The 49,781-nt window shown below is 70.6% G+C and carries 45 protein-coding genes (1 of these 45 running past the window's edge); 15 read left to right on the forward strand and 30 right to left on the reverse strand.

Features of this window, described 5'->3' with window-relative positions:
- Positions 1-1,399 carry the 5' portion of a translation elongation factor 4 gene (gene lepA, locus ACWEMY_RS01935; protein ID WP_452388472.1) on the reverse strand. Its footprint begins 485 nt before the window's first position, so only the first 1,399 of its 1,884 coding nucleotides appear in the window; its start codon is at positions 1,397-1,399; its stop codon lies beyond the left edge, outside the window.
- 70 nt (positions 1,400-1,469) lie between these two features.
- On the opposite strand from lepA, the gene ACWEMY_RS01940 reads away from it, so the two are divergent.
- Positions 1,470-2,021, forward strand: a complete 552-nt coding sequence (locus tag ACWEMY_RS01940; protein ID WP_452388473.1) for a type II toxin-antitoxin system PemK/MazF family toxin — start codon at positions 1,470-1,472, stop codon at positions 2,019-2,021.
- A gap of 46 nt (positions 2,022-2,067) precedes the next feature.
- On the opposite strand, the gene ACWEMY_RS01945 is transcribed toward ACWEMY_RS01940, so the two are convergent.
- From ACWEMY_RS01945 to ACWEMY_RS01960, 4 genes are all read right to left on the reverse strand, one after another.
- Positions 2,068-2,817, reverse strand: a complete 750-nt coding sequence (locus ACWEMY_RS01945) for an aquaporin (RefSeq protein ID WP_278262858.1) — start codon at positions 2,815-2,817, stop codon at positions 2,068-2,070.
- 64 nt (positions 2,818-2,881) lie between these two features.
- Complete coding sequence (locus ACWEMY_RS01950) at positions 2,882-3,724, reverse strand: transglutaminase family protein (RefSeq protein WP_452388474.1); 843 nt, start codon at positions 3,722-3,724, stop codon at positions 2,882-2,884.
- Complete coding sequence (locus ACWEMY_RS01955) at positions 3,721-4,698, reverse strand: alpha-E domain-containing protein (RefSeq protein ID WP_452388475.1); 978 nt, start codon at positions 4,696-4,698, stop codon at positions 3,721-3,723. Before ACWEMY_RS01955 ends, ACWEMY_RS01950 begins: the two co-directional genes overlap by 4 nt.
- 5 nt (positions 4,699-4,703) lie before the next feature.
- Positions 4,704-6,239 (reverse strand): circularly permuted type 2 ATP-grasp protein, encoded by a 1,536-nt coding sequence (locus tag ACWEMY_RS01960; RefSeq protein ID WP_452388504.1) that lies wholly within the window; start codon positions 6,237-6,239, stop codon positions 4,704-4,706.
- A 393-nt stretch (positions 6,240-6,632) separates the two neighbouring features.
- Here ACWEMY_RS01960 and rpsT point away from each other — a divergent pair, with 393 nt between their 5' ends.
- Positions 6,633-6,893 (forward strand): 30S ribosomal protein S20, encoded by a 261-nt coding sequence (gene rpsT, locus ACWEMY_RS01965; RefSeq protein WP_375936538.1) that lies wholly within the window; start codon positions 6,633-6,635, stop codon positions 6,891-6,893.
- Positions 6,894-6,992: 99 nt separating this feature from the next.
- Positions 6,993-7,241 (forward strand): hypothetical protein, encoded by a 249-nt coding sequence (locus ACWEMY_RS01970; RefSeq protein ID WP_375936541.1) that lies wholly within the window; start codon positions 6,993-6,995, stop codon positions 7,239-7,241.
- 6 nt (positions 7,242-7,247) lie between these two features.
- Here ACWEMY_RS01970 and ACWEMY_RS01975 read toward each other — a convergent pair whose 3' ends face one another.
- The 5 genes from ACWEMY_RS01975 to ACWEMY_RS01995 all read right to left on the reverse strand — a co-directional run bounded on the left by ACWEMY_RS01975 (position 7,248) and on the right by ACWEMY_RS01995 (position 14,702).
- On the reverse strand, positions 7,248-8,534 hold the full coding sequence (locus tag ACWEMY_RS01975) for an LCP family protein (RefSeq protein WP_452388476.1): 1,287 nt from the start codon (positions 8,532-8,534) through the stop codon (positions 7,248-7,250).
- 83 nt (positions 8,535-8,617) lie between these two features.
- The gene (locus tag ACWEMY_RS01980; protein ID WP_452388477.1) at positions 8,618-9,064 is read right to left on the reverse strand and encodes an SgcJ/EcaC family oxidoreductase; all 447 of its coding nucleotides are present in this window, start codon (positions 9,062-9,064) and stop codon (positions 8,618-8,620) included.
- Between the two features lie 59 nt (positions 9,065-9,123).
- The gene (holA, locus tag ACWEMY_RS01985) at positions 9,124-10,095 is read right to left on the reverse strand and encodes a DNA polymerase III subunit delta (protein ID WP_375936550.1); all 972 of its coding nucleotides are present in this window, start codon (positions 10,093-10,095) and stop codon (positions 9,124-9,126) included.
- Complete coding sequence (locus ACWEMY_RS01990) at positions 10,092-13,028, reverse strand: ComEC/Rec2 family competence protein (protein WP_452388478.1); 2,937 nt, start codon at positions 13,026-13,028, stop codon at positions 10,092-10,094. The genes holA and ACWEMY_RS01990 overlap by 4 nt, the downstream gene beginning before the upstream one ends.
- A 714-nt stretch (positions 13,029-13,742) precedes the next feature.
- Positions 13,743-14,702 carry a ComEA family DNA-binding protein gene (locus tag ACWEMY_RS01995; RefSeq protein ID WP_452388479.1) on the reverse strand — a complete coding sequence of 320 codons (960 nt, stop codon included), beginning with the start codon at positions 14,700-14,702 and terminating at the stop codon, positions 13,743-13,745.
- Between the two features lie 178 nt (positions 14,703-14,880).
- Here ACWEMY_RS01995 and ACWEMY_RS02000 point away from each other — a divergent pair, with 178 nt between their 5' ends.
- The gene (locus ACWEMY_RS02000) at positions 14,881-15,843 is read left to right on the forward strand and encodes a DUF2332 domain-containing protein (RefSeq protein ID WP_452388480.1); all 963 of its coding nucleotides are present in this window, start codon (positions 14,881-14,883) and stop codon (positions 15,841-15,843) included.
- Positions 15,844-15,848: 5 nt separating this feature from the next.
- Here ACWEMY_RS02000 and lexA read toward each other — a convergent pair whose 3' ends face one another.
- From lexA to ACWEMY_RS02055, 11 genes are all read right to left on the reverse strand, one after another.
- On the reverse strand, positions 15,849-16,538 hold the full coding sequence (gene lexA, locus ACWEMY_RS02005; RefSeq protein ID WP_452388505.1) for a transcriptional repressor LexA: 690 nt from the start codon (positions 16,536-16,538) through the stop codon (positions 15,849-15,851).
- A gap of 48 nt (positions 16,539-16,586) precedes the next feature.
- Entirely contained in the window at positions 16,587-17,429 is an 843-nt protein-coding gene (locus ACWEMY_RS02010; protein ID WP_375936565.1) for a DegV family protein, read from the reverse strand.
- Between the two features lie 3 nt (positions 17,430-17,432).
- Entirely contained in the window at positions 17,433-18,119 is a 687-nt protein-coding gene (gene octT, locus ACWEMY_RS02015) for a diglucosylglycerate octanoyltransferase (RefSeq protein WP_452388506.1), read from the reverse strand.
- A gap of 1,090 nt (positions 18,120-19,209) precedes the next feature.
- Positions 19,210-19,869 carry a histidine phosphatase family protein gene (locus ACWEMY_RS02020; protein WP_452388481.1) on the reverse strand — a complete coding sequence of 220 codons (660 nt, stop codon included), beginning with the start codon at positions 19,867-19,869 and terminating at the stop codon, positions 19,210-19,212.
- Complete coding sequence (gene rsfS, locus ACWEMY_RS02025) at positions 19,866-20,282, reverse strand: ribosome silencing factor (protein WP_375936571.1); 417 nt, start codon at positions 20,280-20,282, stop codon at positions 19,866-19,868. The genes ACWEMY_RS02020 and rsfS overlap by 4 nt, the downstream gene beginning before the upstream one ends.
- Before the next feature lie 46 nt (positions 20,283-20,328).
- A complete protein-coding gene (gene nadD, locus ACWEMY_RS02030) occupies positions 20,329-20,970 on the reverse strand; it encodes a nicotinate-nucleotide adenylyltransferase (protein WP_278262873.1) in 642 nt (213 codons plus the stop codon).
- 66 nt (positions 20,971-21,036) lie between these two features.
- Positions 21,037-21,828, reverse strand: a complete 792-nt coding sequence (locus ACWEMY_RS02035; RefSeq protein ID WP_452388482.1) for a hypothetical protein — start codon at positions 21,826-21,828, stop codon at positions 21,037-21,039.
- Positions 21,829-22,170: 342 nt separating this feature from the next.
- Positions 22,171-22,506 carry an MmcQ/YjbR family DNA-binding protein gene (locus ACWEMY_RS02040; RefSeq protein WP_452388483.1) on the reverse strand — a complete coding sequence of 112 codons (336 nt, stop codon included), beginning with the start codon at positions 22,504-22,506 and terminating at the stop codon, positions 22,171-22,173.
- A gap of 10 nt (positions 22,507-22,516) precedes the next feature.
- Complete coding sequence (locus ACWEMY_RS02045; RefSeq protein WP_452388484.1) at positions 22,517-23,908, reverse strand: vWA domain-containing protein; 1,392 nt, start codon at positions 23,906-23,908, stop codon at positions 22,517-22,519.
- 2 nt (positions 23,909-23,910) lie between these two features.
- Complete coding sequence (locus ACWEMY_RS02050) at positions 23,911-24,789, reverse strand: AAA family ATPase (protein ID WP_375936582.1); 879 nt, start codon at positions 24,787-24,789, stop codon at positions 23,911-23,913.
- Positions 24,786-26,051: a glutamate-5-semialdehyde dehydrogenase gene (locus tag ACWEMY_RS02055; protein WP_452388485.1), complete on the reverse strand. Its 1,266-nt coding sequence runs from the start codon at positions 26,049-26,051 to the stop codon at positions 24,786-24,788. The genes ACWEMY_RS02050 and ACWEMY_RS02055 overlap by 4 nt, the downstream gene beginning before the upstream one ends.
- Before the next feature lie 133 nt (positions 26,052-26,184).
- On the opposite strand from ACWEMY_RS02055, the gene ACWEMY_RS02060 reads away from it, so the two are divergent.
- The 11 genes from ACWEMY_RS02060 (at position 26,185) to ACWEMY_RS02110 (ending at position 37,367) form a co-directional block, all read left to right on the forward strand.
- Positions 26,185-27,051, forward strand: coding sequence for a ribokinase (locus ACWEMY_RS02060; RefSeq protein ID WP_452388486.1), 867 nt, complete (start codon positions 26,185-26,187; stop codon positions 27,049-27,051).
- 162 nt (positions 27,052-27,213) lie between these two features.
- Positions 27,214-28,425: an RtcB family protein gene (locus ACWEMY_RS02065; protein WP_452388487.1), complete on the forward strand. Its 1,212-nt coding sequence runs from the start codon at positions 27,214-27,216 to the stop codon at positions 28,423-28,425.
- 29 nt (positions 28,426-28,454) lie between these two features.
- The gene (locus ACWEMY_RS02070) at positions 28,455-30,578 is read left to right on the forward strand and encodes a RecQ family ATP-dependent DNA helicase (RefSeq protein WP_452388488.1); all 2,124 of its coding nucleotides are present in this window, start codon (positions 28,455-28,457) and stop codon (positions 30,576-30,578) included.
- A 104-nt stretch (positions 30,579-30,682) separates the two neighbouring features.
- Positions 30,683-31,783 (forward strand): methyltransferase, encoded by a 1,101-nt coding sequence (locus tag ACWEMY_RS02075; protein ID WP_452388489.1) that lies wholly within the window; start codon positions 30,683-30,685, stop codon positions 31,781-31,783.
- Positions 31,784-31,846: 63 nt separating this feature from the next.
- Positions 31,847-32,236: a hypothetical protein gene (locus tag ACWEMY_RS02080; protein ID WP_375936599.1), complete on the forward strand. Its 390-nt coding sequence runs from the start codon at positions 31,847-31,849 to the stop codon at positions 32,234-32,236.
- 74 nt (positions 32,237-32,310) lie between these two features.
- Positions 32,311-33,267: a non-homologous end-joining DNA ligase gene (gene ligD / locus ACWEMY_RS02085; RefSeq protein ID WP_452388490.1), complete on the forward strand. Its 957-nt coding sequence runs from the start codon at positions 32,311-32,313 to the stop codon at positions 33,265-33,267.
- Between the two features lie 102 nt (positions 33,268-33,369).
- A complete protein-coding gene (locus tag ACWEMY_RS02090; RefSeq protein WP_452388491.1) occupies positions 33,370-34,338 on the forward strand; it encodes a D-isomer specific 2-hydroxyacid dehydrogenase family protein in 969 nt (322 codons plus the stop codon).
- A gap of 110 nt (positions 34,339-34,448) precedes the next feature.
- Positions 34,449-35,183: an ESX secretion-associated protein EspG gene (locus tag ACWEMY_RS02095; RefSeq protein WP_452388492.1), complete on the forward strand. Its 735-nt coding sequence runs from the start codon at positions 34,449-34,451 to the stop codon at positions 35,181-35,183.
- 37 nt (positions 35,184-35,220) lie between these two features.
- The gene (locus ACWEMY_RS02100) at positions 35,221-35,592 is read left to right on the forward strand and encodes a hypothetical protein (RefSeq protein WP_375936610.1); all 372 of its coding nucleotides are present in this window, start codon (positions 35,221-35,223) and stop codon (positions 35,590-35,592) included.
- Positions 35,592-37,034 (forward strand): hypothetical protein, encoded by a 1,443-nt coding sequence (locus tag ACWEMY_RS02105; protein WP_452388493.1) that lies wholly within the window; start codon positions 35,592-35,594, stop codon positions 37,032-37,034. The genes ACWEMY_RS02100 and ACWEMY_RS02105 overlap by 1 nt, the downstream gene beginning before the upstream one ends.
- Positions 37,035-37,076: 42 nt before the next feature.
- Positions 37,077-37,367 carry a DUF6191 domain-containing protein gene (locus ACWEMY_RS02110; protein WP_452388494.1) on the forward strand — a complete coding sequence of 97 codons (291 nt, stop codon included), beginning with the start codon at positions 37,077-37,079 and terminating at the stop codon, positions 37,365-37,367.
- Here the strand turns inward: ACWEMY_RS02110 and proB are convergent.
- The 9 genes from proB to ACWEMY_RS02155 form a co-directional block, all read right to left on the reverse strand.
- Positions 37,357-38,472, reverse strand: a complete 1,116-nt coding sequence (gene proB / locus ACWEMY_RS02115; protein WP_375936617.1) for a glutamate 5-kinase — start codon at positions 38,470-38,472, stop codon at positions 37,357-37,359. The two genes, ACWEMY_RS02110 and proB, sit on opposite strands and share 11 nt — an antisense overlap.
- Positions 38,473-38,494: 22 nt before the next feature.
- Complete coding sequence (obgE, locus tag ACWEMY_RS02120) at positions 38,495-39,949, reverse strand: GTPase ObgE (protein ID WP_452388495.1); 1,455 nt, start codon at positions 39,947-39,949, stop codon at positions 38,495-38,497.
- A gap of 121 nt (positions 39,950-40,070) precedes the next feature.
- Positions 40,071-40,337: a 50S ribosomal protein L27 gene (gene rpmA, locus ACWEMY_RS02125; protein WP_067486232.1), complete on the reverse strand. Its 267-nt coding sequence runs from the start codon at positions 40,335-40,337 to the stop codon at positions 40,071-40,073.
- 22 nt (positions 40,338-40,359) lie between these two features.
- A complete protein-coding gene (gene rplU, locus ACWEMY_RS02130) occupies positions 40,360-40,671 on the reverse strand; it encodes a 50S ribosomal protein L21 (RefSeq protein ID WP_302874528.1) in 312 nt (103 codons plus the stop codon).
- 230 nt (positions 40,672-40,901) lie between these two features.
- A complete protein-coding gene (locus ACWEMY_RS02135; protein WP_452388496.1) occupies positions 40,902-44,126 on the reverse strand; it encodes a translation initiation factor IF-2 N-terminal domain-containing protein in 3,225 nt (1,074 codons plus the stop codon).
- Between the two features lie 464 nt (positions 44,127-44,590).
- Entirely contained in the window at positions 44,591-45,007 is a 417-nt protein-coding gene (gene ndk, locus ACWEMY_RS02140; protein WP_375936628.1) for a nucleoside-diphosphate kinase, read from the reverse strand.
- 53 nt (positions 45,008-45,060) lie between these two features.
- Positions 45,061-45,459 carry a DUF4233 domain-containing protein gene (locus ACWEMY_RS02145; RefSeq protein WP_452388497.1) on the reverse strand — a complete coding sequence of 133 codons (399 nt, stop codon included), beginning with the start codon at positions 45,457-45,459 and terminating at the stop codon, positions 45,061-45,063.
- Positions 45,456-46,919, reverse strand: a complete 1,464-nt coding sequence (gene folC, locus ACWEMY_RS02150; RefSeq protein ID WP_452388498.1) for a bifunctional tetrahydrofolate synthase/dihydrofolate synthase — start codon at positions 46,917-46,919, stop codon at positions 45,456-45,458. Before folC ends, ACWEMY_RS02145 begins: the two co-directional genes overlap by 4 nt.
- Entirely contained in the window at positions 46,916-49,594 is a 2,679-nt protein-coding gene (locus ACWEMY_RS02155) for a valine--tRNA ligase (RefSeq protein ID WP_452388499.1), read from the reverse strand. The genes folC and ACWEMY_RS02155 overlap by 4 nt, the downstream gene beginning before the upstream one ends.
- Positions 49,595-49,781 lie beyond the last annotated feature (187 nt).

The following is a 49,781-nucleotide window of genomic DNA, read 5'->3' on the forward strand; positions in this document are numbered from 1 at the left end:
TGTAGCGCATCTCCACGCGCGTCTCCGACAGGTAGTCCATGCCGAGCAGCTCGCCGCGACGGCTCTGGCACAGCTCCATGATGGTGCCGACGAACTCGCTCGGGGCGATCACGGTGCACTTGGTCACCGGCTCGAAGGTCTGGCGCACCTTGCCCTCGGGCCAGTACGACGGGTTGGTGACGACGTGCTCGGTGCCGTCCTCCATGACCACCCGGTAGATCACGTTGGGCGCGGTGGAGATCAGGTCGAGCCCGAACTCGCGCTGCAGCCGCTCGCGGGTGATCTCCATGTGCAGCAGGCCGAGGAAGCCGCAGCGGAAACCGAAGCCCAGCGCGACCGAGGTCTCCGGCACATAGGTCAGCGCCGCGTCGTTGAGCTGCAGCTTGTCCAGCGCGTCGCGCAGGTCGGGGTAGTCCGAGCCGTCGACCGGGTACAGGCCCGAGTAGACCATCGGGCGCGGCTCCTGGTAGCCGGCCAGCGCCGAGGCGGCGCCGTCGCGCGCGGAGGTGACGGTGTCACCGACCTTCGACTGACGCACGTCCTTCACACCGGTGATCAGGTACCCCACCTCGCCGACGCCCAGGCCCTGGGTGGGCTTGGGTTCGGGCGAGACGATGCCGATCTCGAGCAGCTCGTGCTGCGCGCCGGTGGACATCATCTTGATCTTCTGACGCGGGGTGAGCTTGCCGTCGACCACACGCACGTAGGTGACCACGCCGCGGTAGGTGTCGTAGACCGAGTCGAAGATCAGCGCGCGGGCCGGGGCCTCGGCGTCGCCGACCGGCGGCGGGACCTCGGCGATCACCTTGTTGAGCAGCGCGTCGACACCGGCACCGGTCTTGCCCGACACGCGCAGCACCTCGTCGGCCTCGCAGCCCACGATGTGGGCGATCTCGGCGGCGTAGCGGTCCGGGTCGGCGGCGGGCAGGTCGATCTTGTTCAGCACCGGGATGATCGCCAGGTCGCGTTCCATCGCCAGGTACAGGTTCGCCAGCGTCTGCGCCTCGATGCCCTGGGCCGCGTCGACCAGCAGAATCGCGCCCTCACACGCCTCGAGCGCACGCGAGACCTCGTAGGTGAAGTCGACGTGGCCCGGGGTGTCGATCATGTGCAGGACATAGTCCTCGCCGTCGACGTTCCAGGGCAGGCGCACGTTCTGCGCCTTGATGGTGATGCCGCGTTCACGCTCGATGTCCATCCGGTCCAGGTACTGGGCACGCATCGCGCGCTCCTCGACCACACCGGTCAGCTGCAGCATCCGGTCGGCCAGCGTCGACTTGCCGTGGTCGATGTGCGCGATGATGCAGAAGTTCCTGATCCGGGACGGATCGGTGAACGTCGTGTCGGCAAAGCTGGAAGCCACTCCACTCCTCGAGGGGTATCGGCGAACTGGGTCCATCGTCCCATGGCCGGATCGGTGGCCCTGTCACCGGTGCACCGAAGCGCCGGGGCACCGTTATATTTCAGGGATGGCCAGCAGTTGGAACACACTCGGCAAGCAGCTCGGCGTGATCGCCAAGGAGCAGGGGCCGAAGATCGTGCGCAAGCAAGGGCCGCGGTTGCTGGAGAAGCTGGTGGAGGCGCTGGGCAGCAAGCCCGGTCCCGCCGTCGCCGGTCGACCGACCGCCTCCACTCCGGTGCCCACCGCGCACCGCGCCCGTCAGATCGTCTACTGCCCGCAACTGGACGGTCGCGCCGATCCCGGGGAGATCGTCTGGACCTGGGTGCCCTTCGAAGAAGACCCCACCAACGGCAAGGACCGCCCGGTCCTGGTGGTCGGCCGCGACCGCAAGACCCTGCTGGGGTTGATGCTGTCGTCCAAAGCCGAACGGGCGCACGACCGCAACTGGGTCGGCATCGGGTCGGGGCCCTGGGACAACGACGGCAGGCCCAGCTGGGTGCGGCTGGACCGGGTGCTCGACGTCCCCGAGGACGGCATCCGGCGCGAGGGCGCGATCGTCGAACGCAAGACCTTCGACCTGGTCGCGCACCGGCTCGTCGCCGAATACCACTGGAGCTGACCGCCGCGAACCCCGATCCGCCCGGACCGGGGTTCGCCCTGCCCGATCAGGCGGCGATCTCCTTGGATCGCCCGAAGATCAGCCCGTACACCAGCGCGCCCAGCGCCCCGCCGATCAGCGGGAACAGGATGAACGCCCACAGTTGCCCCATCGCCCCGTCCTGGAACGGCGCCACCCCGATGCTGCGCGCCGGGTTGCCCGAGCCGTTGTCCACCGGGATCGCCACGAGGTTGACGATGGCGAACGCCGCGCCGATGGACATGCCCGCCAGCGGCGCGTCGGAGATCTGGTCGGTCGAGGCCAGCACCACGAACACCAGCACGCCGGTGAGCATCACCTCCATGATGATGGTCGCCGCGAGCCCGTAGCCGTTCTGCAGGACCACCTCGCCGAGCGGCCCGGTCACCGCCGACGGGCTGTGCGCGCCCCAGCCGTTGGCGCCGAGCCCGTCGACGGGCCGGTCATAGGCGGGCAGATTGTTGGCGATGGCGAACAGCACCAGCCCGGCCAGCAGCGCGCCGACGATCTGGAACAGCGCGTAGAACCCCGCGTTGCGCGGTGAGATACGGCCCAGCAGCAACTGCCCCAGGGTGACGGCCGGGTTCACGTGGCACCCCGAGATCGGCCCGAGCGCGTACACCAGGAACATCAGCGTGAGACCGAAGGCCAGCGCCACCCCGAGCGCGCCGACCCGCTCCCCCGCCAGCACCGCCGTGCCGACACCACCGATCACCAGGACGAACGTGCCCAGTCCCTCGGCCGCCCACTTCTTGGTATCCGGCACAACCTCGGTCATCGCCCACCGCCTTCGAGAGGACTGACCCCGCGACCAGCGGGGTCCCGCACGATCCTCTCGGAGATTACGCGAGCCGGGTGACCTCCACAACGACCTCCAGATCGGTCGAGCCGCCCCCGGAGAACACCCCTTTCAGCGGTGGCACGTCGGCGTAGTCGCGCCCGACGCCGACCGAGACGTGCTGCTCGTTGACGGCGAGATTGTTGGTCGGGTCGTAGCCCCACCACTGCCCGGTCCACGCCTCGATCCAGGCGTGCGACTGCCCCGCCACCGTCTCCCCGATCGCCGCACCCGGCTTGGGATGCAGATACCCCGACACGTAGCGGCTCGGAATCCCCATGCTGCGCAACAACACCAGCGTCAGGTGCGCGTAGTCCTGGCAGACACCACGTCGCTCGGCGAAGGCCTGGGGCGCGGAGGTGTGCACCGAGGTGGTGCCCGCGATGTAGTCCATCTCCTTGTGCACCCACTCCGCGGCGCGCACCACCGCCTTGGCCGGCGGCTCGCCCCGGGACAGCTGCCTGGCCACCGTCGCCAGTTTGCGGTCGTGCGGCACATAGGCGGTGGGACTGAGCATCTCGTCGAACCGGTCGACGATCCGGCCGCCGCGCAGGTCCTCGAAGGTCAGCTCACCGGCCGGTTCGGCGAAGGGCTCGGTCTCCACCACCGAGGACCCGGTCACCTCGAGTTCGGTGTGCGGCGCGTGCAGGTCGAAGGCGGTGACCGCGGTACCCCAGTAGTCGGTGTAGCGATAGGCCCTGGTGGCGGGCACGGTCTCGACGCGATTGAGGATCACGTTCTGCCTGCTGTCGGCGCGCGGCGTGAGCCTGGCCTCGTTGAACGAACGCGTCACCGGCGCGTCGTAGACATATCCGGTGGTGTGCACCACCCTGATCCGCCAGCTCACAGTTCTCCCTCCACCGGCACGCGCGCGTCCTGGTTGCGGCGGACATCGGTCCAGGCCACCCACGGGGCGGCGTGGAAGTACTGGCGCGAGACCGCCTCGCTCACCTCGCGGCAGCATTTCTGCAGGGCGAGCAGGCGGCTCTGCAGGTCTTCGAGCAGCACCCCCGGCGGCAGGAACTCCAGTTCGCTGCGCGCCCGGCCGAGCACCCGCTGGGCCTCGTGCCGTGCCCCGACCCGGCTGCCCGGCCGCTGGTCGAGCTCGGTCAGGCAGTCCTCGGCCACGCGCAGCGTGTGGAACACCGAGCGCGGGAAGAGCCGGTCGATCAGGATGAACTCGGCGACCCTGGCCGCGTCGAGGGCGCCGCGATGGGTGCGCAGGTAGGTGTCGTGGGCACCGGCCGAGCGCAGCACCGTCACCCAGGCGGGTGAGGAGGTGCGGTCGCCCGCGCGCGAGAGCAGCAGGCGCACCATCATGTCCACGCGTTCGATGCAGCGGCCCAGCAGCAGGAAGCGGTAGCCGTCGTCGCGGCTCAGTGTCGAGTCGGTCAGGCCGGTGAACATCGCCGCGCGGTCCTTGATGAAGGAGAAGAACTCGTGCGGCCCCAGTCCGCGGGCCGCGCGTTCGGCCGCGGGCAGGCCGTTGTAGGTGGCGTTGAGGCACTCCCACATCTCGCTGGAGGTGACTTCCCTGGCGCCCCTGGCGTTTTCGCGGGCCTTGGCGATGGAGTCGCTGATCGAGACGCCGTGGTCGTGGCTGAACGCGACCAGGTCGGTCACCGACCACACGTCGAGGCGCAGGCCCTCGGGTGCTTCGATGCCGAGCACCTTGAGCAGTACCCGCGAGGTGCGGTCGGCGTCGACGGTGGCGTCTTCGAGCAGCTGGTGCACGGCGACGTCGAGGATGCGCGCGGTGTCGTCGGCGCGCTCGACGTATCGGCCGATCCAGTAGAGGGATTCGGCGTTTCGAGCAAGCATGTCTGTTATTCCCCGATCAGCCGCTGCGTCTGTTGTTGTTGCTGCTGTTGCTGATTGGCCTGCGGCGCGCTGAGCTCGCGGCCGATCTCGAACGAGTCGGCCTGGGGCGGGTCGCTCACCAGTTCCGAGCCCGCCAGTTCCCGCTCGACCGGACCCGAGCGCCCGGCCAGCACCCAGGTGTCCTTGCTGCCGCCGCCCTGGCTGGAGTTCACCACCAGCGAGCCCGCGGGCAGCGCGACGCGGGTGAGCCCGCCCGGCAGCACCCAGATGTCGTCACCGTCGTTGACCGCGAACGGGCGCAGGTCCACATGCCGCGGCACCAGGTCGTTGCCGATCTTGGTCGGCACGGTCGAGAGCTGCACCACCGGCTGGGCGATCCAGCCGCGCGGGTCGGCCTTGATCTTGCGCCGCACGGCGTCCAGTTCGCGCGGGCCCGCGTCCGGCCCGATGACGATCCCGTAGCCGCCCGACCCCTCCACCGGCTTCACCACCAGCTCACCCACCCGGTCGAGCACCTCTTCGCGCTCGTCGTCGAGCCAGCAGCGGAAGGTGTCGACATTGGGCAGCACCGGTTTCTCGCCCAGGTAGTACTCGATGATCGTGGGCACATAGGTGTAGATGAGCTTGTCGTCACCGACGCCGTTGCCCACCGCGCTCGAGATCACCACATTGCCCGCCCTGGCCGCGTTGAGGATGCCTGCCACGCCGAGCACCGAGTCGGGCCGGAAGTGCATCGGATCGAGGAAGGTGTCGTCGATGCGCCGGTAGATCACGTCGACCTGCCGCTCCCCGGCGGTGGTGCGCATGTAGACGACATTGTCGCGGCAGAACAGGTCGCGTCCCTCGACCAGCTCCACCCCCATCTGCCTGGCCAGCAGCGAATGCTCGAAGTAGGCGGCGTTGTGTACGCCCGGGGTGAGCACCACCACGGTGGGATCGGCCTCGTTGGGCGCGGCCGAGGCCCGCAGCGCGCGCAGCAGATGCCCCGGGTAGTCGCCGACCGCGCGCACCCGGTGCGAGGAGAACAGGTCGGGGAAGACCCGCGCCATGGTGCGGCGGTTCTCCATCACATAGGAGACCCCCGACGGTGAGCGCAGATTGTCCTCGAGCACCCGGAAGTCGCCGCGCTCGTCGCGCACCAGGTCGATCCCGGAGACGTGGATGCGCACCCCGTTGGGCGGCACCAGCCCGGCCGCCTCCCGGTGGAAGTGCTCACAGGAGGTGACCAGCCGCTTGGGCATCACCTGATCGCGCAGGATGTTCTGCTCGCCGTAGATGTCGGCCAGGAACAACTCCAGCGCCGTCACCCGCTGTTTGATGCCGCGTTCGAGCTTGGCCCACTCCGCGGCAGCGATCACCCGGGGCACCAGATCCAGCGGGAACGGGCGCTCCTGACCCGACAGCGAGAAGGTGATGCCCTGGTCGATGAAGGCGCGGTCCAGCGCGTCGGACCGCTTGGCGAGGTCGTCGACGTCGATGGCCGCCATCGCCGCGTGAATGCCTTTGTACGGCGCGCGGACCCGGCCCGCCGCGTCGAACATCTCGTCGAAGGCGTCGGCGAAGCGGCCCGGCCCGTACCCGTCGAACAGCCCGGTCTGCGCGCTCGGCTGTGCGGTCGATCCCACCGACGCCGGTGCTGCTGATCGACCTGTACTCGGCGCTGTGGTGGAGGTCATGGGAAAAACTGTGCATCACCCGACAGCAGGGTTCTGTGAGACACAGGTAAATTTCTTGCATCACCTGAAACGGGTGAAATAGGGCAGCGGGACGGTCCACCGGATCCGGGCCGATTTCGCCCGTCGCTGCCGAGCTGGTAACCTCGACATTCGGCGCGGTGTTACCCGTAGTTCAGCACCATCTGCTGCATCGTGGGCGCGCGCCCGACGAGCTTTCAAGACCTACCACCCAGCGACAGGAAACCAGAGGATACAGGCGTGGCCAACATCAAGTCCCAGATGAAGCGGATCCGTACCAACGAGGCGGCGCGCAAGCGCAACCAGTCGGTCAAGTCCGCGCTGCGCACCGCGATCCGCAACTTCCGTGACGCCGCTGCGAGCGGTGACAAGGAAAAGGCTGCCGAGCAGCTGCAGTTCGCGAGCCGCAAGCTCGACAAGGCCGCTTCCAAGGGCGTCATCCACGCCAACCAGGCGGCCAACAAGAAGTCCGCGCTCGCGCTGGCTCTCAACAAGATCTGATCGGAGCGGGCTCGATCCCGCTCAGCAATACTTCGCAAGACGCAGCCGCCGTGGCCTCGATGACCACGGCGGCTTTTGTCGTCGGCTACCATTCGCCGCATGTTGACGGTCTACGCGAATCAGACGGTGGTACGAGGCGACGACCTGGCCGAGGTGATCCGCGCCGCGGAGATCCTGGGGCTCGGTCTCAAGATCGAGAACGTGATGGTGCCCGACGAGGAGGGCGGCTACTCCGCGGCCTGGATCGTCACCCGCGAGGACGAGGTTCCGCTCTACGAGGAGTGGGAGGGCCGCTACGAGGATCTCGAGGACGACGAGGAAGAGCAGCTCGCCCTGGTCGGCGAGTGATCCGGGTCAGTTCACACAGGGAATCTCCCCCGAGGTGATGTCGCTGCGGACCGGTCTGCCCGCGTCGGGGGTCTCCGTCACCGAGCTGGTCGTACCGGTCTGCCTGCCGGTGGTCGCCTCCGCGGGCAGGGCCGCGGGCGGGGTGTGCCGCCGGGTCGTGGTGGTCGGCGTCGGGTCGGCGAACGGTGTCCCGAAGGCGGTCGCGATCTCGCGGCGGATGGCCGCGCGGTCGACGATGTTCACGTCCTGGCCGTTGATCACGTCGTAGCGCAGCACCGGCAGGGTACGGAACTCGACCTGTGGATTGTCGGCGCTGCCCAGCGTGCGCACGAAGTCGGCCATGTTCCAGCCGTCGGAGAGCACGATATTGCGGTGCGCCACATCCATCAGCGCCGAGAGCTTGCCCGGATCGGTGAGGGTGCCCGCGCTGTGCAGCTGCCGGGCGACCGAGGTGAGGAAGGCCTGCTGGCGGTGGGTGCGGTCCAGGTCGCCGTTGTCCAGGCCGTGCCGCTGCCGCACGAAGGCCAGCGCCTGCGCCGGGTCCAGGTGCTGACGGCCCGCCGGGAAGTCGGCACCGGAGAACTCCTCGTCGCTGACCGCCTGGTTCAGGCACACCTCCACCCCGCCCAGCGCGTCGGCCAGATCGTAGAACCCGGCCAGGGTGATCTCGGCGAAACGGTCGATCGGTGCCCCCGTCAGATCGCGCACCGCCCCGACGATCGAGGCGCGGCCCGCTTCCCGGCCCGCCTGCTCGAGCTTGCGCCGGTCGGTCACCCCGCGCGCGATCAGCTGGTCCTGCACGGCGGCCTTGCGCAGCCCGTACGCCTCCTTGATCTTGGCGTGGGTGTAGCCGGGGATGCCGCTGACCGGTACGTAGTCGTCACGCGGGATGGAGACCGCGACGATCTTGTCCATGGCGGCCGGGATGTGCACCAGGATCAGGGTGTTGGCGTTGTAGCCGCCTTCGTCCCCGTCTCCGGCGTGGAGTTGTTCGAGGACCTCGGGTGGTAGCTCGTCGCCGTTCTGGTCGCGGCGGGTGTCCAGGCCGATCAGCAGGATGTTGAGGTCTCCGCCGAGTGAGTGCGGGGCGTCCTCGCCCAGCGCGTACGAGCGCAGGAAGCCGGCGTCGAAGTTGCCCGCCGTCGACCAGCCGTACGCCGTCACCGCGACGATCGCCGCCGACAGTCCGGCGGCGATCCCCTTCCCGATCCCCCTGGCCCAGTCCCCCGCCGATCGACGAGCGCGTCGGCCTCGTGCGCGCTCATCGATTCGGCTGGCGGTCGGCTCGTCCATGTCGTGGTCGACTCTGCCAGCGGCAGGAGCGATGCAAGATCGCGATCGGATCGCGAATTGGTGCCGACCGCCGGGCGCCCCGCTCAGGCGGTCGGGACCGGCGTGTTCTGGCGAGCCGCCGTCCACCAGCGGCCGTTCTCCTTGACCAGCACATACAGCGCGACCATCACCGCCTCGGTGTCGATCAGCTCGCCCTCGGCGGTGATCGCGCGCGCCTGTTTGTAGGCCAGGGCGACATCGGGACGCAGGAAGCGGATATCGGTGACGTCGTAGCGGACGTAGAGGTCCTTCAGGAATCCGGCCAGCCCGGCACGATTCGCCGCGAACAGGGCGTCGCGACCGCTGATCACCTTGCCCGCCGCGTTGCCGACGCTGGCGTTCGCTGCGAACGGCGCGGTGAGCAGTTCGGCGTCCTTGGTGTTCATCGCGGTCTGCGCGTCGGCGACGATCCGGCGGATCGCGGCGATGTCGGCGGTGTGATCGACGCTGTGATCGTCGATCACCGGGGGCTGTGTGTTGTCGGTGTCCATGAACAGCATCGTGCTTCCTCAACCGTTGTTCAGGTCAAGCACGAGTTCCCGCGGCGTGCTCAGCCCGCCGCGCGCAGGTCGAGGATGCGGGAGAGCGCGTGTTCCACGGCGTAGGTGGCGTCGGCGGCGCCGCCCTTGACGTCGGCGTTGAGGGTGGCCACCACCTGCAGGGCGGTGCCGATGGTGCCGGGATTCCAGCCGCGGGCCTGGGCCTGGGCTTTCTTCACCTTCCACGGCGGCATCCCGAGCTGCTGGGCCAGCTTGAACGGGTCGCCGCGGCCCGCCGACCCCACCTTGGCGATGGTGTGCACCGAGTCGGCGAGAGCGTCGGCGAGCAGTACGTGCGGCACCCCACGATCGGTGGCCCAGCGCAGGGCTTCCATCGCGGCGGGCCGGTCACCGGCCACGGCCAGCTCGGCCACGTCGAAGCCGGTGACCTCGGCCCGGCCGGAGTAGTAGCGGCGCACGGCCTGCACGTCGATCCTGCCGCCGGTGTCGGCGACCAATTGCGAACAGGCCGCGGCCAGTTCGCGCAGCTCGGAGCCGACGGACTCGATCAGCACCTGCACCGCCTCGGCGGGCACCTTGACCCCCGCCGCCCGGAACTCCCCGCGCACGAACTCCATCCGCTCACCCGCCTTGGTGAGTTTCGCGCACTCGTGGACCACCGCGCCCTGCTTCTGCAGCGCCGGAGCCAGCGCCTTGGCCCGGCCGCCGCCCGAGTGCAGCACCATGAGCACCACCCCGTCGGGCGGGTCGATCGCGGCCTCGGTGATCACCGCCACCGCGTCCTTGCCCGCCTCCGCCGCGGACTCCAGCACGATCACCCGGTCCTCGGCGAACAGCGAGGGACTCAGCAGTTCGGCCAGCTCGGCGGTACTCGCGTCACCGGCGCGCAACCGGTCGACCGGCACCGACTCCGGGTCCGGCGCGTGCGCGCGCACGGCCGCGGTCACCTGCGCCACCGCGCGTTCGACCAACAGCTCCTCGTCCCCGAGAACCAGATGCACCGCGGCAGGCCGTTCGCTCACGAGCCGATCCTACGGACCGCCTCCGACAACCCACGTGCCCCCTGCCGAGCGGATCGACGCCGGGAGGTGACGGTGCGCAGGTTCGCCGGGCTCCCGAGCACGATCACGTCACCGTCGCGGTCGGTGCGGACCACGGTGCTGCCGAGTCCGGCCAGCGTGGCGAGGACCGTCGGGTGTGGATGCCCGAAGGTGTTGTCCACCCCGGAACTGATCAGCGCCAGCCGCGGCCGCACCGCACGGAAGAACTCCGGTGCCGTCGTCCGGGAGCCGTGGTGGGGCACCTTGAGAATGTCGGCCCGCACATCATGGCGCCGCATGACCTCGGCCTGCGCGCCCGCCTCGATGTCCCCGGTGAACAGCACCGACCCGACCGGCGTCCGCGCCATCACCACCAATGACCGATCATTGGCCTCGTCCACCCCCGGACTCGTCGGCGCCCCCGGACCCGGCGCGAGCACCGCCAGCTCCACCCCACCGAAGACGAAGACCTGTCCCGCGAACACCTCCATCAGGGGAACCCCTGCCGCACAAGCACTCTCGACAACCTGCCGGACCCCACCCTCCCCATGCCCATGATCGGCACCCGCACTGCCCGCCGAAGACCGCAGCAGGGTTGGGGCTGTACAGGGGGTATCGGCATCGGCCGCCGTGTTGTGCGAGGCGGTGGCCTCGGTGGGGGCAGTGGCCACGATTGAGGCGGTGGCCCCGGTCGTGGTCGGCGCCCGGGGCACAGTCGGCGCCCAAGCCACGTTCGGCGCCCCGGTCGTTGTCGGCGCCCCGGTTACATTCGGCGCGTCGGTCACGTTCGGCGCGTCGGGCGTGACGGTCACCCGGGTCGGAGTCTCGGCCGGCGCTCCAGTCACGGTCGCCGCATCGGACGCGGTCGCGGCATCGGGCGTGGTCGGCGCGGCGGGCGTGGTCGGCGCGGCGGGCGTGGTCGGCACGGCCGGCGCGATCGGCACCGTCGGCGCGATCGGCACCGCCGGCGCGAGTGGGGCGGCGGGCGTGAGTGGGGCGCGGGTCGGAACGGGCGGGGGTGGTGGGGTGGTGAGTGGTGGGGTGGTGGGTAGTTCGCCTGGGGCGGTGGCGATGGCGTCGACGGTGCGGCCGCGGAGGGCTCCGGGGAGGCCGTCGATGTGGTCGGCGTGGGGGTGGGTGAGGATGAGGAGGGGGATTCGTGTGATGTGCAGGCGGTCGAGGCATCGGCGGATGAGGCGGGGGTCCGGGCCGGTGTCGATGACCACGGCGGCGCCGGGGCCGACCGAGAGGGCCAGGCTGTCACCCTGACCCACATCGCACATCGCCAGTGACCAGCCGGACGGCGGCCAACCGGGAGTCCACAGGCGCAGCGGCACGAGCACTATGGAGACGCCGAGCGCGACCACCGCGAGCAGCCGCCGCGTCCGCGACCACCGCAGGGCGGCGATCACCACGACGACGATCACGGCAGCCATCACACCACCGGTGCTACCCGACCGCACCGTCACGGTCGCACCGGGAACCGCGGCTGCCCGATCGGCCACCTCGAGCAACCACCACATCGGTGGCCGCGCACACAACAGCACCCGGACCGCGGCATCACCCCACACGCAGGCCACCACGGCACCCACCGCCCCGATCACCGTGATCAGCCCCACCACCGGTGCCACGAGAGCGTTCGCGACGATCGCGACCAGACTCACCCGGCCCGACAGCGCCACCATCAGCGGCAGAGTGACCACGAACGCCGCCGCGGCCACCGCCACGATCTCCGCGGGCGCGCGCCACCATCCCCGCGCCCGCAACCAGTCGGCCCAGCTCGGCGCGAGCAGGATCAACCCGGCCGTGGCCAGCACCGACAGCGCGAACCCCGCACTCATCGCCAATTGCGGTGCGACCGCGAGCAATCCGATCACCGCGCCACACAGCGCGGGCAGGGCCTGTTTGCGCCGTCCGGTCAGCAGCGACAGCACGGTCACCGACCCCATCGCGGCCGCACGCAACACACTCGGATCGGGCCGCGCGATGACGACGAACACTCCAACGACACCGGCCGCGGCAACAGCGCTGATCCGCGGCCCGGCGGTGAGCAGCCGGGTCAGTGCCAGCAACGCTGTCAGCAGGATCGTGAAATTCGCCCCACTGACCACGCACAAATGTTGCAGCCCTGCGATTTCGAACGAATCCCGGACGTGGTCGGGTAGCGCCACGGTGTCCCCGACGACGAGTGCCGGGAGCAGTCCCGCGGCGTCCGGTGGCAGCGCCCGCGCGGCCGCCGCCACCAGATCCGCGCGCACCCCCGCCGCTACGCGCTGCCACCACGGCGGATCGCCGAGCCGTTGCGGCGCCGCCGAGGCGTTCAGCGCCACGATGGTGAGATCGGCGCGATTCGGCCGACTCACCTGCGCCCGGAATCGCACCGTCTGCCCCGGTGACAGCTCGGCCCACTCGCCCCCGCCCGCCAGCACCACGACCGCGCCGCCTGCCCGCGTCCACCCCGCGCCGCCACCGAATTCGCGCAGTTCGGCGTGCACGATCCACCGACGTTGCCCACCGAATCCGCCGCCGCGCATCGGCTTCGCGTCGTCGGTGACCACCGCCACCACACTCACCGACCGCCCGACCATGTCCCGCAGCGGATGCGCCTGCACCCGATGCTCCCGCCACGCCCCCGCCGCCCCGAAGCCGGCGGTCAGCAGCACGGCCGCCAACCCGGCCACCGCCACTACCCGCCACCGTTCCCGCCGGTGCGCGATCGCCCACAGCAACACCACCCACAGCCCGATCGCCACCACCACGGCGGCCACCGAGATCACCACTCCGGCCACCCACCCGGCCCCGATCGCCACGATCGTCGCCACCCAGCACCCCACCGCGGCAGGTACCAGCCGCATATCGAGAACCGGCAGCTCCCCTTCGTCCTCCGCGGCGATCTCCTCCCCCATCACCTTCATCCGCGCACCACACCGGAAGACCCGACATAGCCGTTCCGGCCATCCGCCGGCACACGTCCGCCCCTGCCGCGCAAGCGATCACACGCGATGCTCGAGCGCCGACTACGGCGCACCTCCCCGCCCGTCCCGGTCGAGCACGGCCCGGTCACCCCGACACCGCGCCGACGGGCCATGACCACCTGAGCGTCACCTCACCCGGCCGCTCCGCCTCGGCGGGCAGAGCGAACGAGCCGATTCGCCGCGGCCACACCGCGGTCAACGACCCGGTTCGCGTCTCGTCGCCGTCGCCGGCGCCGGTGAGCAGCTGTGAACCCTGCCGAGGAGCAGAGCCATCCGGACCGGCCCCGAGAGCAGCAGTCGAACGAATCCCTGGACTCCCGGCCGGGGCAGGACCAGACCCCGAGGAAGAATCATTCTGAGCCGCAGTCACTTCGCTGCCGGACCCGAGAGATCCGACAGCGCAGGCAGCGAACCCACGCGATTGCCATCGCGACATCGCGCTGGACCGGCTCCGTGCGACTTCACCGAAGCCGCGCGTCGACCGTTCTTCTCCAGGACCACCGACAGTTTCCCGAGGACCACCGACAGTCGATTCCTCCCTAAGTACCGCGTCGCGTTCTGGAGGCAGCCTCGCAGGACACGAGGGATGTCCTTCGGGCACGGCACGACGACGAGAGTTTTCGCCGGCACGGAGACCTGTCGGCCGATGCGCGGTCATATCCTCACCAGCTCGCGGAGTCGCGCCAGGCGGGCGGGGCCGATACCGTCGACCTCGCCCAGCTGGGCGATATCGGTGAAGCGGCCGTTGGCCGCGCGCCAGGCCAGGATGGCTTTCGCGGTGACCGGACCGACGCCGGGAAGAGCGTCGAGTTCCGCTTCGGTGGCGGTATTGAGGTCGACCCCACCGGACTTGCCCGTGCCCCCACCGGTCGCCTTCGGACCGGAGCCGCCCGCAGGGGTGGGACCGATGGCAGGGGTTCCGCCGGAAGCACTGATCATGGCGCTGCCGACCCGGAGCGGATCCGAGTGCGGACCGGTGGCGCCGACGACGAGCTGGTCGCCGTCGGACAGGCGCTGGGCCAGATTCAGACCGGACAGGTCGGCACCATCGCGGACCCCACCCGCCATCTCGATGGCGTCGGCGACCCGGGAACCACCGGGCAACCGGTGCAGACCGGCATGCTCGACCAGGCCAACGACGCTGACCACCACTTCGGCACCCGGCCCCGCGCCGGTGTCCGTCAGGGCGGCCACCGCGGCGACCGTCTCGGGGCGCGCGGGCGCGGCCTCGGCACGGACCACCGGTACCGGCGGGACCGCCTGCGGAATCGGCTGATCCCGCATCATCACCACGCCGGTGACCACCACCGCGAGGACACCGACCACACCCAGCGCCATCGCACCGCGACGACCCGGATCCATCCTGGCGCCGTGAAACCGCTCCGGTACGAACCGGTTCCGGCGCCGGGACGTTCCCTCGTCGAGCCAGCTCGGCAGTCGCACCGGCTCGGATGGCGCCGGTGCGACCTCGTCGTCCCAGCGCCCTTCCCCGCGTGTCCCCGCGCCACTCCTGCCGTCCGGGCCGCTATCCGGCGGCTGCCCACCGGCCCACTCCCGCACCGCCATTCCGCCCAACCGCTGCCGTACCCGCTCGTGTTCCTCGTGTCGTGACATGGCTCCGACGGTATGCCCGCATGATCTCCCGGCCCGGCCTGCGACCTGGGGTTTCACTAGGCCTGTGGATAACTCGAAACCTGTGGACAACTTGGCGTTCCACGCCCCAGGCCACGCTTTCGGCGCGGCTTGAACGGATACGGTGCGCGCATGACGACTCGGCAGTACGGATGGAGACATGCATCCCGCACAGCGATTCCGCGAGTTCGCGCTCCGCGAGGCACGCGGCAATTCCCCGCTCTATCACCGGCGAGCGCTCGACATCGCCGCCGACCCGGACACCCTGGCACTGATCGCCGCCTTGCCTCCGGACAGACAGCAACCGAATCTGATCCTGGCCGCGGCACGGGTGAACGGCGCGAATGCCGAGCGCTACCAGGAATTCCGCGAGCAATTTCACGCGAACTGGCCCGCGATCGCGCGGACGGCACTGACGCGTCGCACGCAGACCAACGAAGCCGGTCGCGCGGCATCCCTACTTCCGGTGCTGGCGGCGCTACCGGAGCCGCTGTCGCTCATCGAGGTGGGCGCCTCGGCCGGGCTCTGTCTCTATCCCGATCGGTTCAGCTACCGGTACGGGCACACGGGCGTCGACCCCGAGGGGGGCCCTTCGCCGGTGGTGTTGTCCTGCACCACTACTGGGCCGGCACCGATCCCGACCCGGCTGCCACGGGTCGTGTATCGCGCGGGCGTGGACCTGAATCCCCTCGACGCCGCCGACAGCCGGGACCGCGACTGGCTGGCAGCCCTGGTCTGGCCCGGTCAGGAGGACCGGGTGTCGCGGCTGCGGGCGGCCTGCGCGATCGCGGCGGCGGACCCGCCGGAGGTCATCGCCGGCGACCTGGTCGAGAAGGTCACCGGACTGGTCGCCGCGGCACCCCGGGACAGCACGGTGGTCGTCTTCCACAGTGCGGTCCTCACCTACCTGTCACCGGCAGCCAGGGCGGAGTTCCGGTCGACGGTGCGGGCGCTGCCGTGTCACTGGATCTCCCAGGAAGGCTCCGCTGTACTGCCCTGGCTCACCGGGCAACTGCCCGAGCGGGATTCGGGCGCCGCGCGGCTGGTGGTGGCGCTCGACGAGGTGCCACTGGCCTACGCGGGCCCGCACGGGCAGTCGCTGGACTGGTTCGGCGTGGGGTGAGGGTGTCAGATGCTGCGCATCACCGAGACGACACGGCCGAGGATCACGGCTTCGTCGCCGTCGATCACGGAGTAGGCGGGATTACGGGGTTCGAGGTGGATGTGCCCGTTGCGGCGGCGGAAGACCTTGACGGTGGCCTCCTCGCCGATCATGGCGGCGACGATGTCGCCGGAGTTCGCCTCCTGCTGCCTGCGGACGACCACCAGATCACCGTCGCAGATGGCGGCGTCGATCATCGAGTCGCCGCGCACGCGCAGACCGAAAACCTCACCGCGGCCGACCAGTTCCCGGGGCAGGGTGAGGACGTCGTCGGCGTGCTGTTCGGCCAGGATCGGGGTGCCGGCAGCGATATCGCCGACGACGGGCACGGTCACCGACGCCTCGGAGCTCGCACCGGGCGCGGTGCGCAGGAACAGCCGGACATCGATGGGGCGCGTAAGGGATGCGCTGCGGCGCAGGAAACCGTCCTCCTCCAACGCTTTCAGATGCTTGGCGACCGTGGAGGTGGACCGCAGGCCCACCGCGTCGGCGATCTCCCTGGCGCTGGGCGGGTAGCCGTGGGCGAGCACCGAATCCCGGATCACGGCGAGGATGTGTTGCCTGCGCGGCGGCAGGTTCGCGGTGTCGAGATAGTCGAAGTCGTCGAATGCGGTCACCGGGGCATCGTAGAGCCCGGCGTGCTCACCACACGGCACCGCGGGGCCGGTCCGCTGCGGCGCGCCCGGATCCGGCACCGGAACGGTTCAGGAACAGCCGCCGGGCAGGACCACCACACCGAGCGCCCCGACCCCGAGATGCACGCCGAGGGTCGGCCCGAATTCGGCGACGTAGAGTTCGGCCAGCTCCGGCGCCTGCTCGCGCAGCTGCGCGGCGATGTTCTCGGCGGCATCGGGCGCGCCCAGATGCTGGATGCCGAGGGCTGCACCGTCACTGCCCGCCGCCTCGAGCACGGCCGCGACCAGTTTGGCGTACGCGCGCGACCGGGTCCTGACCTTCTCGCGCAGTTCCAGCTTGCCCTCGACCAGTTGCAGCAGCGGTTTGGTCACCAGTTCGCTGCCGAAGAAGGCGGCCGCGCTGCTCAGCCTGCCGCCTTTGCGCAGTTGTTCGGTGCGGTTGACCAGGATGAACGTGCGGGCACGAGCCGCGGCGGCCACCGCCCGTTCGTAGACCGCGTCCAGCGCCTCGCCTGCCCGTGCGCGCCGCGCGGCCGCCAGCACCGGCAGCCCGGTGGCCAGGCCCGCGCCGAGCGAATCCACCAGGCGCACACGGTCTTCGGCCCCCATATCCCGCACGGCTTGCCGGCCGGATTCCCAGGTCGCCGACAGCATGCGCGACAGGTGCACCGCCACCACACCGTCGCCGTCACTGTGGTGCAGCGCGCGCTCGTAGGCGGCGCGCAACTCACCCGGCGACGCGGCCGAGGTGCTGACGGAGTCGGCTCCATAGTCGATGTCGACCGGGTCGACACCTTCGCGGATCTCGCGTTCGCCGACGAGGACATGCAACGGCACCACTTCGATACCGAGTTCGGCGACGACGTCGGCGGACAGGCCGGCCGCCGAATCGGTGACCACCACAACGGTCACGGACTACCGGACCTCCTGCAGCGCCTTGGTCATCGCGGTCGCCACGGCGGTGTGCCCGGCCCAGCCCCAGTGGATGCCGTCCGGGTTCGCCGAGCCCGACTCGATGTCCTCGCGCACGGCTTCGCCGAGGTCGACCAGCGGCACCGAGGTGCGACCCGACCAGGCCTGAAGAGCCTTGACGGCCTTGGCCCTGCCCCGGTGCACGCGTCCGTAGGCGTCGCACTTGTGCACCGACGGCAAGACCGCGACCACGGGCAGATCAGGTCGCAACTGCGCCAGTGCTTCACGCGACTGCTCAAGGTAGTCGACGCTCACCTTCGGCGGCAGCGCCACCGGACGGCCGAGCTTCGACAGCTTGGGCTGCAGCCAGTTGTAGGTGGACCGCACCCCGCGACGCAGACGCGGCGGGCGGATGTAGCGGATCAGTTCGCGCAACGCGGTCGGCAGCGGCGAGGGCAGCGTGTCCATGCCGCCGACGGCGAACACGACCGCACCCGCGCGTGGCACCGCCGCCCACACCCGCGGGTCACCGATCAGCGCCCAGTAGGCATCGCGGCAGGTCCAGCCGATCCGGGCGATCAGTTCGACATCCCAGTCCAGTTCGGCCGCGACCAGATTCGGCCAGATCCGCGGATCGTCGGCGGGCAGGCCGCCCTTCGGTCCGTAGTAGGCCAGCGAATCGGCGATCACGAGCAGCACCGGACGCGGCGACGCCTGCGCGACCGGCAGCTCGGCGGCCTCGGATTCGGCCAGCACACCGTCCGGCACGGCAGCGGCGGGTTCACCCTGCGCTACAACAGTTTTCGACACAACGGTGGTCTCGGCCGACGAGGTTGCCACCGAATTCTCGAGAGCTGCCGGTTGCGCCGCTACGGATTCGCCCGTCTCGGAAGCGATTTCGTCGGCGACGCCATCGACCGATGCGGACTCCGCTTCGCCGGCCGCCGCGATCACCGTCGCCGGAGCACCGGCGAGCACGTTCTCACCGGCGTCCACCTGCTGCTCGATGCCCGAAGAAACGTCGACAGCAGCGGGCTCGGACCCGGTGACACCGGGACCCCCCGAACCACCCGCGGCAGCGGCTTCACGCTCGACGGCGGTGGGCACGACATCGGCGGCATCGACCGTGGCGGCACCCTCGGAAGCCGCCGATCCGACACCTGCCGATTCGGCCTGGTCCGCCTCCACCGAACCGGCGGCCGATGCGACAGCACCCGTCGACGTCGCGAGTTCCGGAAGGTCAGCGGCGACGAGTTCTGTCGCGACGTCTTCGGAAGCCGCTGTGGCGGAGTCGATATCAGCGCCGGTGGTCTCGGAGTCGATCGCCGACCGGATATCGGGCTGTGCGGCACCGGTCTCCAGGTCGGCGCCGGTACCGTCCACGGATGCACCGGAGTTCACCGTGTCGGTGTCCGGTGCGGTATCCGGTTCCTGGACAGCGGAATCCGCGGCAACCGCGCCGTCGGTCTCCGCCGACTCGATCGCCGTCGCGGAATCGCTCGCCCCGGAAGCGGACTCGGCAGCTCGCGCCTGTTCGGCCTGCTCCGGTTCGGCGACCGCCGGGGCCGGCATCGGACCGAACAACGCGTCGGGCAGCGAGCGCGCGGTACGTGCGGTGACCTGCTTGAAGAGTTCGTCCGGTACCGAACGGATCGGCTCCTCACGCTCGGCGCGCGGGGTGCGAGCGGGCGCCGGGCCGAACAGCGCGTCCGGCAGTTGCCGTCCGGGCTTGGCCGTCACCTGCTGGAACAGTTCGTCCGGTACCGATCGATCGGGCTCTTCAGAGGACATCGGGAGCTACCTTCGCCGCTGCGTTCCAAACATCGAGTCGCCAGCCGGGTCGGTCGATGTCAGGGCCGTGGCTGGACAGCTGCACCCAGCTCGTATTGGCCAGCCCGCCCAGAGCGGGCCAGCTGCCGGGCGGCAGTTCCAGCAACGCGGCCGTGAGGGCAGCGATCAGCCCGCCGTGCGCAACCAGGATGATAGTCCGGCCGGGCCAATCCTGCCGCTCGTTGTACAGTTCGCGCACCACCGGCAGCGACCGCGCGCCGACCTCGAGTTTGCTCTCCCCACCGGGCGGTGTGTAGGTGGCGTCGAGCCGCCACTGCACGCGCGCGCCGGGGTAGTCGGCGTCGACCTCGAGATGGGTCAGCCCCTCCCAGTCACCCAGGTTGGTCTCACGCAGCCGCTGATCGGTGACGACCGGCAGGTCGCTGATGTCACCGAGCGCCTGGGCGGTGTCCTTGGCGCGACGCAGATCGGAGGCGTGGATCGCGATGGCATTGCGCGAAACCAGTTCGCGGGCAGCCTCTTTGGCCTGCTGCCTGCCCAGCTCGGTGAGATCGGTGTCGATCTGGCCCTGCATCCGGTCCGCGGCGTTCCATTCGGTCTGCCCGTGCCGCAGCAGGATCAGCGTGCGCACATGGGCGTACTTGCTCACTCGGTGTAACCCTCTACCTGTGCGTCGTCGTCGGCCGCCGGGGTGGCGGGGGTCTCGATGCCATCCACCGGCACCGCCGGGCAGTCACGCCAGAGGCGTTCCAGCGCATAGAAATTGCGCTCGTCGTTGTGCTGGATGTGCACCACGATGTCGACGTAGTCGAGCAGCGCCCAGCGGCCCTCGCGGGTGCCCTCGCGACGGACCGGCTTGTGCCCGGCCTCGCGCAGCTTCTCCTCGACGTTGTCGACGATCGCGTTGACCTGGCGCTCGTTGGGCGCCGACGCGATCACGAAGCAGTCGGTGATCACCAGCTGCTCGGAGACGTCGAGCACGACGACATCGGTGGCGAGCTTGTCGTCGGCCGCCAGCGCGGCGACCTTGGCCATCTCGATCGATTCGGCGGAAGCGCTCATGCCGGCTCCCCCTGACAGACCAGAACCACGCTCGTCTCGCTCAACGTCAGCTACCTTCCGTTCCTGCGGGCCCATACAGGTGCCGCTTCGATATGTACTGCACCACGCCGTCGGGGACGAGGTACCAGACCGGCCGACCCTCCGCGGCGCGGCGGCGGCATTCGCTCGACGAGATGGCCAGCGCGGGGACCTCGATCATCGTGACGGCGTCGGCGGGAAGGTCCCGCAGATGCTCCTCGAGATGGTCGGTGTTCAGCTCGTACCCCGGACGGCTCACCCCGACGAACTTCGCCAGTTCGAACAGTTCGGTCCAATCCTGCCATGTCAGGATGTTGGCCAGCGCGTCCGCACCGGTGATGAAGTACAGCTCGTCGTCGGGATGGGCGCTCTGCATCTCCCGCAGGGTGTCCACCGTGTAGGTGACCTTGTTGCGTTCGATATCGGCCCGGCTGACCGAGAACCGGGGGTTGGACGCGGTGGCGATAACCGTCATCAGATAGCGGTCCTCGGCGGGGCTGACCTGCTTGTTCGCCTTCTGCCACGGCTGTCCGGTGGGGACGAAGATCACCTCGTCGAGCTCGAACCGGTTCGCGACCTCGCTCGCCGCGACCAGGTGGCCGTGGTGGATCGGGTCGAAGGTGCCGCCCATGACGCCGAGCTTGCGGCGCGGCCGAGCTGTTTCGTGCATGAGGTCCGAGCTTAACGGGGTGGGAGCCCGCGGGGCGGACCGGAGTGCCCGGCCACCGCGTGCGGGTCATCCCAGGCCCGACGCCTGGGCGCACATCTGGGCGAACTGGGCGCGGGTGCGGTCGAGCTCCTCGGCGACGTGCACGGCCGGGTTCTCGGCCACCAGGCGGCCGAGTTCGGCCAGCAGCACGTCGATGGTGACCCACCACGGCCCGCGGACGTACCCGTGCGGCCCGCGCAGCTGCAGCCAGGCGGCCGCGCGCAGGCATCGCGCGCGCGGCACGATCCGGCCCTGCTCACCCCACAGACCGGCCGCGCGCAGATAGAGCCCCAGCGCCAGCGACTCCTGCCCGCAGCATTCGCGCGCCACCGCCGCCGACCACACCAGGTCGGCATGGCGGTGCCGGTCGGCGGGAGCGCCGGAGAGCAGGCGGGCGGCCTCGGTGAACTGCCAGGCGGCCTGGCGGTAGCGGCGCAACCGGATCAGCGACTCGGCGAACTCGGCGCGCGCCAGTGACAGCTCGCCGGGCGGATAATGCAGCGGGCCTGCGAGCAGGGCGCGATCGAACGCCGTCACCGCCTCCCCGTGCCTGCCCGCCCGGCGCCATGCCCGCCCGGCCACCAGCCACAGATGTGCCGCGTCCGCCCGCGAGATCGGCTGCCAGCAGGCCGCCGCCGCAGCCGCGGCACGGGCGACATCGCGATCCCGGTCCGGCTGCGCCGCCACCGCGGTCACCAGCTGAGTACGCAACTGCGCCAGCTCACGCCCGACCAGCTCACCCGCGCCGACCACCAACGCCCGCCGCAACTGCTCCTCCGCGGCCGCAGGGGCATCGATGAGCCGGGCAGCCGCGACCACCGCCAACCTCCGAGCAGCCCGAGCGCCCGCACCCCGTTCGAGCGCCGACGCAATCCCCGGCCCTGGCCCTGATGCGGGACGAGGTCGTTCAGCCAGGACTAGATCGCCGGGTGGGGTGGGGGCGAGGGGGTGTTCGGGTTGCGTCTCGCGTGCCGGTTCGGCGGCGCTGTGTTCGGCGTGCGGATCGGTCACCGGGTGGACCGCACCCACGACACCGCTAGGTCACCCTTGTTGGCCGATCCGCGTCGATCGGCTCGCTCGTCGTCGCGCGACGCCCCTGCCAGCATGTGCGCGATCCTGGTACCGGCACCCTGTAAGTGGCTTAACGTCCGCTGAAATCCGTCACGCCTTCGGGCGCTTGGTCTTCGGGAGTTTGGCGACGATCGCGTCGTAGGAGGCGTCGATGAGTTCGCGTAGTTCGTCGTCGGGGACCGCGCCACCGAGGCGGATGCTGTTCCAGCCGCAGCGGCCGATGTAGGCCGAGGCGCTCACGTCGTCGGGATAGACGTACACGAGTTCGTCGGCTTCGGCCCGGTCGCGGCCGCATTTGAGGCCGATCGCGGTGCCCGCGCCGAGGAAGGCGAAGATCTTGTCGCCGACCTTGGCGACGACATCGCCCTCCCACGGTTCGTCTTCCCAGGCACCGGGTTTGGCCAGGCAGTAGGTCAGCGGATCCACCACAGCTCCTTCACACGGGTAGCAGTCGGGAGACGACCTCGGTCAGTTGCCGGGCCGAGCGGCATTCGTGCATCTCGATCACGGTGCCGTATTCCTGGGCGGCCGAATCACCGGTACCCCACAGGTTTTTCGGCTCCGGGTTGAGCCAGTGCGCGTGCCGGGCGGTGCCGGCCAGCTCACGCAGGGTGTCCAGGCGCGGGTTGCGGTAGTTGGTGCGGCCGTCGCCTAGGACCAGCAGTGAGCTGCGGCTGCTGACGGCGTCGGCGAAGTTGTCGGCGAAGCTGGTCAGGGCCTGGCCGTAGTCGGAGTGCCCGTCGGCGTCGATGATCCGCGACTCGGTGAAGATCCTGGTGAGGACGTCGTCGAGGCCCGCGTGCGGGTCGAAGTAGCCGGTGACCTCGTCGGTGCGGTCGACGAAGGCGAAGATCCGCACCCGGGAGAACTGTTCGCGCAGGGCGCTCACCAGCAGCAGCGTGAAATTGCTGAACCCGGCCACCGAGCCCGAGATGTCGCACAGCAGCACCAGTTCCGGGCGGCCGGGGCGGGGCTTGCGGTTCACCAGGTCGATCGGGACGCCGCCGGTGGACATCGACGCGCGCAGGGTCTTGCGCAGGTCGATCTCGCCACGGCGGGAATGCTTGCGCCGCACCGCCAGCCGGGAGGCCAGGATTCGCGCCAGGCGCTGGGTGCCGCGCTTCAGCTCGGTGAGTTCACGTTCGGAGGCACGCAGGAAATCGGCGTCCTCGGCCTGGCGGGCGACGCCGTAGGTCGCGACCCGGTCGCGGCCGATCTGTTCGGCCGCGCGGCGGTTGGTCTCGGACTGCACGCTCGCCCGGAACCGGTCGATGCGTTCCCTGGCGATGCGGCGGGCGACCTCGGTGTCGCGGGCGCTCGCGTCCGGCGGGAGCGCGAGCCCGGCGAGCACGCGCGCCAGCAAGGTCTGCGGCGCGAGGTCTTTCATCGCCTGATAGGCCGAGAACGAGGGGCCGCGGGCCGACTGGTACTGCCCCAGTTGCTCGACCACCTGGCCGGCCAGCTGCTCGAGCCGGTCGCCGGGGTTCTCCTCGGCCAGGAGTTCGGCGAGCTGCTCGCGCAGGGCCGCCAAGTCGATCTCGCCTTCGGGGGTGCGCGGCAGATCGGTGATCTCGCCGCCGCGCTCACCCACCGCGACCGGGAACCACAGGTCGAACAGGCTGTCGAAGGTGGCGCGGTGGGTGGGCCTGCGCAGGACCGCGCAGGCCAGGCCCTCGCGCACGGCCTCACGATCGAGCAGGTCGAGCACGGTCAGCACCCGGCCCGCGTCGATGGTCTCCGACGGGCCGACGGGCACACCGCGGGCCCGCAACGCCGCGACGAAACCGGCGACGTGGCCGCCGAGTCCGTGCGGCGCGGGCGCTGTCATGCTCAGGCCAGCTTCAACTCGGCCAGGGCGCGCTGGTGGTCGCTGCGATGCTTGAGCACCACACCGAGGGTGGCCCGCACGGTGGCGTCGTCGAGGTCCTCGGCGCCCAGCGCGAGCAGGGTGTTGCCCCAGTCGATGGACTCGGCCACCGAGGGCAGCTTCTTGAGCTGCATCCCGCGCAGCACGTGCACGATCCGCACCAGCTGCTCGGCCACGGAGGCCGAGAGCTCGGGCACCCGGCTGGCCAGGATGCGCCGTTCCAGCTCCTCGTCGGGGAAGTCCAGGTGCAGATACAGGCAGCGCCGCTTGAGCGCCTCGGACAGTTCCCTGGTGGCATTGGAGGTGAGCACCACGAAGGGCTTGCGGGTGGCGGTGATGGTGCCCAGTTCCGGCACGGTCACCGCGAAATCGCTGAGCACCTCGAGCAGCAGGCCCTCGATCTCGACGTCGGCCTTGTCGGTCTCGTCGATCAGCAGCACCGTCGGGTCGGTGCGCCGGATCGCGGTGAGCAGTGGGCGCGAGAGCAGGAACTCCTCGGTGAAGACATCGGCCTTGGTCTCGGCCCAGTCGTTCTCGCTGGAGGCCTGGATTCGCAGGATCTGCTTGGCGTGGTTCCACTCGTAGAGCGCGCGGGCCTCGTCGACGCCCTCGTAGCACTGCAAGCGGACCAGCTCGGCCCCGGCGACCTGGGCCACCGCGCGCGACAGCTCGGTCTTGCCGACACCGGCCGGGCCCTCGATGAGCAGCGGTTTGCCCAGCCGGTCGGCCAGGAAGACCGAGGTGGCGGTGGCCTTGTCGGCCAGATAGCCGGTGGCGGCGAGCCGCTCGACGACCTCCTCGACCGACGCGAAGATCGGTTCCTCTACCAGTGCCACGATCACACCGGCCGAGTCTGGCCGTCGCCCCACACGATCCACTTGGTGGAGGTGAGTTCGGGCAGTGCCATCGGGCCGCGGGCGTGCAGCTTCTGGGTGGAGATGCCGATCTCGGCACCGAAACCGAACTGCTCGCCGTCGGTGAAGGCGGTGGACGCGTTCACCATCACCGCGGCGGCGTCGACGCGGGCGGTGAACTCGCGCGCGGCGGCCAGGTCGGCGGTGACGATGGCCTCGGTGTGGCCGGTGCCCCAGGTGTTGATGTGGTCGACCGCGGCGTCGATGCCGTCGACGACCTTCAGCGCGATGTCGAGGGTGAGGTACTCCTCGCCCCAGTCGGCGTCGGTGGCGGGCACCTGGCCGGGCAGGTCGCCGTGGATGGTGACACCCGCGGCCTCGAGTGCCTTGCTCAGGCGCGGGACGGCCGTCTCGGCGACGGCGGCGTCGATGAGCACCGTCTCGGCGGCGTTGCAGACACTGGGACGGCGGGTCTTGGCGTTGAGCAGGATCGCCTCGGCCATGTCCAGATCGGCGGCGGAGTGCACGTAGACGTGGCAGTTGCCGGTGCCGGTCTCGATGGTGGGCACCTGCGCGTCGCGCACGACCGCGTTGATCAGGCCGGCGCCACCGCGCGGGATCACCACGTCGACCAGGCCGCGGGCCTGGATCAGGTGGGTGACGCTGGAACGGTCGTGGCTGGGCAGCAGCTGCACCGCGTCGGCCGGAAGGCTCTGGGCGACAAGCGCTTCGCGCAGCACCTCGACGAGGGTGGCGTTGGACTGCGCCGCCGAGGACGAGCCGCGCAGCAGCGCCGCGTTGCCCGACTTGAGGGCCAGGCCGAAGGCGTCGACGGTGACATTGGGGCGGGCCTCGTAGACCATGCCGACCACGCCGAGCGGCACCCGGGTCTGGCGGATCTCCAGGCCGTTGGGCAGCGTGGAGCCGCGCACCACGACGCCGACCGGGTCGGGCAGGCCCGCCACCTGGCGCAGGCCGGAGGCGATGCCGTCGATGCGCGCCGTGGTGAGCCGCAGCCGGTCGAGCAGGTTCTCCTCGGTGCCCGCCGCCTTGGCCGTCGCGATGTCGGCGGCATTGGCCGCGAGGACGCGGTCGGCGGCGGCGAGCAGGGCGTCGGCCGCCGCGTGCAGGGCCTCGTTCTTCTGCGCCGTGGTCAGCTGAGCCAGCACACGGGACGCGACACGAGCCCTGCGGGCGGCGTCGTGCACCGCTGCGCGGATGTCGAGCTCGGGGGTCACTTCTACCGTCATGGGTATCAGCCTACGCAGTCCGGCTCGCCCGTTCGACGCGACCCGGACACCGTAAAGCGGCTCCGACCGGCGGCGGGACCGAGTTATCCACAGGGTCGCCACCCGCGGCGCGATGGTGTCCTAGGTTGGCCTCATGGACAGCCCCGACGTCGTCGTCCTCGGCAGCATCAATATGGATCTGGTGACCAGCACGCCGCGGCGGCCCGCGCCGGGTGAGACCGTGCTCGGGTCCGGATTCGCGACGGTGCCCGGCGGCAAGGGCGCCAACCAGGCGATCGCCGCCGCCCGCTCGGGTGCGCGGGTGCGGTTCCTCGGCGCGCTCGGCGACGACGCGTTCGCCGACGAGCTGCGGGCGACACTGCGCGAGGCGGGCGTCGACACGGCCCTGGTGCGCCGGGTCGAGGGCCCAAGTGGCGTCGCCTCGATCGTGGTGGACGGGTCCGGCGAGAACAGCATCATCGTCGTGGCGGGCGCGAACGGCCACGTGACCGAGTTGTCCGAGGCCGAGCTCGCCGCGATCGCCGCGGCCGACATCCTGCTGTGTCAGCTCGAGATCCCGCTCGACACCGTCGTCACCGCCGCCCGCCACGCGGCCGCCGCGGGCACCGTCGTGGTGCTCAACCCGTCGCCGGTCGCACCGCTACCCGCCGGGCTGTGGGCGGACGTGGATGTCGCGATCGTGAATTCCCTCGAGTACGAGCGGTATTCGGCGGAGCTGGCGGGCGTCGCACACGTGGTACGCACCCTCGGCGCGGACGGCGCGACCTATCGGGGCGCCGACGGGACGCAGCTGTCGGTGGCGGGCAGGACGGTCGACGCGGTCGACACCACCGGCGCCGGAGACGCGTTCACCGGCGCGCTCGCCGCCACCTGGACCAGCGGCCCGCACACCGCACTGAACTGGGCAAACACCGCGGGTGCGCTGGCGACCACCGTGCTCGGCGCCAGCGCGTCGATTCCCGACCGCGCCCGGATCGCCGCCGCGCTGCCGACGGACTGACCCGCCGGGCACACAGCGCTGCCGACACCCGCCAACACCTCGAAAATCGTTCTCCCACAGTCGAACAGCACGGCACTAGAACTCTCGGGGCGCGGAAATTCGGATGCGGGTGCCGACCCCGTGCGCCTACCGTCGTCGATACATCGAAGAAAGGACCGAACCATGTTTCCCGTCGAGCTGCGCGGTACCAGGGCGCAGACGCTCATGTGGGCAGAGGAGCACGAGATCGAGCAGGCCGCCCTGCGCCAGCTGCGGAACATCGCCGCGCTGGAATGGGTACACGGACTGCGCGTGATGCCCGATGTGCACCTGGGTAAAGGCGCGACGGTGGGGTCGGTCATCGCGATGCGCGACGCGGTGGCGCCCGCGGCGGTCGGCGTCGACATCGGGTGCGGGATGGAGAGCGTGAAGACCGACCTCACCGCGGCCGATCTGCCCGACGACCTGCGCTCGCTGCGCAGCCGGATCGAGCGGGCCGTACCGGTCGGCTTCAACGCGCACAAGAACGCGGTCGACGTCACCGCGCTGCACGCGGGCTCGCACGGGCACTCGGCGCGGACCAAGGGTTGGGAGCAGTTCTGGCGGTCCTTCGGCGACCTGCATCCCGGGGTGTCCTCGCTGGAGTCCAAGGCGCACAAGCAGATCGGCTCGCTCGGCGGCGGCAACCACTTCATCGAGGTCTGCCTCGACCAGGACGACGCGGTGTGGATTCTGCTGCACTCCGGCTCGCGCAACATCGGCAAGGAACTGGCCGAGCGGCACATGGCGATCGCGCGGAAGCTGCCGCACAACGGGTCGCTGCCGGATCGGGATCTGGCCGTGTTCCTGGCGGGGACCCCGGAGATGGCGGCCTACCGGCGCGACCTCACCTGGGCCCAGGACTACGCGGCGCGCAATCGCGCGGTGATGCTGTCGCTGGTGTGCCGGGCGGTGCGCGAGGAGTTCGGTGCGCGGACGGTGGGCTTCGACGAGCCGATCAGCTGCCATCACAACTATGTGGCCGAGGAGATCATCGACGGGGTGCCGATGCTGGTGACCCGCAAGGGTGCCGTGCGCGCGGGCGCGGGCGATCTGGCGCTGATCCCGGGCTCGATGGGCACGCGGTCCTACGTGGTGCGCGGTAAGGGGAATCCGGCCTCGTTCCAGTCGGCCTCGCACGGTGCGGGTCGGCGGATGAGCCGGACCGCGGCGAAGAAGCAGTTCACCGTCGCGGATCTGGTGGCCCAGACCGAGGGTGTGGAGTCGCGCAAGGACGCGGGCGTGGTCGACGAGATCCCGGCCGCGTACAAGGACATCGACGAGGTGATCGCCGCGCAGGCCGACCTGGTGGACGTGGTGGCCACGCTGCGGCAGGTGCTCTGCGTCAAGGGCTAGCTGTCGGTGGGGTCGGGCAGTATGGGGACATGACCTCAGCGGCTGGCAGTGACGTGCTCGACCTGATGGCTCCTGACCTGCGGGAACGGGCCGAGGAACTGGTGCGTGAACTGGCCGGTCCGGATGCCCGGCTGCGCGAGGACCAGTGGACCGCCATCGAGGCGCTGGTGGTGCAGCGGCGGCGGGCCTTGGTCGTGCAGCGCACGGGATGGGGCAAGTCGGCGGTGTATTTCATCGCCGCCAAGCTGCTGCGCGGTGCCGGGCGCGGGCCGACGGTGATCGTCTCGCCGTTGCTCGCGCTCATGCGCAACCAGGTGGCCGCCGCCGAACGGGCGGGGGTGGTGGCGGCCACCATCAACTCGGGCAATGTCACCGAGTGGGACGAGATCCATCAGCGGGTGGCCGAGGGCGGTGTCGACGTGCTGCTGGTGAGTCCGGAGCGGCTGAACAACCCGGATTTCCGCGACCAGGTGCTGCCCCGGCTGGCCGCCGACGCCGGGCTCGTGGTGATCGACGAGGCGCACTGCGTCTCGGACTGGGGCCACGATTTCCGGCCTGACTACCGCCGCATTCGCACCCTCATCGCGGATCTGGGTTCGGATGTTCCGGTGCTGGCGACCACCGCCACCGCCAACGACCGGGTCGTCACCGATGTGGCCGGGCAGATCGGCACCGAGACGCTGGTACTGCGCGGCACCCTGGACCGCGAGTCGCTGCACCTGTCGGTGGTGCGTTTCGACGACGCGGTGCAGCGCACGGCATGGCTCGGCGAACAGCTGCACCGGCTGCCGGGTTCGGGCATCATCTACTGCCTCACCGTCGCCGCCGCACATGATCTGGCCGACGTGCTCACCTCGCACGGCCACACCGTGGCCGCCTACACCGGCCAGACCGACCCGGCCGAACGCGAGGCGCTCGAAGCCGCGCTGCTGAACAACGAGGTCAAGGCCCTGATCGCCACCTCGGCACTGGGTATGGGCTTCGACAAACCTGATCTCGGGTTCGTGGTGCACGTGGGCGCGCCGTCCTCCCCCATCGCGTACTACCAGCAGGTGGGTCGTGCCGGGCGCGGCACCGAGCGGGCCGAGGTGGTGTTGCTGCCCGGCCCCGAGGACGCCCGGATCTGGAGCTACTTCGCCTCGGTCGCCTTCCCGCGCGAGCACATCGTGCGCGCGGTGCTCGCCGCGCTCGACCAGGACCGGCCGCTGTCGACGGTGGCGCTGGAACCGCTGGTGGAACTGAACCGCTCGCGGCTCGAGATGGTGCTGAAGGTGCTCGACGTGGACGGGGCGGTGCGCCGGGTGCGCGGTGGCTGGCTGTCCACCGGCCAGGAGTGGACCTACGACACCGAACGCTACGAACGGCTCGCCGCCGCGCGCGACAGCGAACAGCAGGCGATGATCGACTACCAGTCGACCACGACCTGCCGGATGACCTTCCTGCGCCGCCAGCTCGACGACCCCGGCTTGGCCGCCCTCGACGCCACCACTCCCGGCTGCGGGCGCTGCGACAACTGCACCGGCACCCGGGCCGACACCACCGTCGACGAGGCCGCCGTCGCGGCGACCAGGGCCCGGCTGGACCGTCCCGGCCTCGACCTCGCCCCGCGCAAGCAGTGGCCCACCGGAATGGCCAAGCTGGGCGTCCCGCTCTCGGGCAAGATCACCGCAGGCGCCGAGACCGGGCGGGTGCTCGGCAGGCTCACCGATCTCGGCTGGGGCAGGCGGCTGCGCACGCTGCTCGACGGACCGGACGCACCGGTGCCCGACGCGGTGTTCGACGCCTGCGTCGCCGTGCTGCGCGACTGGACCTGGACCACCCGTCCGACCTCGGTGCTCGCCCTGGAGTCGCCGGGGCATCCGCAGCTCACCGCGAGCCTGGCCGCGCGGCTGGCGCAGGTCGGCAGGCTCGACGACCTCGGCACCCTACGCGCCCGCCCGGACCGACCACCGGTGTCGGCGGCGAATTCGGCGCACCGGGTGGCCGGGCTGTTCGACTACTGGGAGGTCCCCGATCTGTCCGGGGTCGCGGGCCCGATCCTGCTGGTGGACACGCTCACCGACACCGGCTGGACGATGACGGTGGCCGCGCACGCCCTGCGCACCAGCGGCGCCGAGGCGGTGCTGCCGTTCGCGCTGGCCACCCCGACCTGACCCACCGAACCCGCCCCGCACGGCGTGTGAGGGCTGCCCGCATCACCCGCGGTCCCGTACCCTCAGTCCATACGCGCAGGTCAACCGGCCGATACGGAGTCGTCATGACGTCCACCGCACCGCAGAAGCTTCCCCCGCTCCCCGTGCTCCGCGCGATCGATCGGGTGCGCGCCGCACTCGGGAGCCTGTACCGGAACCTGGTTCCGGGCCATATCGCGCTGCTGGAACTACAGATCGCCGGATTCCTCTCGCAGGCGATCAGCACGGCCGCCGAGCTCGGGATCGCCGACGAGTTGGCGGGCGGTCCGCGCACGGCGGCCCAGCTGGCACGGGCGGTCGAGGCCGACGAGGAAGGACTGCGCAGGCTGATGCGCCTGCTGGTGAGCTACGGCGTGTTCGCGCAACGCCGCGACGGTTCCTACGCGCTCACCCGCATGGGTGACACGCTGCGCAGCGATGCCCCGGTGACCCTGCGCGATGTGTCGAAGTTCTTCGGTTCGACGTTCCATCGCAGTCACTGGTCGCATCTCACCGACGCGGTGCGCACCGGCGAGGCCGTCGGCCCGGCCATCGACGGGTCGAGTTTCTTCGAGTACGCGGCCACCCATCGCGATGTCGGCGAACTGTTCGACCGGGCGATGACCAGCATCGGCACCCTGTCGACCGAACCGCTGCTGGCCGCCTACGATTTCGGCCGGTTCGGCACGCTCGTCGATGTCGGCGGCGGGCAGGGCGGGCTGCTCACCGAGATCCTCGGCAGGCATCCGGCGGCGCGCGGCATCGTGTTCGACCTGCCGACCGTGGTCGACGACCTGGCCGCCGAACTCGAGGCGGCCGGGCTGTCGCAGCGATGCGCGGTGGAGGCCGGGTCGTTCTTCGAGAAGGTGCCCGACGGGGGCGACGCCTACCTGCTCAAACACATCCTGCACGACTGGTCCGACGAGCAGGCCGAACAGATCCTGCGCACCATCCGGCTCGCGATGAACCGGTCGACGACGCTGCTGGTGATCGAACTGGTGCTGCCCGAGGACGACCGGCCGCATCCCGGCAAGTTCATCGATCTGGAGATGCTGGTGAACACCGACGGCGGCCACGAACGCACCGAGACACAGTTCCGCGAACTGCTCGCGCGCAGCGGTTTCACCCTCACCCGCACGGTGCACACCGCCGCGCCGGACTGCGTGCTGGAGGCGGTCGCCCGCTGAGTCCGGCTCGACACGCCGCCACCGATTGTGTGTGGCACCCGGCACCAGTGCTTCAATGCGGCTATGACCAGGACCACATTTGCTCGATCCCTGATGGCCGTCGCCGCGGGCTGTGCGGCCGGATTCACCCTTTTCACCGTGCCCGCCCAGGCGAGCAACGAGAACCCCCTCGACTGCGCGGGCGTGCCCGGCGCCCAGGCCGCGGCCGACCGGGAGAGCGCCGCACGCGGTATCCCGATCACCCCGCTGTGCTTCAGCGGCGGCCTCTACAGCGGCATCCACGCCGGCATCCCGCTGGCGGTGCTCAACCCGCTGACCATGCCCGGTACCGCGAGCGTGTGCGTGGACGAGCGCGGAACCGTCGAGGCGGCCGCCCGGTTCGAATGGACCGACCGTGTCCACGTGATGCCCATGTGCATCCAGAACCGCGCGTTCGGCGTCTACGAGCTCTAGCTCCGCCGGTCGCCGTCCCACCGCGCCGCCGGAACATCCGTGGCGCGGTGGGTCCGCTCGGTTAGGGTTGGCCGGTGGCCAAGTCAGCGACTCCGGCTGTCGAACTGCCGGTCGGCGAGCACACGGTGCGGGTGAGCAACCCGGACCGGGTGTACTTCCCCGAGCTGGGCGCGACCAAGCTCGACCTGGCGCGCTACTACCTCAGCGTGGGCGACGGCATCGTCAACGCGCTGCGCGACCGGCCCTGCATGCTGCACCGGTTCCCGAAGGGCCTGCCCGGCGGGAAGGTGCATCAGAAGCGGTTGCCGGGCGGTGCGCCGGACTGGATCTCGACGGTGCGCGTGTATTTCCCGCGCTACGGCAGGCACGCCGACGAATTGTGCGTGCAGGAACTGGCCGACGTGATCTGGGCGGTCCAGATGTCGACGGTGGAGTTCCATCCGTGGAACTCCCGGGCCACCGACACCGAGTCGCCCGACGAGTGGCGTATCGATCTCGATCCCATGCCGGAGTGCCCGTGGTCGCGGGTGCGCCGGGTCGCGCACGTCGTGCACGAGGTGCTCGACGAGCTGGGCGCGGTGGGCTGGCCCAAGACCTCCGGTGGGTCGGGGATGCACGTCTATGTACGGATCGCGCCGGAGTACGGCTTCCAGCAGGTGCGCCGGGCGGCGCTCGCGTTCGCGCGGGAAGTGCAGCGGCGCGCGCCCGCGGACGTGACCACGGCCTGGTGGCGCAAGGATCGCGATCCGGCCCAGCTGTTCGTCGACTACAACCAGAACGCGCGCGATCACACCATCGCCGCCGCGTACTCGGTGCGCGGGGTGCCCGCGGCGACGGTGTCGACGCCGGTGCGCTGGACCGAGATCGACGACATCCACCCCCGCGATTTCACCCTCGCCACCGTGCCCGCCCGCTACGCCGAACTCGGCGATCTGCAGGCCGGGATGGACGAGGCCGTGTTCGACATCGCCGGGCTGCTCGAGCTGGCCGACCGGCACGGCGTGGACGAACCGGTCGATCTCGACGAGTAGCGGAACCCTTCCGCGCGGGCTGATCGCCGGGCTGCGCGGGCGCGCCCGAACAGGAAGAATCGACACTCCCACCCGGAGCCGCCGCGCGCACCGGTCGAGCCCATGTCCCAGGAGGTCTCTGTGCAGCAATCCGCGACCACGATCGCGATCGGACCGGATCAGCCGGCCTCGCGCCTGCTGGAGAAAGCCGTGCTCGGGGCGGGTGCGCGGATCGGCGCGCTCGACGATGCCGAGGCCCTGATCTGGATCGGCTCCCCCGGCGAGTTCCCGCGGACGCTGCCCGCCTCCGTCCGCTGGGTGCAACTGCCCGCCGCGGGCATCGAGGACTACTTCGGCGCGGGCGTGTTCGAGGCCCACCCCGGCGTGACGTTCACCTCCGCGGCGGGCGCGTTCGCCGACAGCGTCGCCGAGCACGCGCTCACGCTGCTGCTGGCGGGCGTGCGGTATCTGCCCGAACACTTGCGGGCGAGGACCTGGCAGCAGCGCGAGTTCTTCCCGCACGTGGGGTCGTTGCGGGGCAAGACGGTGACGATCGTCGGCGCGGGCGGCATCGGCCGCGCCCTGATCCCGATGCTGGTGCCGCTGGGCGCGCACGTGATCGCGGTGAACCGGTCCGGCCGTCCGGTCACGGGGCCGGGCATTCCCGACGACGTGGAGACCGTGCCCGCCGATCAGCTGAACCGGGTCTGGTCGCACACCGACCACGTGGTGATCGCCGCGCCGGCGACCGCGCAGACCCGGCACCTGATCGGCGCGGAGGAACTGGCCCGGCTCAAGCCGTCCTCGTGGGTGATCAATGTGGCCCGGGGCAGCCTGGTGGACACCGAGGCGCTGGTCGACGCGCTCACGCGGGGCGCGATCGGTGGCGCGGGGCTCGATGTCACCGAGCCGGAGCCGCTGCCCGACGGTCATCCGCTGTGGAGCCTGCCCAACGCGATCATCACCCCGCACGATTCCAACCCGCCGCAGTTGCGGCTGGCCGCGTTCGCCGATCACGTCGGCGCGAATGTGGCCCGGTTCGTCGCGGGCGAACCGTTGCACGCGCTCATCGACCCGGACCGGGGTTACTGAACGACACCCGGAAAGCTTCCGTTCGGAGGTATGCCGGGTGAACGGTGGGCCGGAATCGGACAGTACCGATAGGCTGTCGTGGTCCTGGCTCGGTAAGGATGGGATCGGCAATGGGATGGACCTTCACCGCTGACGAATTCGCGCACGTCTGGCGGGAATCGGGTCAGGATCGCCTGCCGTTTCCGATCCGCGTGCTGGAATCACCGCACACCGAACACGAGGCGGCCCGGCTGCGGTCCGGGCTGGAGCAGCGACTACCCAGCGGCGGCGATCCCGACCTGACCGCCTGTCTGCGGATCATCGCCGCACCGCACGCCAGGATCGTGCTGGTCGGCGGCGGGCACACACCGGGCAGCGAGATCCGCCTGCTCGCCTGTGCCGTATACGACCGGGCGGTGCTGGTGCGCCAGGAACCCGGCAACCGGCCCGATTACGGTGGCAGCGTGCGGGTTTCGATCGGGCACACCGCGGGCATGGGCGCCCGGATCACCGCGTGCCTGCCCGACACGCCGCCGGGCCGCGAACCGGCACGCGAAGCCGCCACCGAGGCCGTGCGCGACGAGGAGACGGTGATCGCGACGCACCCCGCGGTGCCGCGTATCCAGCGATTATTACGTCGTCAGCACACCGCGGAGGGGCATATCCGCATCGAGACCGGGCTGGACCGCAGCGTGCCCGCCCCACCGGTGCACTACAGCTGGATCGACGTCGCCGCCGACGGCCGTTACCTGCTCAGAGCAGGGGAAACGGTGCACGTGGTGCCCGCGACGACCGGTCAGCTCGCCGCCCAGCTCCAGCGCAGGCTGGCACCGGCGCACAGTTCGCACAGCAGAAGGTCCGGCTAGCCTGGACCACGAACGCTTCATCTGGAGGGGAGACGCGATGACGATCGAGAGCAGCAGGGCCGAGATCTCCCGGTTCCGCACCGCCGCCGCGACGGGGACGCTGAAGTTCGAGCCCGAGGCCGCACGCCGCTGCGCCGAACTCTACGAACAGCAGGCCGACCAGCTCGGGCAGTTACGTCAGCGCCTCGAATCCGCCTCCGAGGCAGGCGGATTCGGTGGTTTCGTCTCCGCGCAGCAGTTACAGGCCGGCTTCGCGCACAAGGCGCGCGACGCGGCCTCCCTGATCGATCACTACATCGAGGCGGCCTACCGGATGAAAGAGGCGTTCCTGCTCAGCGGCGGGCTCTACGACGAGGCCGACGCCGCGGCCGCCGCCGCCCTGCGGGCCGTCGAAACCCGGATGCGCTGATGAGCGGAACCGACCCCACCTACATCAGTGCCATGGAGCATTTCGAATCCATGCCGCACGAACAGATCCACGCCCGCACCCAGCAGATCGACGCGAGCGCGATCCTCGGCGCCTCGATGGCCTGGCTGGAGGCCGCGGCCGCGCTGAGCACCACCATGCCCATCACCAAGGCCGACGCCGAGCGGGTGATCAACGAGGCGGGCTGGGAGGGCGCCGCCGCCGAGGCCGCCTTCGCGGGCACCCGCGGTTTCGCCGCCGCGCTGGACGAACTGGCCGGGGTGGCAGCCGAAGTCGGCGCCCGGCTGGGCGCAGTGGCGGCGGCCGCCGAAGCGGTGAAACTCGCGGTGGTCGCGCCCGGTGATTCGGGACCGATCGGGACCATCGCGCGACTGCTGGAGTCGGCCAAGGTGATCGACGCCCAGATGGCGACCGAGGCGCTGCGCCAGGAAGCCGTGCTGGCGATGAACATGATCTACAAGCCCGCGTATTCGCTGGCGGGCACCGGGGTTCCGTCCCTGCCCGCTCCCCCCGGTGCGCGAGGACAGGAATCGCCTGCGACGCCGTCGCGACCGCAGACCACCCCCGCCCAGCCACAGCTCGGAACACCGCAAGGTGTTGCCCCGGAAGGTGATTCACCCCAGAACCCCGGCACCTCGCCGTCACCGGAAACGCCCGCACCGACCGACAGCGCCCCGGAGTCCCCGGTCACGCCTCCCCCGGCCGACAGCGCGCCCACGGAAGGCACTCCGGCCCCCACCGACAACTCACCCGCACCCGGCGGCAACACCCCCACGCCGGCGGCTCCGACCGAGTCATCCGCGCCGCCATCGACCCACGCGCCCACCACACAAGCCGACCCCCAGCCGACGGAGACACCGACCCCGCAGGACTCGGCCCCGACGACAGAAGCTCCGGCACCGACCCAGGAACAGCCGGCGCAACCGGCACCGCCGCCGAGCGATTCCCCGACGAGTCCGCCTGCCCCCACGTCGGAACAACCACGCGAGCCATCGCCCCAGCCCGAACCTCCCACCTCGACCTCGGAACAACCAGCGCCGCAGGAGCCGCCCGCCCCCTCGCCGCAACACGAGCCGCCGGCCGAGCCCGAATCCCCCACCCCGACTTCGGAACAGCAAGCGCCGCAACCGCAACCGAGCGAACCACCGGCCCAGCCCGCACCTACGACGCAGCAACCCGCGCCGGAACCGGACCCACCGGCGCCCACGTCGCAGCAGCCGGCTCCCCCGCCGCCGGAACAGCCTGCGCCGCCGCCTGTTCCGGCCCCGCTCCCTCCGGTCCCGAGTGGACCCGACATGTCGGATCCGGGTGGGCAGCCGGGTGTCACCGGGCCCATTCCGGGGGCGGAGAGCCCGCGACCCGCGCCGCCACCGCCGGCACCGGCGGACCTGGATCAGCCGGGAGTTGTTCCGCCGCAACGGTGATCGTCAGCACCGGGCGCGGTGCCGGTGGCCGAAGGAGAGATCGTGGACTACGCGTTGTTCCTGGGTACGCTCGCCTCGCTCGTGGTCGGGATCGACCAGCTCGGTCGCTGGGCCGAGCGACGCGGCTGGGTGCACTGGCGCCGCTCGGGGAGCGCGGGGGCCGCGGGGATGCTCGCTCCGGTGGACGAGGTGTTCAACCCGGCGTCGCGGCATGTCGTCGAGGAACGGGAGTCGCGGCAGCTGGTGCGCGTGGAGGTGGGTGACGGGCGTGAGCTCGATCTCTCGACGCGCACGGTGTATCTGCGGCGGGAAGGGTCCGCGGTCAGACCTTGACCAGGTCGTCGGCGTGGATGACCGGGCGCTGCATCGTCTCGGGGAGCTCGGTGGTGGAGCGGCCGAGCATGGTGGTGAGTTCGGTGCTGTCGTATTCGACGACGCCGCGGGCGATGACCTGATCGTCGGGGCTCACCAGGTCGACCACGTCTCCGCCGAAGAAGCGGCCGCGGATACCGGTGACACCGGCGGCGAGCAGGGAGCGGCGTTCGGTGACGGCGGTGACGGCACCCGCGTCGAGCAGCACCGCGCCGCGGGTGTCGGCGGCATGGCGGACCCAGAACTTGCGGCCGGACAGCCGGACCGGGCGGGCGGCGAAGGCGGTACCCACGGTGCCGTCGGTGAGGGCGGTCGCGGCGTCGGCGGCCGAGGCCAGCAGCACGGGGATGCCCGCGTCGGCGGCCAGGCGCGCGGCCGAGAGCTTGGAGGCCATGCCGCCGGTGCCGAGCGCGCCGCCGCTGCCCGCGATGACACCGTCGAGATCGGCGCTGCTGCGGACCTCGGGGATGAAGGTGGCGGCACCCTTGCGCGGGTCGCCGTCGTAGAGTCCGGCGACATCGGAGAGCAGGATCAGGGCGTCGGCGCCGACCAGGTGCGCCACCAGGGCGGCGAGGCGGTCGTTGTCGCCGAAGCGCAGTTCCTCGGTGGCGACGGTGTCGTTCTCGTTGACCACCGCGACCGCGCCGAGCGACCGCAGCCGGTCCAGGGTGCGCTGGGCGTTGCGGTGGTGCTCACGGCGGGCGAAATCGTCGGCGGAGAGCAGGATCTGGCCGACGGTGCGGTCGTAGCGCGCGAACGAGGTACCCCAGGCGTGCGCCAGCGCCAGCTGGCCGACACTGGCGGCGGCCTGCTTGGTGGCGAGGTCCTTGGGCCTGCGCGACAGGCCCAGCGGCGCGATGCCGGCACCGATCGCCCCGGAAGACACGACCACCACGTCCGACCCCGCGCGCATCCGCGCTTCCACGGCGTCGGCGAGCCGGTCGAGCCGGTCGGTGTCGAGACCGCCCTCGAGGCTGGTCAGCGCCGACGACCCGATCTTCACCACGACCGAACGCGCCGACACGATGGCCTGACGCGCCACGCTCACTTCCGAACCCACCTGCATAGCCATACTCCTCGGCCGGACCCTACTTCCCGTCCTCGTCGAGCAGACCGCGCCGCGCGCGCGAGGCGAGCTTGCGCTCGGCCGCGCCGACCCGGTCGTTGTTCTCCAACCGCACGTCGGTACCGCGGCCGGTCGGCACGATGTCGACGCCCGCGGAGATCTGCGGCTCCCATTCGAACGACACGTCACCGATGGTCACCGAGCAGCCCGGCTGCGCGCCCTGCTTGACCAGTTCGGCTTCCACGCCGAGGCGGGCCAGGCGGTCGGCCAGGTAGCCCACGGCCTCGTCGTTGTCGAACTGGGTCTGGCGCACCCATCGTTCCGGGCGGGTGCCGCGCACGATGAAGCCGCCGGGCTCCTGCGGATCGGCGATCACGCTGAAGCCGGACTCGTCGGTCGCGATCGGACGGATCACCGGGCGCTTCGGGGCAGCCTTGGGGTGCTCGTCGCGGTACTGGCGGACCATGTCGGCCAGCGCGAAGGTCAACGGGCGCAGGCCCGCGCGGCTCACCGCGGAGATCTCGAAGACCGGCCAGCCGCGCTCGGTGAACTCGGGGGTGACCATCTCGGCCAGCTCCGCCCCGTCGGGCACATCGGTCTTGTTGAGGATCACCACGCGGGGCCGGTCGGCCAGATCGCCCAGGCTCTCGTCGCCGGTCAGTGCCGGCTTGTAGGCGGCCAGTTCGGCCTCGAGCGCGTCGACATCGGAGACCGGGTCGCGGCCGGGTTCCAGGGTGGCGCAGTCGACCACGTGCGCGAGCACCGCGCAGCGTTCCAGATGACGCAGGAAGTCCAGACCGAGGCCGCGGCCGTCGCTGGCGCCGGGGATCAGGCCGGGCACGTCGGCGACGGTGAAGGTGGTGTCGCCGGAGGCCACCACGCCCAGGTTCGGGACCAGGGTGGTGAACGGGTAGTCGGCGATCTTGGGCTTGGCAGCGGACAGCACCGAGACCAGCGAGGACTTGCCCGCCGACGGGAACCCGACCAGGCCGACGTCGGCGACCGACTTCAGCTCGAGGACCAGGTCCAGCTCTTCGCCCTCTTCGCCGAGCAGCGCGAAGCCGGGCGCCTTGCGCGCCTTGGAGGCCAGCGAGGCGTTGCCCAGGCCGCCGCGGCCACCCTTGGCGACGACGAACTGATTGCCCGCGCCGACCAGGTCGACGACGACCTTGCCGTCCCCGTCGACCACCACGGTGCCGTCGGGCACCTTGAGCACCAGATCGGTGCCCTGCTTGCCGTCGCGGTTGCCGCCCTCGCCCGGCTTGCCGTTGCCCGCCTTGGCGTGCGGGTGGAAGTGGAAATCGAGCAGGGTGTGGACATTGGCGTCGACTTCGAGGATCACGTCCCCGCCGTTGCCGCCGTTGCCGCCGTCGGGCCCGCCCAGCGGCTTGAACTTCTCACGGTGCACCGAGGCGCAACCGTGTCCACCTCTACCGGCACGAACATGAAGCACGACGCGGTCGATGAATTTGGACATGGGTTGATCCTCCTCCTTCTGACTGGTCGTTGGCGGTAGGGGGTGACGGACACGACAGAGCGGGTCAGGGAAGCAACCCTGACCCGCTCTGGTGTCCGTGGGGAGCTGACGCTCCAGGCGGTCAGGCCTGGACCGGCTCCGGGACAACGATGTTGACGGTCTTGCGGCCACGCTTGGTGCCGAACTCGACCGCGCCCGCCGCGAGGGCGAACAGGGTGTCGTCGCCGCCACGACCGACGTTCACGCCGGGGTGGAAGTGGGTTCCACGCTGACGGACGAGGATCTCGCCCGCGCTGACCTTCTGGCCACCGAAGCGCTTCACGCCGAGGCGCTGGGCGTTCGAATCACGACCGTTCCGGGAGCTGGATGCACCCTTCTTATGTGCCATTGCTTCGTCTCCTCGGGATGTCTTACTTGATGCCGGTGACCTTGATGACCGTCAGCGGCTGACGGTGACCCTGGCGCTTGTGGTAGCCGGTCTTGTTCTTGAACTTGTGGATCCGGATCTTCGGGCCCTTGGTCTGGTCGACGACCTCGGCGGCCACGGAGATCTTGGCCAGCTTGTCGGCGTCGGTGGTCAGATCGGCGCCGTCGACGACGAGAACCGGGGTCAGGGCCACGGCGGTGCCGGGCGCGCCCTCGATCTTCTCGACCTTCACCAGGTCACCGACCGCGACCTTGTACTGCTTTCCGCCGGTCTTGACGATTGCGTACGCTGCCATCGGTCGGCTTCCTCCACTCACGTTGGTCCTGCACATGTTCGCGCCACAGCTGCGACGCGGTATTTCTGGGCTCATCCCCGCATCGGCGGGGGAAGAACTTCGGCTGCCTGCGGAATCACCCGGCCGTAAGACCGGATGCCCAATCGCGGGGCAGCGACCGACCTAGGCTACCAGAACGGTAACCGCTCCCCCAATTCGGCCGGTCAGGGCCGAATCGGGGGGCCGACGGGTCAATTCGACTCGGGTGCCGGCGCGCCCGCGGGACGGCCCACCGCGCGACGGCGCGGCTTGCGTTCCGGGACGACGACGGGCTCCGCGGCGAAGTCCACCACGGCGGCGGGCGGCTGCTCGCTCGACGAGAGGACGAACACCGCGCCCGAGCTGTCCGGTGCCGGGGCCGCGGTGGAGCGGGCCACCCGGCGCCTGCGCGTGCGGGGCGCGGGCTCCTCGGCGACCGGTGCGGGCTCGGGTTCGACGGCTTCCGGCTCGGTGGCCGCGACTTCCGGCTCCGCACCCTCGAACACGGCGGCCGCGGCTTCGGTGACCGTGGCCTCCGGTTCGGCGGCTGCGGCGTCGGTGACCGCTTCGCTGTCGGCGGGCTCCGTTTCCGCGACCGCCGGGGCCTCGGTATCGGCGGCCTCCGGCTCGGCCGGGATGACCCCGGTCAGCGCCGGGCTCTCCGTGGCCGTCTCCGACTGCGATCCCGCGCTGCGGCTGGACCGGCGCGAGCGTGAACGCGACCGCCTGGTCGGCTCGGCGGGCGCCTCGGGCGCGACCTCGGCCGTCGTGGCCTCGGCGGTCTCGGCCGTCGGCTCGTCGGTGGGTTCGCCGTCCTCGCCGTGGTGGGCGGCCATCGCGAGCGCGACCGGATGGGCCCGCTTGACCGCGATGTCCTCCTCACCGTGCTCGGGATGCGGTGCGGTGCCGTTGGACGCGGGAGCGGCGGCCGCGGGCTGCTTGTCGCGGTCCTTGTCCTTGCCGCGGCGGCGGCGCGAACCGCCCTCCTTGGCGCGCGGTTCCTCGGTGCCCGACCCGGCGTCGACCGGGTAGGAGTGCACCAGGATGCCGCGGCCGTGGCAGTGCTCGCAGGTGGTGGAGAACGCCTCGACCAGGCCGGTGCCCAGCTTCTTGCGGGTCATCTGGACCAGGCCCAGCGAGGTGACCTCGGAGACCTGGTGACGGGTGCGATCACGGCCCAGCGCCTCGGTGAGACGGCGCAGCACCAGATCGCGGTTGGACTCGAGCACCATGTCGATGAAGTCGACGACGATCATGCCGCCGATATCGCGCAGCCGCATCTGGCGCACGATCTCCTCGGCCGCCTCCAGATTGTTCTTGGTGACGGTCTCCTCCAGATTGGACGAGCCCGAACCGGTGAACTTGCCGGTGTTGACGTCGACGACGGTCATCGCCTCGGTGCGGTCGATCACCAGGGTGCCGCCGGAGGGCAGCCACACCTTGCGGTCGAGTGCCTTGGCCAGCTGCTCGTCGATGCGGAAGGCGTCGAACACGTCGACCCCGTTGTTCTCGTGCCGGTTCACCCGCGGCAGCAGGTCCGGCGCGACGGTGCGCACGTAGTTCTCGACGGTGCTCCAGGCGCGATCACCCTCGATGACCAGCCGGGCGAAGTCCTCGTTGAACAGGTCGCGGATGACCTTGACCAGCATGTCGGGCTCTTCGTAGAGCGCCTTGGGTGCGTCCTTGCCCGCGCCCTTGGACGCCTCCTCGATGGTGCGCCAGGTGGCCTGCAGCCGCTCGACGTCGCGGGCCAGTTCCGGCTCGCTGACACCCTCGGACGCGGTCCGGATGATCACGCCCGCGTCGGCGGGCACGATGTCGCGCAGGATCTCCTTGAGCCGCTTGCGCTCGGTGTCGGGCAGCTTGCGGCTGATCCCGGTGGAGGTGCCGCCCGGCACGTACACCAGGAAGCGGCCCGCCAGCGAGATCTGGGTGGTCAGGCGGGCGCCCTTGTGCCCGACCGGATCCTTGGAGACCTGCACCAGCACCTGGTCACCCGGCTTGAGCGCCTGCTCGATCTTGCGTTCCTTGCCGCCCAGACCGGCGGCCTCCCAGTTCACCTCACCGGCGTAGAGCACGCCGTTGCGGCCGCGGCCGATGTCGATGAACGCCGCCTCCATGCTGGGCAGCACGTTCTGCACCTTGCCGAGGTAGACATTGCCCACCATCGACGCCTGGCCGGAACTGGTGACGAAGTGCTCGACGAGGATGTTGTCCTCGAGCACCGCGACCTGGGTGGTGATCTGATGACCCGGAGCGTGCTCGGCGGCGTCGAACGCCTTCTCGCGCACGACCATCACCCGGTCCACCGCCTCGCGGCGGGCCAGGAACTCCGACTCGGTCAGGATCGGCGGACGGCGGCGCCCGGCCTCGCGACCGTCGCGGCGGCGCTGGCGCTTGGCCTCGAGCCGGGTGGACCCGGAGATGCCCTGCACCTCGTCGGACCCGGACCGGCCGCGGCTCTTGTTGCGCGGCTCGCGCTCGTGCACGACGGTGTTGGGCGGATCGTCCTCCGAGGACGCGTCCTCACCGGACTCACCACCGACCTTGCGGCGACGACGGCGGCGACGGCGGCGGCTCGCGCCCTCGGGCAGCGCGTCCTCGTCGTCCTCGTCGGAGTCCTCGGCCTGCTCGGCGGACTCGGTGCCCGGCTCGGTCGCGGCGGCGGGCTCGTCGTCGGTGTCGGACTCGTCGGTGTCGGTGTCGTCGCCGTCGGCGGACTGCTCGCCCCGGCCACGGCCACGGCCACGGCGGCCCCGGCGGCGGCGGCGCGGCTGACCGTCGGCGTCGTGGTCACCGGACTGGTCGGCATCGGCGTCGGTGGTGTCGGTGGTGACCTCGACGGCCTCGTCCTCGATCGCCGCGGGCTCGGTCTCCGGCTCCTCGGCCGCAGTGGCGGGCTCGTCGGCACGCTTGGTCGTGCGGGTGGTGCGGCGGCGCTTGCGGGCCTCTTCGGCGGCGGTGGCGTCCGGCGGCAGGAACAGCGGCGCGGCCACGGCGGGCGCCTCGAAGGCGACCGGCTCGGCCGGGGCGGGGGTCTCGGTCACCCGGTGGGTGAACAGCCCGGTGTGCGCGTCGTCGGCCGTCGGGGCGAAGACCTCATCGGTGCGCGCGACCTCGGGGGCGGAGAACAGGGTCGCGGCAGGCGCGGGGACGGCGGCCGGTTGCTCGGCGGCGGGGGCGGTGGCGGCGGGCGCCGGGGATGCTGGGGATTCGCCGGTCTCGGCGTCGGCGGCGATCGCGTCGCGCACGGTCTCGGCGACCGCGCGGTCGACATTGGATTGGACGCTGCGCGCCTCGGTTCCCAATTCGGCCAGTTTGGCCAGGATGCGCTTGCTGGTCACTCCCAGTCGCTTGGCCAGTGCATGAACTCGAATTCGCTCCGGCAATTGATCGGCATCCTGTTGTGTTGTGTCCAGCGGCTCTTGTTCGGCCACGAAGTCTCCTCGGGCCCCCGGGCGCGTCCATCCCCGGTACGGGTGTACGCGGCCGACGCGGGGGCATCGTCCGTGCACCTCGCACCCGATGGTGCGAGGGTCATCTGGTCTCGCCCCGTGCGTCCGGTCGCGCCTGGAATCGATCATCTGGCGGGCCAACCGGTCACACGGCGCCTGGCTGTACGGTGACGCCGCGTTTCGAGCGCTCATCCAGCGTGCCTGCGCGAGCGCCCCCAGCAACAGGGCCGCCCGTGGCAGCGATGATCGGCATCCAACCGCGATGTCATCCGGTCATGTCCGGCGCCGCTGTCACGTACCTGCGCGACAGGGTCCGGCATCGAACACGTCCGTAATCAGTATCCCATACGGTTCGCGCGAGGATCGCCATCGGCGCAACTCACCCGAACTCCGCGTCACTCGAGCTCGTCGCGCCCAGCACGGGCGCGACGAGCGAGAACAGCAGATCAAGCAGGAAATTCGGGGAACCAGAGCGCGATCTCGCGCTTGGCGGACTCGGGCGAGTCGGAACCGTGGACCAGGTTGAACTGGGTCTCCAGACCGAAGTCGCCACGGATGGTGCCGGGGGTGGCCTTCTCGACCGGGTCGGTGCCACCGGCGAGCTGACGGAACGCCGCGATCGCGCGCGGACCCTCCAGCACGGCCGCCACGACCGGGCCCGAGGTGATGAACTCGATGAGCGAACCGAAGAACGGCCGCTCGGCATGCTCGGCGTAGTGCTCTTCGGCGAGCGCCACGGACACGTTCTTCAGCTCCAGTGCCTTGAGGGTGAGGCCCTTGCGCTCGATGCGCGCGAGCACCTCGCCGGCGAGTCCACGCGAGACACCGTCCGGCTTGATGAGTACCAACGTCTGCTCAGTCACGCAGCAACATTAGCGTCGCCTGCGGCGCCGCGCTGAGCGGCCCCCTGAGCCGCTCAGGACTCCGTGCGTTTCATGCGCTGACTCGGCAAGAGGCCGGCATCCATTCGGCGCTGGACATCCGCGCGCAGCGTGAGGATGAAGGCCCATACCGCGACGAACACCAGGCCGATGATGCCGATCGAGAGGTGGATGAAGGTGCCCAGCAGCAACAGCACCTGCAGGCCGATGGTGAACGGGATCGCCCACGGCTTGCGCTGCACTCCGGCGCCCAGGATCATCAGCACCGACAGCACCACCAGGTAGGTGCCGGAGAACCAGGTGACCCCGCCGCCGACGTCGGCGACCACCGGCAGCGCGAGCAGCACCACGATGGCCTCGAGGATCAGGGTGCCCGCCATGACGCCGCGCAGGCCCTTCCAGGGATCGGTGGCCGGGGGTGGGACCTCGCTCATGAGGGAGCCTTTCCGAACAGGGCGCGCGCGGCGCCCGCGGTCACCACCGACCCGGTGACGATCACGCCCGCACCCGAGATGACATCGCCGTCGTCGCCGGCCTGTTCGGCCAGCGCGATCGCCGATTCCAGCGCGTCGGGCAGGGTGTCGGCGGTGATCACCCGTTCGTCGCCGAAGCGCTGCACGGCCAGGTCGGCCAGCGCGTCGACGTCCATCGCCCGCGGCGAGCCGTTGCTGGTCACCACGATCTCGTCGAAGACCGGCTCGAGGGCGTCGAGGATGCCCGCCGCGTCCTTCTCGGCGAGCACCGCGACCACGCCGACCAGCTTGCGGAAGTCGAACTCGGAGGTCAGCGTGTTCGCCAGCGCCTGCGCGCCCGCCGGGTTGTGCGCGGCGTCGACGAAGATCGTCGGCGCGTTGCGCATGCGTTCCATCCGGCCCGGGCTCGCCACGCTCGCGAATCCGGCGCGTACCGCCTCGATGTCGAGCTGACGCTCGGCACCGGCGCCGAAGAACGCCTCCACCGCGGCCAGCGCCAGCGCGGCGTTGCGCGCCTGGTGCTCGCCGTGCAGCGGCAGGAAGATCTCGTCGTAGACCCCGCCGAGGCCCTGCAACGTGAGCAGCTGACCGCCGACGGCGACGGCGCGTTCCAGCGGCAGGAACTCCGAGCCCTCGCGCGCCACCGCCGCGTCGGCCTCCACGGCACGGCGCAGCAGCACGTCCATGACCTCGGGCTCCTGCTGGGCGATCACCGCGACGGTGTCGACCGGGATCAGCTGCTCGGGGGCGCGCTTGATGATCCCGGCCTTCTCCTTGGCGATCGACTCGAGGTCGGGGCCGAGGTATTCGGTGTGGTCCAGGCCGATCGGGGTGATCACCGCGACCTGCCCGTCGATGACGTTGGTGGCGTCCCAGGTGCCGCCCATGCCGGTCTCGACCACGGCCACGTCGACCGGCGCCTCCGCGAACGCGGCGTAGGCCATGCCGGTGAGCACCTCGAACTTGCTCATGGCCGGGCCGTCCGCCGCGGCGGACTGCTGGTCGATCATCGCGATGTAGGGCTCGAGCTCGCGGTAGGTCTCCACGTAGCGGGCCGGGCTGATCGGGGCGTTGTCGATGCTGATCCGCTCGGTGGCCAGCTGCAGGTGTGGGCTGGTGATCCGGCCGGTGCGCCGGTGCAGGGCGGTGAGCAGCGCGTCGATCATCCTGGTCACCGAGGTCTTGCCGTTGGTGCCCGCGATGTGGATGGCCGGGTAGTTGCGCTGCGGGTTGCCCAGCAGGTCCATCAGGGTGGCGATCCGGGTGAGCGAGGGCTCGATCTTGGTCTCGGGCCAGCGCTTGTCCAGTTCGGCTTCGACCAGCGCCATCTCGGCCAGCTCGACCGGGGACGGGCCGTCACCGAGCCGGGCCGCGGTGTAGTCCTCGCCCCCGAACTCCGGGTCCGGCTCGGTGTCGCTCACTTGGCGCTCAGCTCCGCGAGACGGGCACCGATGCGCGCGACCTCGGCGGCGGCCACGTCGCGGCGGCCGGTGATCTTGTCGACCACCTGCTGGGGCGCCTTGGCCAGGAACTCCGCGTTGCCGAGCTTGGCGGTGGTCTGGTCGAGGTCCTTCTGGGCGACCGCGAGGTCCTTCTCCAGCCTGCGGCGCTCGGCGACCAGGTCGATGGCACCGGAGGTGTCGAGCTGGACGGTGACCGTCGCGCCGGACAGGCGCACCTGCACCTCGGCGGTGGTGGCGAAATCCTCGCCCGGTTCGGTGAGCCGGGCCAGGTTGGCCACCGGGGCGGCGAAACCGGCCAGGCCCGCCTCGTCCAGGCCCACCAGGGTGGCCTTCACCTTCTGCTTGTCGGCCAGGCCCTGGTCGCTGCGGAAGCGGCGGATCTCGGTGATCAGGCGCTGCGCGTCGGCGACGCGCTGGGCGGCGACGGTGTCGGTGGCGACCCCGCTCGCGGCGGGCCACGGCGCCACGACGACCGACTCACCGCCGGTCAGCGCCTTCCACAGCGTCTCGGTGACGAACGGGATCACCGGGTGCAGCAGGCGCAGCACCGCGTCGAGCACGGTGCCGAGCACCACCGCGGTGCTCTCCGCGCGCGCGTCGGACTCGGCGAACTGCACCTTCGACAGCTCCAGGTACCAGTCGCACAGTTCGTCCCAGGCGAAGTGGTAGAGCGCCTCGCAGGCCTTGCCGAACTCGTAGGCGTCGAAGGCCGCGTCGACCTCGGCGCGCACCTCGTCGAGCCGGTCGACGATCCAGCGGTCGGTGTCGGTGAGCGTCTCGCGCGGGGGCAGCTCGCCCGAGCGCGCGCCGTTCATCAGCGCGAACTTGGTGGCGTTGAACAGCTTGGTGACGAAGCTGCGCGAGGCCAGCGCGTGCGGTTCGCCGACCGAGAGGTCGCCGCCGGGCTGGGCGCCACGGGCCAGGGTGAAGCGCAGCGCGTCGGCGCCGTAGGAGGTGATCCAGTCCAGCGGGTCGATGCCGTTGCCGCGCGACTTGGACATCTTCTTGCCGTGCTGGTCGCGGATGAGGCCGTGCAGGAAGACGTCCTCGAACGGCACCTGCTTCTGCCCGCCCTTGCCGACGGTGAGCACCGGGTCGTCGCTGACGAACATGCCGAACATCATCATCCGGGCCACCCAGAAGAACAGGATGTCGTAACCGGTGACGAGCACGCTGGTCGGATAGAACTTGGCCAGTTCCGGCGTGGCCTCGGGCCAGCCCATCGTGGAGAACGGCCACAGACCGGAGGAGAACCAGGTGTCGAGCACGTCCGGGTCCTGCACCCAGCCCTCGGGGGCTTCCTCGTCCGGACCGAGACAGACGATCTCGCCCTCGGGGCCGTACCAGATCGGGATGCGGTGGCCCCACCACAGCTGCCGCGAGATGCACCAGTCGTGCATGTTGTCGACCCAGTCGAACCAGCGCGGTTCCTGGCTGGCCGGGTGGATCTTCACGTCACCGTCGCGCACGGCGTCACCGGCGGCCTTTGCGAGGGACTCGACCTTGACCCACCACTGCATCGACAGGCGCGGCTCGATCGGCTCGCCGGAGCGCTCGGAGTGGCCGACGCTGTGCACGTACGGCCGCTTCTCGGCGACCACGCGACCCTCGGCGGCCAGGCGCTCGCGCACCTTCACGCGGGCCTCGAAGCGGTCCATGCCGTCGAATTCGGTTCCGGTGCCGGTGATCCGGCCGCCCTCGTCCATGATCGTCGGCATCGGCAGGTTGTGCCGCAGGCCCATCTCGAAGTCGTTGGGGTCGTGCGCGGGGGTGATCTTCACCGCGCCGGTGCCGAACTCCGGGTCGACGTAGTCGTCGGCGATGATCGGGATCTGGCTGCCGGTGATCGGGTGGTAGACGGTGGTGCCGATTATCGCCGCGTAGCGCGGGTCGTCGGGGTGCACGGCCACGGCGGTGTCACCGAGCATGGTCTCCACGCGGGTGGTGGCCACCACGACGTGCGGTTCGCTGTCGTCGAGCGAGCCGTAGCGCAGCGAGACCAGCTCGCCCTCGACGTCCTTGTAGTCCACCTCGAGGTCGGAGATACCGGTCTTCAGCACCGGCGACCAGTTCACCAGGCGCTCGGCCCGGTAGATCAGGCCCGCGTCGAACATGCGCTTGAAGATGGTGCGCACGGCGCGCGAGAGGGTGTCGTCCATGGTGAAGCGGTCGCGGCTCCAGTCCACGCCGTCACCGAGCGCGCGCATCTGCCACTGGATGGCGCCGCCGGACTCGCGCTTCCAGTCCCACACCTTGTCGATGAACAGCTCGCGGCCGAATTCCTCTTTGGTCTTGCCGTCGGCGGCGAGCTGCTTCTCCACCACGCTCTGGGTGGCGATGCCCGCGTGGTCCATGCCCGGCAGCCACAGCACTTCGTAACCCTGCATCCGCTTGCGGCGGGTGAGGGTGTCCATCAGCGTGTGGTCCAGGGCGTGGCCCATGTGCAGGGTGCCGGTGACGTTCGGCGGCGGCAGCACGATCGAGTAGGCGGGCTTGCCGCTGCTCGCGTCGGCGCCGAAATATCCAGCGGCTACCCAGCCCTCGTACAGGTCGGCCTCTACCTCGCCGGGGTTCCAGCTCTTGGGCAGGGCATCGGCACGATTACGCGAGTTGTCTGGGGCTGCGCTGGTCACCCACCAATCCTAAGGGGCTCCATCAACCACGTTTACGCCCACCTCACCGTGGGCCGAACAACCACATCCCGACCTCGAGGAGGGATCGCCGACGAAGTCGGCGGTTCGCGCCCGTCCCGTCGATCAGGTGCCGTGGCGTACGCGACGAAGGAGCAATCCACCGTGGCTGTTCGACGGGACAGATCGG

It is taken from the genome of Nocardia sp. NPDC004415 (assembly GCF_053602435.1).

Excerpts from the sequence above, each read along its gene's own strand:
- ACWEMY_RS01940 (WP_452388473.1), top strand. The coding sequence starts at position 1,470 with ATGGCCAGCAGTTGGAACACACTCGGCAAGCAGCTCGGCGTGATCGCC.
- ACWEMY_RS01945 (WP_278262858.1), bottom strand. The coding sequence starts at position 2,817 with ATGACCGAGGTTGTGCCGGATACCAAGAAGTGGGCGGCCGAGGGACTG.
- ACWEMY_RS01955 (WP_452388475.1), bottom strand. The coding sequence starts at position 4,698 with ATGCTTGCTCGAAACGCCGAATCCCTCTACTGGATCGGCCGATACGTC.
- ACWEMY_RS01960 (WP_452388504.1), bottom strand. The coding sequence starts at position 6,239 with ATGTTCGACGCGGCGGGCCGGGTCCGCGCGCCGTACAAAGGCATTCAC.
- ACWEMY_RS01970 (WP_375936541.1), top strand. The coding sequence starts at position 6,993 with ATGTTGACGGTCTACGCGAATCAGACGGTGGTACGAGGCGACGACCTG.
- ACWEMY_RS01975 (WP_452388476.1), bottom strand. The coding sequence starts at position 8,534 with ATGGACGAGCCGACCGCCAGCCGAATCGATGAGCGCGCACGAGGCCGA.
- ACWEMY_RS01980 (WP_452388477.1), bottom strand. The coding sequence starts at position 9,064 with ATGGACACCGACAACACACAGCCCCCGGTGATCGACGATCACAGCGTC.
- ACWEMY_RS01990 (WP_452388478.1), bottom strand. The coding sequence starts at position 13,028 with ATGAAGGTGATGGGGGAGGAGATCGCCGCGGAGGACGAAGGGGAGCTG.
- ACWEMY_RS01995 (WP_452388479.1), bottom strand. The coding sequence starts at position 14,702 with ATGTCACGACACGAGGAACACGAGCGGGTACGGCAGCGGTTGGGCGGA.
- ACWEMY_RS02000 (WP_452388480.1), top strand. The coding sequence starts at position 14,881 with ATGCATCCCGCACAGCGATTCCGCGAGTTCGCGCTCCGCGAGGCACGC.
- rsfS (WP_375936571.1), bottom strand. The coding sequence starts at position 20,282 with ATGAGCGCTTCCGCCGAATCGATCGAGATGGCCAAGGTCGCCGCGCTG.
- nadD (WP_278262873.1), bottom strand. The coding sequence starts at position 20,970 with ATGCACGAAACAGCTCGGCCGCGCCGCAAGCTCGGCGTCATGGGCGGC.
- ACWEMY_RS02045 (WP_452388484.1), bottom strand. The coding sequence starts at position 23,908 with ATGACAGCGCCCGCGCCGCACGGACTCGGCGGCCACGTCGCCGGTTTC.
- ACWEMY_RS02055 (WP_452388485.1), bottom strand. The coding sequence starts at position 26,051 with ATGACGGTAGAAGTGACCCCCGAGCTCGACATCCGCGCAGCGGTGCAC.
- ACWEMY_RS02060 (WP_452388486.1), top strand. The coding sequence starts at position 26,185 with ATGGACAGCCCCGACGTCGTCGTCCTCGGCAGCATCAATATGGATCTG.
- ACWEMY_RS02065 (WP_452388487.1), top strand. The coding sequence starts at position 27,214 with ATGTTTCCCGTCGAGCTGCGCGGTACCAGGGCGCAGACGCTCATGTGG.
- ACWEMY_RS02070 (WP_452388488.1), top strand. The coding sequence starts at position 28,455 with ATGACCTCAGCGGCTGGCAGTGACGTGCTCGACCTGATGGCTCCTGAC.
- ACWEMY_RS02075 (WP_452388489.1), top strand. The coding sequence starts at position 30,683 with ATGACGTCCACCGCACCGCAGAAGCTTCCCCCGCTCCCCGTGCTCCGC.
- ACWEMY_RS02080 (WP_375936599.1), top strand. The coding sequence starts at position 31,847 with ATGACCAGGACCACATTTGCTCGATCCCTGATGGCCGTCGCCGCGGGC.
- ACWEMY_RS02090 (WP_452388491.1), top strand. The coding sequence starts at position 33,370 with ATGTCCCAGGAGGTCTCTGTGCAGCAATCCGCGACCACGATCGCGATC.
- ACWEMY_RS02095 (WP_452388492.1), top strand. The coding sequence starts at position 34,449 with ATGGGATGGACCTTCACCGCTGACGAATTCGCGCACGTCTGGCGGGAA.
- ACWEMY_RS02100 (WP_375936610.1), top strand. The coding sequence starts at position 35,221 with ATGACGATCGAGAGCAGCAGGGCCGAGATCTCCCGGTTCCGCACCGCC.
- ACWEMY_RS02105 (WP_452388493.1), top strand. The coding sequence starts at position 35,592 with ATGAGCGGAACCGACCCCACCTACATCAGTGCCATGGAGCATTTCGAA.
- proB (WP_375936617.1), bottom strand. The coding sequence starts at position 38,472 with ATGCAGGTGGGTTCGGAAGTGAGCGTGGCGCGTCAGGCCATCGTGTCG.
- obgE (WP_452388495.1), bottom strand. The coding sequence starts at position 39,949 with ATGTCCAAATTCATCGACCGCGTCGTGCTTCATGTTCGTGCCGGTAGA.
- rpmA (WP_067486232.1), bottom strand. The coding sequence starts at position 40,337 with ATGGCACATAAGAAGGGTGCATCCAGCTCCCGGAACGGTCGTGATTCG.
- rplU (WP_302874528.1), bottom strand. The coding sequence starts at position 40,671 with ATGGCAGCGTACGCAATCGTCAAGACCGGCGGAAAGCAGTACAAGGTC.
- ACWEMY_RS02145 (WP_452388497.1), bottom strand. The coding sequence starts at position 45,459 with ATGAGCGAGGTCCCACCCCCGGCCACCGATCCCTGGAAGGGCCTGCGC.